The 47,910-nt window shown below is 71.7% G+C and carries 45 protein-coding genes and 1 pseudogene; 19 read left to right on the forward strand and 27 right to left on the reverse strand.

All coding sequences use genetic code 11. The features are described 5' to 3' along the window. Positions 1-663, reverse strand: a pseudogene (locus ACWDSL_RS24120) (hypothetical protein); the annotation flags it as partial. Positions 664-765: 102 nt separating this feature from the next. Here ACWDSL_RS24120 and ACWDSL_RS24125 point away from each other — a divergent pair. Next, positions 766-2,799, forward strand: a complete 2,034-nt coding sequence (locus ACWDSL_RS24125) for a thioredoxin domain-containing protein (RefSeq protein WP_450488609.1) — start codon at positions 766-768, stop codon at positions 2,797-2,799. Positions 2,800-2,857: 58 nt separating this feature from the next. Here the strand turns inward: ACWDSL_RS24125 and ACWDSL_RS24130 are convergent, their stop codons facing one another. The 3 genes from ACWDSL_RS24130 to trhA form a co-directional block, all read right to left on the reverse strand. Then, a complete protein-coding gene (locus ACWDSL_RS24130; protein WP_450488611.1) occupies positions 2,858-3,469 on the reverse strand; it encodes a TetR/AcrR family transcriptional regulator in 612 nt (203 codons plus the stop codon). A 5-nt stretch (positions 3,470-3,474) separates the two neighbouring features. Then, a complete protein-coding gene (locus tag ACWDSL_RS24135) occupies positions 3,475-5,079 on the reverse strand; it encodes an MFS transporter (protein WP_450488613.1) in 1,605 nt (534 codons plus the stop codon). An 80-nt stretch (positions 5,080-5,159) separates the two neighbouring features. Continuing rightward, the gene (trhA, locus tag ACWDSL_RS24140; protein ID WP_450488615.1) at positions 5,160-5,882 is read right to left on the reverse strand and encodes a PAQR family membrane homeostasis protein TrhA; all 723 of its coding nucleotides are present in this window, start codon (positions 5,880-5,882) and stop codon (positions 5,160-5,162) included. Positions 5,883-6,161: 279 nt separating this feature from the next. Here trhA and ACWDSL_RS24145 point away from each other — a divergent pair, with 279 nt between their 5' ends. Then, positions 6,162-8,012 carry a phosphoenolpyruvate carboxykinase (GTP) gene (locus tag ACWDSL_RS24145; protein ID WP_450488617.1) on the forward strand — a complete coding sequence of 617 codons (1,851 nt, stop codon included), beginning with the start codon at positions 6,162-6,164 and terminating at the stop codon, positions 8,010-8,012. 390 nt (positions 8,013-8,402) lie between these two features. Here ACWDSL_RS24145 and ACWDSL_RS24150 read toward each other — a convergent pair whose 3' ends face one another. From ACWDSL_RS24150 to ACWDSL_RS24165, 4 genes are read right to left on the reverse strand one after another with little or no spacing between them, the layout of a single operon-like run. Next, positions 8,403-9,047 (reverse strand): hypothetical protein, encoded by a 645-nt coding sequence (locus tag ACWDSL_RS24150; protein ID WP_450488618.1) that lies wholly within the window; start codon positions 9,045-9,047, stop codon positions 8,403-8,405. Further along, positions 9,034-10,623, reverse strand: a complete 1,590-nt coding sequence (locus ACWDSL_RS24155) for a substrate-binding and vWA domain-containing protein (RefSeq protein WP_450488688.1) — start codon at positions 10,621-10,623, stop codon at positions 9,034-9,036. The genes ACWDSL_RS24150 and ACWDSL_RS24155 overlap by 14 nt, the downstream gene beginning before the upstream one ends. Positions 10,624-10,658: 35 nt before the next feature. After that, positions 10,659-11,837 carry a toxic anion resistance protein gene (locus ACWDSL_RS24160; RefSeq protein WP_450488620.1) on the reverse strand — a complete coding sequence of 393 codons (1,179 nt, stop codon included), beginning with the start codon at positions 11,835-11,837 and terminating at the stop codon, positions 10,659-10,661. 21 nt (positions 11,838-11,858) lie between these two features. Beyond that, complete coding sequence (locus tag ACWDSL_RS24165) at positions 11,859-12,935, reverse strand: hypothetical protein (protein WP_450488622.1); 1,077 nt, start codon at positions 12,933-12,935, stop codon at positions 11,859-11,861. Between the two features lie 181 nt (positions 12,936-13,116). Here ACWDSL_RS24165 and ACWDSL_RS24170 point away from each other — a divergent pair, with 181 nt between their 5' ends. Further along, the gene (locus ACWDSL_RS24170; RefSeq protein WP_450488624.1) at positions 13,117-13,716 is read left to right on the forward strand and encodes an SMI1/KNR4 family protein; all 600 of its coding nucleotides are present in this window, start codon (positions 13,117-13,119) and stop codon (positions 13,714-13,716) included. On the opposite strand, the gene ACWDSL_RS24175 is transcribed toward ACWDSL_RS24170, so the two are convergent. From ACWDSL_RS24175 to ACWDSL_RS24185, 3 genes are read right to left on the reverse strand one after another with little or no spacing between them, the layout of a single operon-like run. Further along, positions 13,703-14,224 (reverse strand): N-acetyltransferase family protein, encoded by a 522-nt coding sequence (locus tag ACWDSL_RS24175; protein ID WP_450488626.1) that lies wholly within the window; start codon positions 14,222-14,224, stop codon positions 13,703-13,705. The two genes, ACWDSL_RS24170 and ACWDSL_RS24175, sit on opposite strands and share 14 nt — an antisense overlap. After that, positions 14,151-14,852, reverse strand: coding sequence for a maleylpyruvate isomerase N-terminal domain-containing protein (locus tag ACWDSL_RS24180; protein WP_450488628.1), 702 nt, complete (start codon positions 14,850-14,852; stop codon positions 14,151-14,153). Before ACWDSL_RS24180 ends, ACWDSL_RS24175 begins: the two co-directional genes overlap by 74 nt. Then, complete coding sequence (locus ACWDSL_RS24185) at positions 14,849-15,733, reverse strand: NAD(P)-dependent oxidoreductase (RefSeq protein ID WP_450488630.1); 885 nt, start codon at positions 15,731-15,733, stop codon at positions 14,849-14,851. Before ACWDSL_RS24185 ends, ACWDSL_RS24180 begins: the two co-directional genes overlap by 4 nt. Positions 15,734-15,881: 148 nt before the next feature. Between ACWDSL_RS24185 and ACWDSL_RS24190 the strand changes: the two genes are divergently transcribed. Further along, positions 15,882-16,865, forward strand: a complete 984-nt coding sequence (locus ACWDSL_RS24190) for a GlxA family transcriptional regulator (protein WP_450488690.1) — start codon at positions 15,882-15,884, stop codon at positions 16,863-16,865. Here ACWDSL_RS24190 and ACWDSL_RS24195 read toward each other — a convergent pair. After that, positions 16,850-17,929, reverse strand: a complete 1,080-nt coding sequence (locus tag ACWDSL_RS24195) for an alkene reductase (RefSeq protein ID WP_450488632.1) — start codon at positions 17,927-17,929, stop codon at positions 16,850-16,852. The genes ACWDSL_RS24190 and ACWDSL_RS24195 overlap by 16 nt on opposite strands. Positions 17,930-18,062: 133 nt before the next feature. Between ACWDSL_RS24195 and ACWDSL_RS24200 the strand changes: the two genes are divergently transcribed. Then, on the forward strand, positions 18,063-18,440 hold the full coding sequence (locus tag ACWDSL_RS24200; RefSeq protein WP_450488634.1) for a MerR family transcriptional regulator: 378 nt from the start codon (positions 18,063-18,065) through the stop codon (positions 18,438-18,440). A 7-nt stretch (positions 18,441-18,447) separates the two neighbouring features. Here ACWDSL_RS24200 and ACWDSL_RS24205 read toward each other — a convergent pair whose 3' ends face one another. The 5 genes from ACWDSL_RS24205 to ACWDSL_RS24225 all read right to left on the reverse strand — a co-directional run bounded on the left by ACWDSL_RS24205 (position 18,448) and on the right by ACWDSL_RS24225 (position 22,184). Next, on the reverse strand, positions 18,448-18,960 hold the full coding sequence (locus ACWDSL_RS24205) for an O-acetyl-ADP-ribose deacetylase (RefSeq protein ID WP_450488636.1): 513 nt from the start codon (positions 18,958-18,960) through the stop codon (positions 18,448-18,450). Positions 18,961-18,978: 18 nt separating this feature from the next. Next, positions 18,979-19,461: a nuclear transport factor 2 family protein gene (locus ACWDSL_RS24210; RefSeq protein WP_450488638.1), complete on the reverse strand. Its 483-nt coding sequence runs from the start codon at positions 19,459-19,461 to the stop codon at positions 18,979-18,981. A 146-nt stretch (positions 19,462-19,607) separates the two neighbouring features. Beyond that, positions 19,608-20,696 (reverse strand): serine hydrolase domain-containing protein, encoded by a 1,089-nt coding sequence (locus tag ACWDSL_RS24215; protein WP_450488640.1) that lies wholly within the window; start codon positions 20,694-20,696, stop codon positions 19,608-19,610. Positions 20,697-20,704: 8 nt separating this feature from the next. Further along, positions 20,705-21,493: a hypothetical protein gene (locus ACWDSL_RS24220; protein ID WP_450488642.1), complete on the reverse strand. Its 789-nt coding sequence runs from the start codon at positions 21,491-21,493 to the stop codon at positions 20,705-20,707. A gap of 37 nt (positions 21,494-21,530) precedes the next feature. After that, entirely contained in the window at positions 21,531-22,184 is a 654-nt protein-coding gene (locus tag ACWDSL_RS24225) for a class I SAM-dependent methyltransferase (RefSeq protein ID WP_450488644.1), read from the reverse strand. Positions 22,185-22,344: 160 nt separating this feature from the next. Here ACWDSL_RS24225 and ACWDSL_RS24230 point away from each other — a divergent pair, with 160 nt between their 5' ends. Next, positions 22,345-22,770, forward strand: coding sequence for a hypothetical protein (locus ACWDSL_RS24230; protein WP_450488646.1), 426 nt, complete (start codon positions 22,345-22,347; stop codon positions 22,768-22,770). Here the strand turns inward: ACWDSL_RS24230 and ACWDSL_RS24235 are convergent. Both ACWDSL_RS24235 and ACWDSL_RS24240 read right to left on the reverse strand, forming a co-directional pair. Next, positions 22,760-23,170 carry an SCO4983 family protein gene (locus ACWDSL_RS24235; protein WP_450488648.1) on the reverse strand — a complete coding sequence of 137 codons (411 nt, stop codon included), beginning with the start codon at positions 23,168-23,170 and terminating at the stop codon, positions 22,760-22,762. The two genes, ACWDSL_RS24230 and ACWDSL_RS24235, sit on opposite strands and share 11 nt — an antisense overlap. A gap of 120 nt (positions 23,171-23,290) precedes the next feature. Beyond that, positions 23,291-24,502, reverse strand: a complete 1,212-nt coding sequence (locus ACWDSL_RS24240; RefSeq protein ID WP_450488692.1) for a pyridoxal phosphate-dependent aminotransferase — start codon at positions 24,500-24,502, stop codon at positions 23,291-23,293. A 262-nt stretch (positions 24,503-24,764) separates the two neighbouring features. Between ACWDSL_RS24240 and ACWDSL_RS24245 the strand changes: the two genes are divergently transcribed. The 8 genes from ACWDSL_RS24245 (at position 24,765) to ACWDSL_RS24280 (ending at position 33,987) form a co-directional block, all read left to right on the forward strand. Continuing rightward, the gene (locus ACWDSL_RS24245) at positions 24,765-26,408 is read left to right on the forward strand and encodes an ABC transporter substrate-binding protein (protein ID WP_450488650.1); all 1,644 of its coding nucleotides are present in this window, start codon (positions 24,765-24,767) and stop codon (positions 26,406-26,408) included. Positions 26,409-26,413: 5 nt separating this feature from the next. After that, the gene (locus tag ACWDSL_RS24250; protein ID WP_450488694.1) at positions 26,414-27,373 is read left to right on the forward strand and encodes an ABC transporter permease; all 960 of its coding nucleotides are present in this window, start codon (positions 26,414-26,416) and stop codon (positions 27,371-27,373) included. Further along, positions 27,370-28,278 carry an ABC transporter permease gene (locus tag ACWDSL_RS24255; RefSeq protein ID WP_450488652.1) on the forward strand — a complete coding sequence of 303 codons (909 nt, stop codon included), beginning with the start codon at positions 27,370-27,372 and terminating at the stop codon, positions 28,276-28,278. Before ACWDSL_RS24250 ends, ACWDSL_RS24255 begins: the two co-directional genes overlap by 4 nt. Further along, complete coding sequence (locus tag ACWDSL_RS24260; RefSeq protein ID WP_450488654.1) at positions 28,278-30,119, forward strand: dipeptide ABC transporter ATP-binding protein; 1,842 nt, start codon at positions 28,278-28,280, stop codon at positions 30,117-30,119. Before ACWDSL_RS24255 ends, ACWDSL_RS24260 begins: the two co-directional genes overlap by 1 nt. A gap of 138 nt (positions 30,120-30,257) precedes the next feature. Next, positions 30,258-32,318 (forward strand): CocE/NonD family hydrolase, encoded by a 2,061-nt coding sequence (locus tag ACWDSL_RS24265; RefSeq protein WP_450488656.1) that lies wholly within the window; start codon positions 30,258-30,260, stop codon positions 32,316-32,318. Further along, complete coding sequence (locus tag ACWDSL_RS24270) at positions 32,315-32,971, forward strand: TetR/AcrR family transcriptional regulator (protein ID WP_450488658.1); 657 nt, start codon at positions 32,315-32,317, stop codon at positions 32,969-32,971. Before ACWDSL_RS24265 ends, ACWDSL_RS24270 begins: the two co-directional genes overlap by 4 nt. 79 nt (positions 32,972-33,050) lie before the next feature. Further along, a complete protein-coding gene (locus ACWDSL_RS24275; RefSeq protein ID WP_450488660.1) occupies positions 33,051-33,602 on the forward strand; it encodes a P-loop NTPase fold protein in 552 nt (183 codons plus the stop codon). 76 nt (positions 33,603-33,678) lie between these two features. Continuing rightward, complete coding sequence (locus tag ACWDSL_RS24280; protein ID WP_450488662.1) at positions 33,679-33,987, forward strand: hypothetical protein; 309 nt, start codon at positions 33,679-33,681, stop codon at positions 33,985-33,987. Positions 33,988-34,050: 63 nt separating this feature from the next. Here ACWDSL_RS24280 and ACWDSL_RS24285 read toward each other — a convergent pair whose 3' ends face one another. Next, positions 34,051-35,673 (reverse strand): N-acyl-D-amino-acid deacylase family protein, encoded by a 1,623-nt coding sequence (locus ACWDSL_RS24285; RefSeq protein ID WP_450488664.1) that lies wholly within the window; start codon positions 35,671-35,673, stop codon positions 34,051-34,053. A gap of 178 nt (positions 35,674-35,851) precedes the next feature. After that, positions 35,852-37,162, reverse strand: a complete 1,311-nt coding sequence (locus tag ACWDSL_RS24290; protein ID WP_450488666.1) for an amino acid deaminase — start codon at positions 37,160-37,162, stop codon at positions 35,852-35,854. Between the two features lie 136 nt (positions 37,163-37,298). On the opposite strand from ACWDSL_RS24290, the gene ACWDSL_RS24295 reads away from it, so the two are divergent. From ACWDSL_RS24295 to ACWDSL_RS24310, 4 genes are all read left to right on the forward strand, one after another. Further along, a complete protein-coding gene (locus ACWDSL_RS24295; RefSeq protein ID WP_450488668.1) occupies positions 37,299-38,396 on the forward strand; it encodes a sugar kinase in 1,098 nt (365 codons plus the stop codon). After that, positions 38,393-39,235 (forward strand): IclR family transcriptional regulator, encoded by an 843-nt coding sequence (locus ACWDSL_RS24300; RefSeq protein ID WP_450488670.1) that lies wholly within the window; start codon positions 38,393-38,395, stop codon positions 39,233-39,235. Before ACWDSL_RS24295 ends, ACWDSL_RS24300 begins: the two co-directional genes overlap by 4 nt. Before the next feature lie 24 nt (positions 39,236-39,259). Continuing rightward, complete coding sequence (locus ACWDSL_RS24305) at positions 39,260-39,673, forward strand: RidA family protein (protein ID WP_450488672.1); 414 nt, start codon at positions 39,260-39,262, stop codon at positions 39,671-39,673. Between the two features lie 203 nt (positions 39,674-39,876). Continuing rightward, the gene (locus ACWDSL_RS24310; RefSeq protein ID WP_385628986.1) at positions 39,877-41,349 is read left to right on the forward strand and encodes a GntP family permease; all 1,473 of its coding nucleotides are present in this window, start codon (positions 39,877-39,879) and stop codon (positions 41,347-41,349) included. Positions 41,350-41,446: 97 nt separating this feature from the next. On the opposite strand, the gene ACWDSL_RS24315 is transcribed toward ACWDSL_RS24310, so the two are convergent. The 6 genes from ACWDSL_RS24315 to ACWDSL_RS24340 all read right to left on the reverse strand — a co-directional run bounded on the left by ACWDSL_RS24315 (position 41,447) and on the right by ACWDSL_RS24340 (position 47,249). Continuing rightward, positions 41,447-43,579, reverse strand: coding sequence for a serine/threonine-protein kinase (locus ACWDSL_RS24315; RefSeq protein WP_450488674.1), 2,133 nt, complete (start codon positions 43,577-43,579; stop codon positions 41,447-41,449). 34 nt (positions 43,580-43,613) lie between these two features. Then, positions 43,614-44,363 carry a cation transporter gene (locus tag ACWDSL_RS24320; RefSeq protein ID WP_450488676.1) on the reverse strand — a complete coding sequence of 250 codons (750 nt, stop codon included), beginning with the start codon at positions 44,361-44,363 and terminating at the stop codon, positions 43,614-43,616. Next, complete coding sequence (locus tag ACWDSL_RS24325) at positions 44,363-44,698, reverse strand: ArsR/SmtB family transcription factor (protein ID WP_450488678.1); 336 nt, start codon at positions 44,696-44,698, stop codon at positions 44,363-44,365. Before ACWDSL_RS24325 ends, ACWDSL_RS24320 begins: the two co-directional genes overlap by 1 nt. A 155-nt stretch (positions 44,699-44,853) precedes the next feature. Continuing rightward, positions 44,854-46,683, reverse strand: a complete 1,830-nt coding sequence (locus tag ACWDSL_RS24330) for a protein kinase domain-containing protein (RefSeq protein ID WP_450488680.1) — start codon at positions 46,681-46,683, stop codon at positions 44,854-44,856. Positions 46,684-46,759: 76 nt separating this feature from the next. Beyond that, a complete protein-coding gene (locus ACWDSL_RS24335; RefSeq protein ID WP_450488682.1) occupies positions 46,760-46,987 on the reverse strand; it encodes a DUF397 domain-containing protein in 228 nt (75 codons plus the stop codon). Further along, the gene (locus ACWDSL_RS24340) at positions 46,974-47,249 is read right to left on the reverse strand and encodes a Scr1 family TA system antitoxin-like transcriptional regulator (RefSeq protein WP_450488684.1); all 276 of its coding nucleotides are present in this window, start codon (positions 47,247-47,249) and stop codon (positions 46,974-46,976) included. The genes ACWDSL_RS24335 and ACWDSL_RS24340 overlap by 14 nt, the downstream gene beginning before the upstream one ends. On the opposite strand from ACWDSL_RS24340, the gene ACWDSL_RS24345 reads away from it, so the two are divergent. Beyond that, positions 47,248-47,439: a hypothetical protein gene (locus ACWDSL_RS24345; protein ID WP_450488686.1), complete on the forward strand. Its 192-nt coding sequence runs from the start codon at positions 47,248-47,250 to the stop codon at positions 47,437-47,439. The two genes, ACWDSL_RS24340 and ACWDSL_RS24345, sit on opposite strands and share 2 nt — an antisense overlap. The last annotated feature ends 471 nt before the right edge of the window (positions 47,440-47,910 follow it).

Below are 47,910 nucleotides of genomic sequence, written 5' to 3' on the forward strand. Positions count from 1 at the left end.
CCCCGCGGAGCTCGCGCGCCCGCCGGAGCCCGCGCGGCCCGCGTCGCCCTTGCCCGAGCCGGACCCGGCGCCCGCGGTGGAGCGGGCGGGCCGGTCGGTGCCGCCGCTGCCGCGGATGGCGGCCGTCGTCATCCGGTGCCGGTCGACGAACGGCCGGATGCCGCGCACCTCCACGGCCGTCAGCCACTGGAGCCTCAGCTGCTCGGCCCCGCCCGGCTGGTTGCGCAGCGCGGCCCGGCGGTGGGCGGCGGGCCAGTGGCCGGCCGTGAGCCCCACGACCGCGGCCGCCGAGCCGGCCACCGCCGCGGTCACGCCCGCGCCCAGCGCCGTGGCCGCCGAGGTGCCCCAGGACAGGTCCGCGCCGAAGGCGCCGGCGGCCGCGACCGCGGTGGCCAGCATCGGCGGGCCCAGCTGCCGGCGCGTCAGCCGCGACGACAGCGGCCGGCTCTCGGCCTCCGACTCCTCCAGCGCGCGCAGATACGCCCCGTACTCCTCGGCGGCCGTCGCCGCCATGCTGTCCAGCGCGGCCCGCGCGCGACCCAGCAGCACCCCGCCGTCGGTCCGCCCGCCGGAGCGCCGCACCTCCTCCTCGACGGCGCGCGCGAGCAGCCGCTCGACCTCTCCACGATGACTGTCCCGCAGCGCGGTCGGTGATCCCGGCATCTTCGTCCCCCTCCTGCCAGCATCAAGTGTTCCGTTTCTGGCTCATATCCGGCAGGCCTGTGGATAACTCGCCCTCGCCATGAGTTGAGGGAGGATGGGGGCATGCCGAACCGTCTGGCGCATGAGACATCTCCGTACCTTCTCCAGCACGCGGACAATCCGGTCGACTGGCGGCCGTGGTCCGACGACGCCTTCGAGGAGGCCCGCCGCCGCGGTGTGCCCGTGCTGCTGAGCGTCGGCTATTCGAGCTGTCACTGGTGCCATGTCATGGCCCGTGAATCCTTCGAGGACGAGGCGACCGCCGACTACCTCAACGCGCACTTCGTGTCCGTGAAGGTCGACCGCGAGGAGCGGCCGGACGTCGACGCCGTCTACATGGAGGCCGTGCAGGCCGCCACCGGCCAGGGCGGCTGGCCGATGACGGTCTTCCTGACCCCCGAGGCCGAGCCCTTCTACTTCGGCACGTACTTCCCGCCGGCGCCGCGCCACGGCATGCCGTCCTTCCGGCAGGTCCTCGAGGGCGTGCAGTCCGCATGGGCGGACCGCCGTGACGAGGTGAAGGACGTGGCCGAGCGCATCGTGCGGGACCTCGCCGAGCGCGGCGGGGCCTCCCTGGCCTACGGGGCCGCCCAGCCGCCGGGGCCCGAGGATCTGCACACCGCGCTGATGGCGCTGACCCGCGAATTCGACGCCGTGCACGGCGGTTTCGGGGGCGCGCCCAAGTTCCCGCCGTCCATGGTGCTGGAGTTCCTGCTGCGCCACCACGCCCGTACGGGCTCGGAGGGCGCGCTCCAGATGGTCCAGGCGACCTGCGAGGCGATGGCCCGCGGCGGCATCTACGACCAGCTCGGCGGCGGGTTCGCGCGCTACGCGGTCGACGCGACCTGGACCGTGCCGCACTTCGAGAAGATGCTCTATGACAATGCGCTTCTGTGTCGTGTTTATGCGCATTTGTGGCGGGCCACTGGGTCGGACCTCGCCCGCCGCGTCGCCGTGGAGACCGCCGACTTCCTGGTCCGCGAGCTGCGCACCGAACAAGGCGGATTCGCCTCCGCCCTCGACGCCGACAGCGACGACGGCAAGGGCGGGCACGCCGAGGGCGCGTACTACGTGTGGACCTCGGAGCAGCTGAGCGAGGTGCTGGGGGAGAAGGACGCCGAGCTCGCCGCCGAGTTCTTCGGCGTGACCGAGGAAGGCAACTTCGAGCAGGGCGCCTCCGTGCTGCGGCTCCCCGACCGCGAGGCGCTGGCCGACGCCGGGCGTGTCGCCTCCGTACGGGAGCGGCTGCTGGCGGCGCGCGGGCAGCGGCCGCGCCCCGGCCGCGACGACAAGGTCGTCGCCGCGTGGAACGGCCTGGCGGTCGCCGCGCTCGCCGAGACCGGCGCGTACTTCGACCGCCCCGACCTCGTCGAGGCCGCGACCGAGGCCGCCGACCTGCTGGTGCGCGTCCACCTGGACGAGCGCGGGCGGCTCGCCCGCACCTCCCTGGACGGCACCGCCGGATCCCATGCGGGTGTCCTGGAGGACTACGCGGATGTCGCCGAGGGCTTCCTCGCGCTGTCCTCCGTCACCGGCGAGGGCGCCTGGGTCGAGCTCGCGGGCCTGCTGCTGGACACCGTGCAGGGCCACTTCGCCGCCGAGGACGGCATGCTGTACGACACCGCCGACGACGCCGAGGCGCTGATCCGCCGCCCCCAGGACCCGACGGACAACGCCGCGCCCTCGGGCTGGACGGCCGCGGCCGGGGCTCTGCTGTCGTACGCCGCCGTCACCGGCGAGGACCGCCCCCGGGAGGCGGCCGAGCGCGCGCTCGGGGTGGTGCAGGCGCTCGGGGCGCGGGTGCCGCGGTTCATCGGCTGGGGGCTCGCGGTGGCCGAGGCGCTGCTCGACGGGCCGCGCGAGGTGGCTGTCGTCGGCCCCGGCGACGACCCGGCGACCCGCGCCCTGCACCGGGCCGCCCTCCTGGGCACCGCGCCCGGGGCGGTGGTCGCGGTCGGCGAGCCCGGCTCCCGGGAGGTGCCGCTGCTGCTGGACCGCCCGCTGCTGGAAGGGCGGCCGGCGGCGTACGTATGCCGCCGGTTCACCTGTGACGCGCCCACGGCGGACGCGGGGGCGCTGGCGGGGAAGCTGGGGTAACCGCCCCGGTCTGGGGTAACCCCCGGGCCCGGGGTAGCGCCCGGGCCCGGAGCGGGGGCTACAGGGGCAGGCCGCGGGCCAGGATGTCCAGCGCGCGGTCGATCTCCTTCTCGATGTCCTCGATCCGCCCGCGGTCGAAGCAGTAGAAGACCGCTTCCTGCACCGCCCCGAGGACGGCCGCCACGACCACCCGCACATCGAGGTCGTCCGCCGCCCGTCCGCTGCGCTCGGCCATCACCTCGCCGAGCATGTCGCGGGTCTGGGTCATGCCCTCGCTCATCCGTGCGCGCAGCGCGGGGACCTGCCGGATCAGGGTCAGCCTGATCTCCAACTCCCCGCGGGCGTCCTCGGCGTACTGGCGGATCAGATCGATGAGGGCGCGCCGCAGGGAGGCCACCGGCGGCTCGTCGAGGGGGCGGGCGCGCAGCGCCTCCAGGATGAGCGGGTCGTACTCGTCCGTGAGGACGATGTCCTCCTTGGTGGGGAAGTAGCGGAAGACCGTGCTCGGGGAGACCTCCGCGGCCTCCGCGATCTGGTCGACCGGGGTGGCGTCGTACCCCTGTTCCTGGAAGAGCCGGTACGCGGCGCGCCGGATCGCCTGCCGGGTCTGGATCTTCTTGCGCTCACGCAGTCCGAGCTTGGGCGGGGCTGTGGGGGTGGTACGTGCCATGAAACTCATTGTCGGGCATCAGTGCGCTCCTGGGCCATGGCCGGTGCCTCGGTGTCCGGCCCGTCCTGCGTTTCTTGGGCGTCCCGCTGTGCGTCCGGCTGTGCGTTCCGGGCGCCCCGACCCGGCATGAAGAGCGCCGTCAGGACGGCCGCGGCCAGCGAGACGGCGGCGGTGACCAGCAGGGTGAGGTCCATACCGTGGACGAAGGCGCGGTCGGCGGAGGCCGCGAGCTCGGGGCTGTGCAGGCGCTCGGCCAGCAGCCGGGCGGCGATGACCGAGTCGCCGGCGACATCCGCCGCGCCCGGCGGCAGTCCGGTGGTGTCCAGCCGGTCGTCGTACGCGACCGCGAGCAGGCTGCCGAGCAGGGCGATCCCGAGGGCGCCGCCGACCTGCCGGAGCGTCATGAGGAGCCCCGAGCCGGTGCCCTCGCGGTCCTTGGGCAGCGAGCCGAGGGCCGCGTCCATGGCCGGGACGATGCCGAAGCCGAAGCCCAGGCCGGTGAGCGTCAGCCAGAGCGCGGTCATGCCGTAGCCGTCGTCCACCTGGGTGCGCGAGCCGAGGAACGCGGCCGCGGCGATCACCAGCAGCCCGCCGGCGATGACGGGCCGGGCCCCGAAGCGCGCGGCGAGCGGGGCGGCCGTCCGGGCGGAGATCAGCAGTCCGCCCATCATGGGCAGCAGCCGCAGCCCGGTGCCGAAGGCGTCGTAGCCGACTACGGCCTGGAGGTACTGCGGCAGGACGAACAGCAGGCCCAGCAGGCAGAAGCTCACCAGTGTGGCGGTGACGGCGCTCCACAGGAAGGCGGGCCGGCGCAGCAGAGGCAGGTCGAGCATGGGGCGTACGGCCTGTCGCTCGCGCAGTACGAGGCCGGTCAGCAGTGCGGCCGACGCGGCGAACATGGTGCAGATGAGCGGGTCGGACCAGCCCCGGTGCGGGGCCTCGATGAAGCCGTAGACGAGCGTGGCGAGCCCGCCGGCGCTCAGCGCGGTGCTGACGACATCGACCTTGGGGGCGGCCGGGTCGCGGGACTCGGGGAGCAGGAACAGGCAGACGACCATGGCGATCGCGGCCATGGGGATGTTGATCAGGAAGACCGAGCCCCACCAGAAGTGGTCCAGGAGCCAGCCGCCGACCAGCGGTCCCAGCGGCATGCCGAGCGCCGCGGCCGCGCTGAGGGCCCCGATGGCCTTGGCGCGTTCCTCGGGGCCGAAGAAGGTGGGCACGACGGCCAGGGACAGCGGCGAGACCAGCGCGGCGCCCAGGCCCATGAGCACGCGGGCGGCGATGACGAGGGCCGCGGAGTCCACGAGGGTGCCGACGACCGAGCCGACCAGGAAGATTCCCAGGCCCGTCACCAGCATCGCGCGGCGGCCGAACCGGTCGCCGAGGAGACCGGCAGGGAGCATTCCGGCGGCGAAGACGAGGGTGTACGAGTCGGCGATCCACTGCTGTTCGCCGGTGTCGGCGCCGAGCGCCGTGGCCATCTGTGGCAGGGCGATGTTGAGGATCGTCGTATCGAAGCCGAGTACGAGCAGGGCCGCGACGAGGGCCCCGAGCGCCCACCAGCGACGCGGATCCGGGACACCCCGGGCATCCGAAACAGCAGACAAGGCACACCTCCGAGAGTTACCGTCAAGTGACAGTAACTCTCAAAAGATGTGGGCTGTCAATCGATAGCCAGTGGCGGGAGTCAGGCGTGCTGATAGGCCACCAGGGAAATGCCCACGTAGTGGACGACGAAGGCGGCCAGCGTGAGGGAGTGGAACACCTCGTGGAAGCCGAACCAGCGCGGTGAGGGGTTGGGGCGCTTGGTGCCGTAGACCACCGCGCCCACGCTGTAGAGCAGCCCGCCGACGACGATCAGCGTCATCACGGCAATGCCGCCGGTGCGCAGGAAGTCGGGCAGGAAGAAGACCGCGGCCCAGCCCAGGGCGATATAGCAGGGGGTGTAGAGCCAGCGCGGGGCGCCGACCCAGAAGACCCGGAAGGCGATCCCGGCGAGCGCCCCCGCCCACACCAGCCACAGCATCAACTCCTGCTTGCCGTCGGGCAGAAGCAGCAGCGTGAAGGGCGTATAGGTGCCCGCGATGATCAGGAAGATATTGGCGTGGTCCAGCCGGCGCAGCACGGCCGCGGCGCGCGGCCCCCAGTCGCCCCGGTGGTAGAGGGCGCTCACGCCGAACAGCGCGCAGGCGGTGAGGGTGTAGATGCCGCAGGCCAGCCGTCCGCGCGGGCTGTCCGCGAGGGCGGTGAGGACCACGCCGGCGATGAGCGCGGCGGGGAACATCCCGGCATGCAGCCATCCACGCAGTCGTGGCTTGACGGGGGCCGGCGGATCCGCCGGGGGCCCTGTCGTGGTGTCAACCGGAGCGTCAACGGCGGGATCGGGCACGGCGGCAGTCATGGCGCACATGCTACCTACGCCACCGTAGGTTACCCCCCTGTTTCGAGTGGTGATGGTCACCCTGTGCCCACTGGACAGATTGCCCGAGCCGTCGGATGATCAAATGAGCGCGGTCGGCACCGGATGAGCTGAGCATCCGGGTCGCAGCCCCCAAGGGGTAGCTGTCTCCATAACTCCCAAAACTCCTGAACGTCGAAAAACGCATAGGGCGGGTATGAGTGCACATATCCGGCCAAACCCTCAATCAGTGACGCCGGACCGGAGCGGTCCCGGCGGAATGGAGCGATCGTGGCGCCCAGCAATGTGGCTTCCTCAACCACCGCAGCCCCCACCAGCCACCAGGAGCTGATCTCCTGGGTCGGCGAGATCGCCGAGCTCACCCAGCCCGACCGGGTGGTGTGGTGCGACGGCTCGGAGGCGGAGTACGAGCGACTGTGCGCGGAGCTCGTGGAGAAGGGAACGTTCCAGCGGCTCGATCCGATCAAGCGGCCGAACTCGTACTACGCCGCCTCCGACCCCACGGACGTGGCGCGCGTCGAGGACCGCACCTTCATATGCTCCGAGCGTGAGCAGGACGCGGGCCCGACCAACCACTGGAAACACCCGGACGAAATGCGCGCCATCTTTTGCGGGGAAGAAGGCAGTTTCTCCGGGGAGCAGGGCGTCTTCCGGGGTTCGATGCGCGGCCGGACCATGTACGTGGTGCCGTTCTGCATGGGCCCGCTCGGCTCGCCGCTGTCCGCGATCGGCGTGGAGATCACCGACTCCGCGTACGTCGCCGTCTCCATGCGCACCATGACCCGCATGGGCCAGGACGTCCTCGACGTCCTCGGTGACCAGGGCTTCTTCGTCAAGGCCGTGCACACCCTCGGCGCCCCGCTGGAGGCCGGTCAGGCCGACGTCCCCTGGCCGTGCAACAGCACCAAGTACATCTCCCACTTCCCCGAGAGCCGGGAGATCTGGTCGTACGGCTCCGGCTACGGCGGCAACGCGCTGCTCGGCAAGAAGTGCTACGCGCTGCGCATCGCCTCCGTCATGGCCCGCGACGAGGGCTGGCTCGCCGAGCACATGCTGATCCTCAAGCTCACCCCGCCGCGCGGAGAGGCCAAGTACGTCGCGGCGGCCTTCCCCAGCGCCTGCGGCAAGACCAACCTCGCCATGCTGGAGCCGACCATCCACGGCTGGACGGTCGAGACCATCGGCGACGACATCGCCTGGATGCGGTTCGGCGAGGACGGCCAGCTGTACGCGATCAACCCCGAGGCGGGCTTCTTCGGCGTCGCGCCCGGCACCGGTGAGCACACCAACGCCAACGCCATGAAGACCCTGTGGGGCAACTCGGTCTTCACCAACGTCGCGCTCACCGACGACGGCGACGTGTGGTGGGAGGGCATGACCGAGGACGCGCCCGCGCACCTCACCGACTGGAAGGGCAACGACTGGACGCCCGAGTCCGGCACCCCCGCCGCCCACCCCAACGCCCGCTTCACCGTGCCCGCCGGACAGTGCCCGATCATCGCGCCCGAGTGGGAGGACCCCAAGGGCGTGCCGATCTCGGCGATCCTCTTCGGCGGCCGGCGCGCCAGCGCGGTGCCGCTGGTCACCGAGTCCTTCGACTGGCAGCACGGCGTCTTCCTCGGCGCCAACGTGGCCAGCGAGAAGACCGCCGCGGCCGAGGGCAAGGTCGGCGAGCTGCGCCGCGACCCGTTCGCCATGCTGCCGTTCTGCGGCTACAACATGGGCGACTACATGGCCCACTGGGTGAAGGTCGGCAAGACCGCCGACCAGGCCAAGCTGCCGAAGATCTACTACGTGAACTGGTTCCGCAAGGACGCCGGCGGCCGGTTCGTATGGCCGGGCTTCGGCGAGAACAGCCGTGTGCTCAAGTGGATCGTCGACCGCCTCGACGGCAAGGCCGAGGGCGTGGAGACCGCGATCGGCGTGCTGCCGACCCGCGAGGCGCTGGACACCGAGGGCCTGGACATCCCCGACGCCGACCTCGACCTGCTGCTGACCGTCGACAAGGACGTATGGCGCGAGGAGGCGGCGCTGGTCCCCGACCACCTGCGCACCTTCGGCGACCACACGCCGCAGGAGATGTGGGACGAGCACCGCGCGCTCGTCGAGCGTCTGGGCTGAGCGACAGCTCCGCCGTTTCAGGCAAAGGGCCCCGCACCCATGTGCGGGGCCCCGCCTCGTTGTTCGCGCGTCAGAGGCCGTTTCGCGTCAGACGCCGTTCGCGTCAGGCGCCGTTGGAGACCAGCTTCCTGATGCCACGCAGATCCGCGGCCGTGAACTTGCCGCCGTTGCTGTGCGGGGCGCAGTCAATCGCCTCTGCTCCGCTCCGGTGGAGCTGGACGCAAGCGACGTGTTGCAGCCAGTGCCGCCCGTTGTGCAAGCTCGTCGATTTATCGACGAGCAGTTGACCAGAAACATGATGTAGTGCTCGGCCCGGCCTGGGCACCTCCCAGCGGTAGGTGGGGGCGCGTGCCAGGGCGGCGCGCGGGTCAAACCTTGGCTGACGCGGCACTAGCTGTTGCGCCCCCGGTCCTCCAGGTACTGCGTATGCGTCTGCTGACGGCGGGCCTCCGCCTCCCGCAGGGCCGAGGCCATCGCGTTCGCCTCGTCGAACAGCAGCGTCAGCTGGCGCTCCAGATGGCGCTCGGGCGGGTCAGCGCCCGGGGTGAGCCGGGTCCACCAGCGGGTGCGGGCGTATGTGTCGACGGCCTCGGGCACGTCGTGGCGGATGATCCGCGACAGCGCGTACGTCCCCTCCGGGTCGAGCATCAGCGCCTCGCCCGCCAGCTCCGGGTCGAGCAGCGCTGCCAGCAGCCCGTCCAGCTCGGTGAGCCGGCCGGAGGCCGCGGGCGGCAGTTCGACTTCGCCGAGATAGTCCCGCAGCCGCGTGAAGTCCTCCCGCAGGGCGTCCAGTTCCCGGGCCGGGTCGGCGAAGTCCGGCGCCGCGGGCCGCTCGGGCGGGGCGATCAGCGCGCCCGCGCCGTACAGGCCGACCACCACCACCGGCCAGTAGGCGCCCGCGAGGCCGGTGAAGGTGAGGGCCAGGCCCGCGACCCCCGCCGCGCTGCCGGCGATGTTCTTACGGGACTCCAGATAGCGCAGGACCTTATTGGTCGCACCGGCCTTCTTGGCCCCACTCGCCTTATTGGTAGCCACGGATCTCCTCGAAGGCCTGGTCCAGCGAGCTCTTGGTCGCGTCGAAGAGCCGGCCGCCGGTGAGGGAGGCGATGCTCTCCAGCTCGCCGCGGTCGGAGTCGCCGAAGAGGATCGGGAAGACAGGGGTCGTCCGCTGCGCCCCGGGCAGGCGCCGGTAGAAGGACTCGAAGTCGTCGGCGGAGTCCCCGGCCGTGTTCTCCCCGTCCGTCATCAGCACGATCGAGGTGAAACGGTCGTCCCCGAGGGCCGAGGCGCGTTCGGCGAGATGGCGGTACGCCTCCCGCAGACTGCTGAAGATCGCGGTCTCCCCGTCGGCGGTCAGCGCCTTGGCGTCCGCGCGGATCGCGGCGAGCGCCTTGCCCGGGTCGGCCTCGGGCACCGTATGCGTACGGACCACCTTCACCTCGGAGCCGAAGGGCATCAGCGTCACTTCCTCCCGGTCCCGGAACCGCTCCCCGGTGGCCGCGCCGTCCGCGCCGGCCAGCTGGGTCAGCGCCGCCTTGAGCCGGTCGAGCCGGTCGCCCTCCATCGAGCCGGAGGTGTCCAGTACGTACACCGTCCGCGAGGGCCGCCGCAGCTCGTTCTCGTACGCGGCGAGCAGCCCGTCGGCCACCGACCGGGTGCCAGGGAAGGGCAGTTCGCGCCGCTTGGCGGCGGACAGCGGGGCGGCGGGCCGTACGGAGGTGACGACGGGCCGCCGGAAGGTCCGCTCGGTCAGCATCCGCTGGGCCTCGGCGGACCGCAGATACTCGGTGAGCGCGCGGACCGAGTCCCGCGCGTCCTGGGGCGCGGAGGCGAGCGCGGTGAGCGGGTAGTCGGCGGTCACCACTCCGTCCTGGGGGCGGATCACCGTCAGGTCGGTGTGGTGGTCGCGGTTCAGGGACAGCAGGACGGACTCGTAGTTGATCAGGGCGTCCACGTCGCCGCGCCGGGTGTACGCCTGGGCCAGCCACCCCGACGAGCCGGACGTCAGCTTCTGCCCCGCGAAGAACTCCTTCAGCTTCGGCGTGACCTTCCGTACGTCCGCGTCGCGCAGCGCCGACTGGGCGCCGGACAGCCCCGAGGCGATCGAGATGAGCGCCGAGAAGCCGGAGTTGGAACGCACCGGGTCGGTCATCCCGTACGTCAGCTTCCCGTCGGCCACCGCTTGGTGGATCCGGGCCCAGGTGACCTGGTCCGGATGCCAGCCCAGCCGCCGCACCACGTCCGCCTTGACACCGAGGGCGACCGGCGAGGTCATCACCGGCGTCTCCGAGGTGATCTTCTTGGCGGTCTCCGGGCGCAGCCGCAGATAGTCGTTGGACGACAGCCAGATCGCCTCGTACGCCCCGTCGGCCTTCCCGGAAGCCACCCGCTCGACCGCGTCCTGGGTGCCCGACCAGGTGGCCTCGACGGTGACGCCGGTCGCCTCGCGCGCCGCGTCCAGCACCGGCTTCATATCCGTCAGCTCGCTGCTCGCCAGGATCCGCAGCGTGCCGGGGGCGCGCTTACCGCCCCCCTTCTTGTCCTCGTCTTCCGAATCTTCCGAGGTGCAGGCGGCGCTCACCGGCAGCACGGCGGCCAGGCCGAGGGCCATAAAGGCGCGCCGGGGCACCCCGCGAGGAGATGGGTTCACTGCAGGCTCCCCTCGGCCGCGCTCGCCGAGCGGGTGCGCTCCAGATACGCGCTCGCCTGCTGCAACTCGTCCGTCAGGGCCTCCACCGTCGTCGCCATCGACTCGGTCGCCCGCGCCTTGTAGGTGTCGATCGCGTCCAGCGTCCGGTAGATCTGCTGGAACGCGCCGCGCAGCGTCTCCACACCCACCGCCGGGTCGGCCGCGATCCGCTGGATCTCGCCGCTCTGGGTGGCCAGCATCTCCGCATTGCCCCGGATCAGGTCCTCGGTCGTCCCGCGCAGGGCGTTGACCTGCTCGGTCACCTTGCGCTGGCTCTCCAGCGCGGAGGACAGCATCACCGCGATGCGCAGCGCCGAGACGGTGGTGGTCGCGGCCCGGTCGACGCCCTTGATCAGCTCCTCGTTGTTACGGCGTACGACGTCCATCGCCAGATACCCCTGCGCGCACACCGCGAGCTGCGTCAGCAGGTCCTGGTGCTTCTGCCGTACGGGGAAGAGGACATCGGCACGCAGCGCGTCCGCCTGGGTCGGGTCGGTGGCCTCGACGGCCGTGATCTGGCGCTCCACGGCCGTGTCCAGGGCGTCGGCCAGCACCGCGTACTCCTGGAGCTTGCCCATGCTCTCCCAGAGCCGGATGCGCTCGGTGTGCAGGGCGGCGTTGTCGCGGCGCAGCTCGTCCTGGCCGCCGCGCAGCGAGCCGACGATCTTGTTGAGGGTGCCCTGGGCGGAGGCGTACTTGGCGACGTGGTCGCGCAGCTTGTTGCCGCCCGGCAGCTTGGACAGCAGCTTGCGCGCGCCCTTCAGCTGGGTGTCGCGCGGGTCCAGGTCCTCGACGGTGCGGCGCAGTTCGACCAGCGAGGACGACACCCGGGTCTGCGCGTCGCCGTCGCCCTGGGCGAGGGAGCGCACGGTGCGGTCCAGCATCCGGTTGGACTGCTGGGCGGCGCCGCGCATCTCACCCGCGCCGAGCGCGGTGATCTCGCCGATCCGGGTGGCGAACTCGGGGGAGCGGGCGTCCAGGCCGGCCAGCGTGGACACGTACTCGGAGGCGCGGCGCTCCATCTCCTCCCGTGCGGAGTCCTCGACCGGCACCAGACCGGCCGCCTTCTCCTTGGGCACCGGGGCGACGGGCTCGGGCGGGGTGAGGACCAGGTCGTCGGTGTTGTCAGTGGCCATGATGGTCTGTCTCCCTAGGTCCTAGCTCGTCGCTCGTCGCGCGAGGTCCCGCAGCACCTCGGCCTTGGGCACGGGCGCCTGCCGGACCCCGGTCAGCCGCTGGTTGAGGTACGCGGTGTGGGGCGCGGTGGCGGCGATGAACTCGGACGCCGTCCCCTGCGGCCGGAAGCCGTGCCGCACGGCCAGCTCGCGTAGCTTCTTGTCGCCGCTCAGCAGTTCCCCGAGCTTGCGCCCCTCGGGGGTCAGCGGCACCAGGGTGTGGTCGCTGTTGACCGTGACGTCCGGGTAGAGGACGACCATGTCGCCGACGTCCTGCTTCTGCAGCAGCAGCGAGGCGACCTGCGATTCGTAGACCAGGACCAGCGGGTTGGCCGCGCCGCTGATGAAGTCCCGGAACGGGGCGTCGGAGCTGGACTGCTGGGCGCCCTGGACGCTGATGAGCTTCTTCAGCAGCGGGGTGGTCCGGGCGATGTCCGCGTCACTGGCGACGATACGGCCGCCGTTGGCCACGTACGAGGCGGCGGCCAGATACAGCGCGCCCGAGTTGGACTGGGCGGGGTCGGTGCTGGTGATGGACACCACGCCGTTCAGCTCGCTGTACTTCCGCGAGCCCTTGAGCTGCTGCCAGGTGCGGTCCTCCTCGGCGGCCTTGAGATAGGCGCCCATCTTCAGCGTGCCGGTGTTCTTGCCGGCCGTCAGCGTCGCGAGCCCGTTGTCGGCCAGCACCCCGGCCGCGTTGCGATGCGCCACGACCACCAGCGGCGAGTAGAACGGCCGCAGCGGCGTACCGTTCACCCCGGCCTTCCGGGCCAGCTCGGCGGCGGGCGACTCGCTGCTCGGGAAGGCGAAGTCGTACCCCTTGAGCGGAAGGTTCTCCATCGCCCAGGAGCCGGACGTCTCCGTCTTGACGGTCACCCCCTTGTCCGCGAGGGCCTTCACCACATCGGGGTCGGCGAAGAACTCGGCCTTCTCCGACCCGATCACCCCGCGCACGGTCGTCGTTGCCGTGCCCTTGTCCTTATCGCGTCCCGCGACGACGGCGACAACCACGCCACCGATCAACAGAACCGCCAGGACGATTCCGAATATGCGTCTCACGGCGGAAGCGTGCTCGTGGAAACCCACATTCCGGGCTTGATCAGATGACGGGAAGGTGAACTACTGATCGCAGTCCGAAACAGGAATCGGCCATTCTGGAACGGGAGTTGGTGCCGCGGTGACCGGTGGCCGACGGCCATGGCCGGGGCCACTGTCGGACCGGTATGTCACCCTGTGCACCATGAGCGACACCCCGACCGACACCCCGACCGACGACCTGATCGGTACGCAGACCCCGGCACACCGCCTCACCGATCCGGACGAGGCGATCGCCGCGCTGGAGCGCGCCGTGCCCGGCCTGGCGGCCCACCGCCGACCGGAGCCCGCCGTGCTCGACTGGGCGGTGCTGGAGGAGGGCCTGGGCACCCCGCTGCCCGCCGACTACAAGCGCCTCGCCGAGTGCTATCCCGACTTCATCCTTGGCGACTTCCTCCTTCCCAACCTCCCCAGGCCCGGGAAGGAGCGGTACCTGCTCGACGGCATCCGCGAGACGCTGACCGAGGACCTTGTGGACTGGGTGGAACACGACATGACAGCCGGTCTGCGCCCCCACCCTGCGCCGGGCGGGCTGCTGCCGTGGGGGGATTCCAACCAGGGCGACATGTTCCTGTGGAGCACGACCGGCGACGGCCCGGGGGAGTGGCTGGTCACCGTCGCCTCCCACAACGGCGAGTGGTGGCACTACGCGGGCGGTGCCGTCCAGTTCCTCGCGGAGCTGTGCGACGGCACGATCGAACCCTGGGCGCTGCCCTCGGTCGGCCTCGACGTCATCGCGTTGTGACGACCGTGCGGTCGAGCGGCTTGCGGAAGCACACCCGGGCCTGCCCCCGGCCGTCGTAGTCGCTGTGCACGGGCACCCCGTCGACCTCGCGGTCACCCGCCTCGAACTCGAACCCCATGGCCCGGTGAAACGCGATGGACCCGGTGTTCCCCGGCGAGGTGATCGCGCGCACCTCCGTCCGGCCCGCCTCGGCGGCCCGCCGGAAGAAGGCCTCGTAGAGCCCGCGCGCCACGCCCTGCCCGCGCAGCCGGGGGTTCACCCCCACGAAGTGGATATACGCCTCGTGGCCGTTGTCCCCGGAGTAGAAGCCGACCAGGAACGCCTCGACCGCCCCCGCCCCGTCCTCCCGTACCAGGCTGGTGCCGGAGAAGAACTGCAGAAACAGCTTCGGCAGCAGCAGCGACAGCTCGCGGGCCTGCTGGGGTGTGCGGGAGTCACCCCACCACGTCTGTACGCACTCCACCAGCGCGGGGTGGTCGGACACGCGGGCCTGGCGCAGATCTGTCATTCCGGTCTCCTTCGGGCGTTCCGTCCCACTGCCACTCGGCGCGCCGCGGACGGCCGGGAAGCGGGATACGTCCGGTGCACCACAACAGGGTGTCAAACGGGCTGTTGCCCGCCGGGGCACCGGGGAAGAGACGGGTGAGCGCGGCACCGACCGGGCCGTCGGGCGGGGTCCAGGGAAGCCCGAGGGCGCGGGTGATGTCGTAGGTGTGGACGAGCAGTTCGACGATACCCATGGCGGCGAACCCGGCGGGGTCGGAGTGTCCCCAGGGATGCCAGGCGCGCACCTGTGTGGACGTGTCGCGGACGGTGGAGGTGAGAAGGGACGCGGCGATCCCGACCCCCTCCAGACAGGCGGGGACCGGGGCCGCGGGATCGAGCGAGGCGAAGAGCGTGATGTAGCGCTCCTGGGGCCGGGCGATGAGCAGTCCGGCGTAGCCGGTCAGGCCGAGGGCGAGATGGTCGAGGGTCGCCCGGCAGGTCCAGTCGAGGCCGTGGGCCGGGCGTGACCAGTCCTGGTCGGCGGTGGTGAGGAGAGCGGCCAGGCAGTCGTCGGCGGCGGCCGACAGCAGCTCCGCCCAGGGCGCGGCGGTGGCCATCGGTTCCTGGGCGGCCGCGGGCGTCGTGGTCACTGGTCGGCCGCCGGCTTCCTCAGGACCTCGATCACACCCGCGAAGCTGTCCGAGCCGTGGCCCGCGGCCCTGGCCCGCTCCATGGTGGACTTCAGCAGCTGGGGCAGCGCGTTGTCGATGCCCCGGGACGCCGCCGCGTGCAGCAGGTGCTCGATGGCCGCGATCTGTACGTCGATGGTCGCGTCGTCGCCCGGGTAGCGGCCGGCGTCCACCTGCGGTGCGTAGGCGGTGAGGAAGCCGGTCACGGCGGTCAGCCAGCGGATCGCGACCGGGGTGAAGGCCGTGGCCGGCGTCTTCTCCGCGCCGACCAGCGCGGTGCCGTGCAGCCAGCCGGCCATGGTGGACCACATCAGGCCGAGCAGGGCCGCGTCGTAGAGGGAGGCCAGGCCGGGGTCGTCGGACAGGTGCAGGGGGTCGCCCAGGGCCGCCAGGGTCGGCCGGTGGGCTTCGAAGACGGCGTGCGGACCGCTGTAGAGGAACATCATTTCGGGGCTGCCGACGCCGGGCGGGGTGGTCATGATCGCGCCGTCGAGGTAGTCGGCGCCATGGGACCGGGCCCATACGGCCATCTCCTGGGCCTGCTCCGGCGAGCCGGAGGTGAGGTTGACCAGGACCTTGCCCGCGAGGGTGTCGGCGACGGGGTCGAGGACGGTGTGCAGCGCCTCGTAGTCCAGGACGCAGGCGACGACGAGCGGGCTCGCCGCGACCGCCTCCCCGGGCGTCGCGGCCGGGCGGGCGCCCCGGCCGGCCAGCGGCCGGGCCTTGTCCGCCGAGCGGTTCCACACGGTGGTCGGATGGCCGCGGTCCAGCAGCGCGGCGGCAAGCGCCGAGCCCATCGAGCCCAGTCCGATGACCGTGACGGCCTGGTGGTCAGCGTTCAACTCACAACTCCTTGTACGTCCGCGCACAGCGGTTGATCACTCACCACCCACGCTCGCAGCGCCCGGCGGCCGCGGACAGTGACACCGATGACGGCCACCACCAAATTCCTGCCATACGCTGCGAGGCATGAGCGCTGGTTCCGTGGCCGTGGTCGTGACCGAGGAGATCGTGCTCCCCTCCTGGGACCTCTACGAGCTGAGCATCCCCTGCACCGTCTTCGGGAAGGCGCAGTCCGACCTGGCCGACCCCTGGTACGAGCTGATGCTGTGCGGCACGGGAGAGGGTGAGCGACCCAAGGACGCCGACGCCGCCGCCGGCACCGGGCTCGTGCTGCGGACCGGCTACGGCCTCGACGACCTGGTCGGAGCCGACACGGTCATCGTGCCGTCGGTGCCCGACGCCTGTGTCGAAGCGGGCAAACCCCTGCCGGAGGCGCTGATCCTGGCCCTGCGCCGGGCCTGCGACGCGGGCGCCCGCATGGTCTCCCTGTGCACCGGCGCCTTCGCGCTCGCCGAGGCCGGGCTGCTCGACGGGCGGCGCGCCACGGCCCATTGGCAGCACACCGCCCAACTCGCCGAGCGTTACCCGAAGGTGCGGGTCGACGACTCGGTGCTGTACGTGGACGACGGCGACGTGCTCACCAGCGCGGGCCTGACCGCCGGGCTCGACCTCTGCCTCCATCTGGTGCGCCGCGACCTCGGCGCCCATGTCGCGAACCAGTTGGCCCGCCGCATGGTGGTGCCCGCCCACCGGCCCGGCGGCCAGGCCCAGTTCATCGACCTGTCCGTGCCCGCGACCGACGACGACGCACTGGCCCCCGTACTCGACTGGGCCCGGTCCCAGCTCGACCAGCCGCTCACCGTACGGGACTTGGCGCGGCAGGCCGCGATGAGCCCCCGCACGTTCCACCGGCGGCTCCAGGAGGCCACGGGGACGACGCCCTTGCAGTGGCTGCTCACTCAGCGCCTCGGGCGGGCCCAGTCCCTGCTGGAGTCGACCGACCTCCCCATCGAGAAGATCGGCGAACTCAGCGGCCTGGGCACGGCCAACAACCTCCGCCACCACTTCCTCCGGCACATCGGGGTGTCGCCGAGCGAGTACCGGCGGGCCTGGCGTCAGGCCGTGTGCTGATAAGCCGAGTAGGTCAGATAACCCGCGTCGCCGCCCTGGTAGTACGTGGCCTCGTCGGTCGGGGCGATCGGGAGCCCGGTGCGCAGCCGCTCGACCAGGTCGGGGTTGGCGATGAAGGCGCGCCCGAAACTGATGAGCTCGGCCCCAAGACCGAGCCAGTGGTCGGCCTCGGTCCGCCCGGTCTGCTTCGGGCCCATCGGCAGCACCGGGTTCATGATCAGGGTGTTCGGCCACGCACGGCGCAGGCCCATCAACACCTCCTCGTCGACGGTGGCTTCGAGATGCACGTACGCCACCTCAAGCCGGGCCAGCTCGGTCAGCAGCGCGGTGTAGAGCTCTGGAACATCGGCTTCCGTCACGCCCCAGAACGTCCCGCCCGGGGAGAGCCGGATACCGGTCCTGGCCCCGCCGACGGCCTCGACGGTCGCCGACGCCGCCTCGACGGCGAACCGGATCCGGCCCGCGATCGAGCCTCCGTAGCGGTCCGTGCGCAGATTGGCGTTCGAGGAGAGGAACTGCGAGATCAGATAGCCATTGGCGCCGTGCAGCTCGACACCGTCGAAGCCGGCGTCGATGGCGCGGCGGGCGGCCTGGCCGTACGACTGGGCGTGCTCGGGCACCTCGGCGGCCTCCAGGGCGCGCGGCGTCGGCGTGGGCTGGGGCCCGGTCGGGGTGAACACCTCGCCGACGGCGGCGACGGCCGACGGCCCGACCGGGCGCATACCGGTGGTGTCCGGATGCGAGACCCGCCCGCCGTGCATCAGCTGGGCGAAGATCCGACCGCCATTGGCGTGCACGGCGGCGGTCACCGGGCGCCACGCGGCGACCTGCTCGTCGGTGTGCAGCCCCGGCGTACCCGGATTGGACTGCCCGATCAGACTCGGCTGCACGCCTTCGGTCACGATCAGCCCGGCGGTGGCCCGCTGCGCGTAGTACGTCGCCATCGACGGCGTCGCCAGACCGCCGTCGGCGGCCCGGATCCGCGACATCGGGGCCATCACCACCCGGTTGGGCAGCGTCACGTCGCCGAGCCGATAGCTGTCGAAAAGGGTCGTCGTCGTCACGTCGGCTTTCCTCCGCGATCCGCGGCGCCCGCTTCTCGGGCGCTCGGCGGTTACGCTAAAACCTCACATGGATGTCAGAGGCAAGGCTCTGTGCCGCGGGTCACAGTCAGCGGGTCACAACCGGGAGGACGACATGCGCATCGGGGAGCTCGCCGCACGAGCCGAGGTCAGCGTCAGATCCCTGCGCTATTACGAGGAGCAGGGGCTGCTCACCAGCACCCGCAGCGCCAGCGGGCAGCGGCATTACACGGACGACGACGTCGAACGGGTCACGCTCGTCCAGCGGCTGTACGCCGCGGGGCTGTCCAGCCGCACCATCGCCGAACTGCTGCCCTGCGTCGACGCGCCCAGCGAGGAGAATTCCGACGCCGCGCTGGAGCGGATGGCAGAGGAGCACGACCGGCTCTCCCGCCACATCGACGAGCTCATCCACACCCGGGACGCCCTCGAAAGGGTGATGGCCACGGCCCGCGCGTATCGCGAGACCTTGCGGGCAACGGCGGCCTGCTGACCGCGGCCTAACTCGCCTGCGCGGTGAACGCCGCATACGCGCGCTCGTCGAAGAGGACGAACCTGACCTCCTCGACCGCGGTGTCCGCGGCCCGCACCGTCTCGACGGCGATACGGGCGGCGTCCTCCATGGGCCACCGGTAGACGCCGGTCGAGATGGCCGGGAACGCGACCGTACGGGCGCCGAGTTCGTCCGCGACGCGCAGCGATTCGCGAAAACAGGAGACGAGCAGCTCCGAGCGGTCCTCGGAGGCGGACCACACGGGCCCCACGGTGTGGATGACCCAGTCAGCGTGCAGCCGCCCCGCGGTCGTGGCCACGGCCCGCCCCGTCGGCAGCCCCTTGCCGTAGTGGGACGCCCGCAGCGCCCGGCACGCCTCCAGGATCTCGGGGCCGCCCCGGCGGTGGATGGCGCCGTCGACGCCTCCGCCGCCGAGGAGGGAGGAGTTCGCGGCGTTGACGATGGCGTCGACGTGCTGGTCGGTGATGTCGCCGCGGACGAAGGTGATGGCGGTGCTCATGGGGTCATCTTCCGTGGTCTACGGCTGCCGGGGCGAGCTGACGCGCTCCGTCGGGCCGCCGAAGGGCAGGAACGTCGTCCGGGTGGCGAGCAGCCAGACGCCGTTCTCCTTGCGGAACGTGTCCTCGTAATGGCCCACGTTCGCGGGCAGGCGGGGCGGCAGCATGCCGCCGGTGTAGCCGTCGACGCGGTATGTCGCGAAGTACGACGTGGCGGCGGCTGTCGCCGGGGAGTCCACGGTGACCAGGACGTTCGTACACATCCGCCGCGACAGCCGGTCCGCCGGCCGCGACCCGAAGTACTCCCGCAGCGCCCCCCGCCCCTCGATCCTGCGGGCGCCCTGCGGCCACTCCCATACGCCGTCGGGCGTGAACAGCTCCGCCACAGTGGCGGGGTCTCCGAGGTCGAGGCGGCGGAGGAATTCGACGATCAGCCGCTCACAGGCGCGCTCGGCGAGCAGGTTGGCCAGGGCACGGTGGTCGGATCCGGCTTCGGTGGACATCTCCACTTCTTACAGGCGCCGCGGGCTGTGTGGCGACGGGTTTTCGCGGGGCGCCGGTGTGTGAGATCCCCACGACAGCGACGTTGCGCCACGCAGGGTCGGCCCCGCGTGGGCACAGCGCCTACGTCGATGAGGCGCGCACGGCCTCATCCGGCGGGCGGGCCCGGTTCCACCGCCTGTGAGACCGCGGCGAGCAGGGTTTCGACCTCCGTGCCCCAGCGGGAGCTGATGACCAGGTCGCGGGACGGGTCGACCCACAGCAGGTGGCCGCCGCCGTTGCCGCGGGCGCAGCGGCCGGTCGCCGGGGCAGTCGGCCATACGGTGTGGTGGTCATTGAGCCACCAGGACAAGCCGTAGTTGGGCTTGTGCCGGCACGGGGTCCACATCTCCTCGATCCAGCGGCCGGACAGGACCTGCCGCCGGCCCCATCGGCCGCCGCGCAGACACAGGTGCCCAAGGCGGGCCAGGTCGAGCGCGTTGATCCACAGGCCCCCGCCCCAGTGGGCGCCGCCGGAGACCACCGGTACGCGGGCGCCGTCGACGTCCGTGAGGGAATTGGCGTAGCCGTGCCAGGACCAGGACGACGAGGCGCCGATGGGGTTCATGACGCGGTCCCGCAGGACGTCCGGCAGGGCCCGCCCGAACAGAGCGGTGAGTGCCAGGGCGGCGAGGTTCACACGGACGTCGTTGTACGCCCAGCCCTCACCGGGCGGCCCGCCGGGCGACTCGGTGCCCTCCCGCGTGCTCTGCGCGTCGACCGATGTCGGCTTCCCCCACAGCTCGCCCTCCCACTGGCTCGTCTGGTCCAGCAGATGGCGCCAGGTGATGCCCCGCCCGTGGTCGTCGGCGAACTGCGGCAGCCCGACGCGGACCGCGACCGGCTCGTCGAGGACGAGCAGCCCGTCGTCGTGGGCGATTCCGGCCACCAGCGCCAGCACGCTCTTCGTCGCGCTGTACGCCATCTCGGCGCGCGCCGGATCCCCCCAGGACGCGAGGACCGCGCCGCGCCGGACGATGACCCCGCTCGCGCCCTGGCCGTCCAGCAGCGGGCCGATGACCTCCCGGTAGGAGTCGTCGGCCACCTGGGCGGCGAGATACGAGGCCATGTCCTCGATACCGGGCACGGGGCGCTCGCCCTGCTGCCGGGCCGCCCGCGCCACGGCCTCCGCGTCCACGCCCTCCCCGGGATCCCCGGCGCCGACCGCCTCGTCCAGGCCCGCAAGTACCTTGTCCATTACCGCCCTCAGACCTTCCCGCGACCGCCGTGCGCGGTCGACGGCTCATGAGCTTCCTCTACCCGCGGCGATAGTTCCGCGAGCATCGGGCACAGGCGGGTGGCGAGCGCTGGATCGGATCGTTCCAGTTCCTCCGTCGCGACGGTGAGAGCCGCGGTCAGGGCGCGGCCCAGCTCCGGTTCCGTGAGCGAGCGGACGAGAGTGCTCTCCAGCGGTGCTGTGACTTCTTCGGGCAGCAGATGGGCGCCCTTCGCATGCGCGGCGGGGTGGCCCAGCCGCAGGCAGGCCAGCGTGATGACGTGGTCGCGGATGGCGCTGATCCAGTACTCGGCTTGCCACCAGCGCCTTCTGTGCAGGCAGATGCGGGCGTGCAGGGCGTGATGCCAGACGAGTCCGACCAGGGTGTTGTGGTCGGGGTCCTGGAAGGGGTCGAGCGACTGTGTCCGGCCGAAGACCGTCTGCCACTGCGGTCCCCTTGGGCCGAACTCGGCCTCCGGTGCGAAGGTCAGATCGAGCTCGAGCCAATCCGGCAGCAGGAAGACGCGGATGACCCGTGAGCCGGCCGGCAGATCCCAGTGGTGTCGCGCGCCGAGCTCGTCGTAGAGCCACCGCGTCCATCGGTCCAGCGTCGCGGGCAACTCGCCGCGGACGGCGAGGACGAGGTCGGTGTCCGACCAGCGGTCATCGGCCCCCGTTGCGTACGAGCCGGTGAAGGCGGCGCCGACGATGGCGTCGTCGGCTTCCGCCTTCGCGAGCAACTGGCCCCGGACACGGCTCCGTTCTTCGCCGCTGAACATCACACGACTCCCCTTGTGGCCCTCGGGCCGGCCTGGTTCAGATGCGGGCGATCAGCGCGTACCGCTCATCGCTGACCGGTCCGCCCCACAGCTCGCCGTCGCCGCTGAGGTCGTCGATGCGCAGCTCGGTCACGAGGGGGCGGACGGCGGCCGTCAGGTCTTGGGCGGTGATCCCTTGGTGCCAGGGCAGGGTTTCGGCGCCGGCCACGTACGGGACGCCGCTCTGCCCGGCCTCGCGCCATCGTCCTTCGACCAGGACGAGGGTGCCGCCGGGGCGCAGCCGGGCGGTCCACTGGCGCAGGGCGGCGTGCGGGTCGGGCAGGGTCCACAGCAGGTGGCGGCAGAGCAGCGCGTCGAAGCGGTCTTCGCCGGTGGGCGGTTGGGCGGCGTCCCCGACGAGGAAGGTGCCGGTGAAGCCGGCGGCGGTGAGCTTGGCCCGGGCCTGGTCGACCATACGGGGCGCGAGGTCCACGCCGGTGACGTGGTGACCGGCCGCCGCCAGCAGGTGCGCGAGCGAGCCGGTGCCGCAGCCCACATCCAGCACGCGGGCCGGCGCGGGCGGCATCCAGCTCTCCAGGAGGCGGGCCCACGCCTGGCGGGTGTGCTCGGCCCGCAGGCCGTGATCGGGTTCGTCGTCGAAGTCGGGCGCGGCGGCGTCCCAGTAGGCGGTGATGGCAGCGGTATCCGTCATGGCGCGATCGTCTCAGCCGCCGCTGACAACGCCCGGGACCGGTCCCCGCCCGGGTGCGGGACGGTCAGGAGGTGCCGGGGGTCCGCCTCGGCCGAGGGGTGCACGTGGCGCATGTGGTGCATGTGGTGCATGTGGCGCATCGTGGGAAAGGTGAGATCTGATGGTGGATCAGGTCCTGGAGCGCATGCCGGGCAGGGTCAAGTTCGCCGTGGCGGGCGTATGGGCTCAGGCTGTGGCCAACCTGATCGCCGGGGGCTCGCTGCTGTCCGAAGTGGACAGCCGGCTCGGCCACGGCCAGGAGGTCTCGGAGCCCGGTCTGGTGCGGGGGCTCGCGTACTTCTCCATCGTCATGGCGGTACTGCTGGCCGTCGCCAGCCTCTTCGCGCAGAAGCGGTTCGGGTGGGTGTGGACCGTGTTCGTCGTCGTCGAGACGCTGGCCGTGGTGGGCGCGCTGTTCGGGGTCGTGGCCGTTTGGCTGGGGCTTCAGGGTGTGAGCGCGGGCTCCATGGCCATCAGCCTGGTCCTCCCCCTCGCGATCGGCGGGGCGCTGATCACCGGCCGGGGGCAGGACTGGTTCAGCCGCTGATGCCGAGGGCCGCCGCGTGGGTCTCCAGGTGCTCGGCGGCCAGGGCGGTGGCGGATGCGTCGTCGCGGGAGGTGGCGACGACCAGGGCGCGGCCGGCCAGGGTGTGGGCGCGCTGGCGGAGGGCGGTGATGTGGGCCGGGGTGGTGGTGGTCGCGGTGGGGGCGGCGCGGAAGGGGGAGCGGCCGTCGCGCAGCCGGGTGATCTGGTCGGTGAGGCGCTGGGCGGCGGTGTCGAGGGCGGGGGCGGGGGTGAGGGCGCGCAGCTCGTCGGTCACGGTCAGCAGCGCGGTGAGGTGGCCCGCCAGCTGGTTGTCCAGCTCCTCCTCGCGGGAGCGGTGGGGGAAGTCGAGCCTGGGCTCGGCCATGGTGTGGACCGATTTGGTGCGGATCGGCTCGTACATGGATGGCCTCCAAGGGTTCTCAGGAGACCATCCTAACTTAGACTCTGTCTAAAGTTGAGCTCCCGCTAAGGGGCGGATCCGTCGGGGTGGCCGAACGGCTGGTGGGAGCCGGTGCCGGCGTCAGTGCTGGCTGTAGCCGTCCAGGAACTTTCCGATCCGCGTCACCGCGTCCGCCAGGTCCTTCTTCGCCGGGAGCGTCACGATCCGGAAGTGGTCCGGCTCCGGCCAGTTGAAGCCCGTACCGTGCACGATCATGATCTTCTCGGAGCGCAGCAGGTCCAGGACCATCTGCCGGTCGTCCTTGATCTTGTAGACCGTGGGGTCGAGCCGCGGGAACGCGTACAGCGCGCCCTTCGGCTTGACGCAGCTCACGCCCGGGATCTGGGTCAGCAGCTCGTACGCCGTATCGCGCTGCTCAAGCAGCCGGCCGCCCGGCAGCACCAGGTCCTTGATGGACTGGCGGCCGCCGAGGGCCGCGGCCACCGCGTGCTGGGCGGGCATATTGGCGCACAGCCGCATATTGGCGAGGATGGTCAGGCCCTCGAGGTAGCTGGTGGCGTGGGCCTTGGGGCCGCAGATCGCGAGCCAGCCGCTGCGGTAGCCCGCGACGCGGTACGCCTTGGAGAGCCCGTTGAAGGTCAGGGTCAGCAGGTCGGGGGCGACGGCCGCGGTGGGGGTGTGGGTGGCGCCGTCGTAGAGGATCTTGTCGTAGATCTCATCGGAGCAGACGACCAGGTTGTGGCGGCGGGCGAGCTCGGTGAGGCCCCGCAGCATCTCCTCGTCGTACACCGCGCCCGTCGGGTTGTTCGGGTTGATGATGACCAGGGCCTTGGTGCGGTCGGTGACCTTGCGCTCGATATCGGCCAGGTCGGGCATCCAGTCCGACTGCTCATCGCAGCGGTAGTGCACGGCGGTGCCCCCGGCGAGTGAGACCGCTGCGGTCCACAGCGGGTAGTCGGGGGAGGGGACCAGGACCTCGTCGCCGTCGTCGAGCAGGCCCTGCATGGCCATCTGGATCAGCTCGGAGACGCCGTTGCCGAGGAATACGTCCTCGACGTCCAGGTCGATGCCCTTGGTCTGGTAGTGCTGCATCACCGCGCGCCGGGCGGACAGCAGCCCCTTGGCGTCGCCGTATCCGTGCGCCCCGCCGAGGTTGCGGAGCATGTCCTCCAGGATCTCCGGCGGGCATTCGAAGCCGAAGGTCGCGGGGTTGCCGGTGTTGAGCTTGAGGATGCGGTGACCGGCAGCCTCCAGTCGCATCGCCTCCTCGAGTACCGGGCCCCGGATCTCGTAGCAGACGTTGGAGAGCTTCGTGGACTGGATCACCTGCATGTCGGCCACCTTACGGCGGTGTAACCGGGACCGCTCGGTGTTCTTCGCCACGTCGGCGGCGTAAGGCGGCGCAAGGCGGTGCAACGGGGCGTCTTCGGGCGTCTCCGGGCGGATGGGACGGCGGCGCGCGCCGGGTAACGAGTCGGTTTCCCGGGTTGATTTCCGCGCGCGAAGGGTTGGCCCGGACGGGTCGGCTGGCTATCGTTCACGCACTTCAACGAATCGTTCCGCTGAACGAATAGCGGAGAAGGGTGGCCGGCCCATGTCCGACACCTCACCCCGACACGCCCCGGGGGCGGCCGGTATCCCGCCCACCCCGGGGGCGGCCGGGATACCGCGCAGGTCGCTGCTCGCCGGCGCGGCGGCGAGCGGCGCCGCGCTCGGTGCGTCCTGGCTGCTCAGCGGCTGTTCGGGCGCGGCCTCCGCGTCCCCGGCCGACGCCCTCCCCACCGCCGGGCCCGCCGGCCGCCCCGACCGCGGCGGCACCCTGCGCATCGCCCGGCCGCCCGCCTCCGACGCCGAGACCCTGGACCCGGCCAGCTCCCTGTCGGCGTACGAATACCTGGGCGCCCTCTACAACCGGCTGGTGCGGATCGGCCCCGACGGAGCCCTGGCCCCCGACCTCGCCGAGTCCTGGGAGCCCGACGAAGCCGTCCGCACCTGGACCTTCCGGCTGCGCCGCGGCGTCACCTTCCACGACGGCCGCGCCTTCACCTCCGCCGACGCCGCCTACACCCTGCGCCACATCCTCGACCCCAAGACCGCCTCCCCGCAGGCCGGCGTGCTGGCGCCGCTGGTCGACCCGAAGCGGCTGCGCACCCCCGACGCACACACCCTCGTCGTCCCGCTGAAGTCCCCGAACGCCGAGTTCCCGAGCCTGCTCACCAACTACAACTGCTACGTCATCCCCGACGGCAGCGCCGCCTCCATCGGCCGCACCGGCATCGGCACCGGCCCCTTCAAACTGGTCTCCTTCACCGCCGCCGGACCCGGCCGGATCACCGCGTACCCGGACCACTGGGCCGGCCGTCCCGTCCTGGACTCGATCGACTTCTACTCCGTCGCCGATATGCAGGCACGCTCCAACGCCCTGCTCGCCGGCCAGGTCGATCTGCTCTCCCAGACCAACCTGGACTTCGCCACCGCCCGCGTCGTCGCCAACTCGTCCCGCGCCACCGTCGCCCGGGCGAAGAACGCCCAGTGGTACGTGCTGCCGATGCTCACCACCGAGAAGCCCTTCACCGACATACGGGTGCGGCAGGCGATGAAGCTCGCCTACGACCCCGAGCACGTCCTGAAGGTCGCCCTCCAGGGCGCGGGCACCGTCGGCTGGGACAACCCCGTGCCGCCCACCGACCCCGGCCACCTCGCCACCCACCCGGCCCACGACCCCGAAAAGGCCCGCCACCTGCTCAAACAGGCCGGGCAGGAACGGCTCGCGGTCGACCTCTACACCTCCTCGTACGACCCGATCTTCACGCCCATGGCCCTCGCCTACCAGGAGTCCGCCAAGCGGGCCGGCATCCGGATCCGGGTCAGAACGGCCGCCGCCGACTCGTACTACACCCAGATCTGGATGAAGAAGCCCCTCATGGCCACCTACTGGTACACCGGCCGCCCCGTCGACCAGCTCCTCAACCAGGTCTTCCGGGGCGGCTCCTCGTACAACGAGACCGCCTGGGCCGACAAGGACTTCGACGCGCTGCTCGACCGGGCCCGCCGCGAGACCGACGACGCCCGCCGCCGCGAGCTCTACCGGCAGGCGCAGAGCGCGGTCGTGGAGCGGGGCGGGGCGATCACCCCGATGTTCGCCGACCGGCTCGTCGGCATCTCCCGCAAGGTGCGCGGCTACGCGGAGCACGGCTTCGAGTTCGACTACCTCGGCATCGGGCTGAAGGGGGCGTGAGAGACGTGCTCTCCTTTGTCGTACGACGGGTCGTGGCCGCGCTCGGCACGCTCCTGCTCTCCTCCGTCCTGGTCTTCCTCGCCGTCCAGTCCCTGCCCGGCGACGTCGCCACCCAGGTGCTCGGCAAGGACGCCACCCCCACCGCCGTCGCCGCGCTGCGCGACAAGCTCCACCTCGACCAGCCCGCCTGGGAGCGCTACCTGGAGTGGGTCAAGGGCGCGTTCCACGGCGACTTCGGCACCTCGCTCGTCAACGTCAAGCCGGTGGGCGGCGAGGTCTCCCAGTACCTCGGCAACTCCGCGCTGATCGCCGTCGTCACCGTCCTCTTCGCGGTCACCGGCTCGCTCGTACTGGGCATCGTCGCCGGCCTCTACCGCGACCGCTGGCCCGACCACCTCATCTCCACCGTCAGCCTGATCGGGATGAGCGTCCCCGAGTTCGTGGTCGCCACCGTGCTGGTGCTGCTCTTCTCCATCGCCGTCCCCGTCCTGCCCGCCGTGGTGCTCTACGGGCCCGACGCGAGCGTCGGACAACTGCTCCCGGCTGTGTGGCTGCCCGCCGCCTCGCTCGCGATCGTGATGGCCGCGTACATCGTGCGGATGGCCCGTACCTCGGTCATCGACGTCATGGCCGGTGAATACGTCACCACCGCCCGGCTCAAGGGCCTGTCCACCTGGCGCGTGGTCACCCGCCACGCCCTGCCCGGCGCGCTGCTGCCCACCCTGCACGTCATCGCGCTCAATGTGGCGTGGCTGGTCGGCGGGGTGGCCGTCGTCGAGAACGTCTTCAACTACCCGGGCATCGGCAAGCTGATGCTCTCCTCCGTACAGAACCGCGACCTGCCCGTCATCCAGGCCATCGCCCTGATCAGCGCGGTCGTCTACGTCTGCTGCAACCTGGCCGCCGACCTCGGCGCCATGGCCCTCAACCCCAAGCTCAGGACCCGAGGAGGGCGGACTCGATGAGCACCCTGAAGACCCCCTTTGTTTCGGCCGAGCGGGTCGAAGCTCCCGCCGCCCGGCCCGGCTTCGCCGCCCGCACCTGGCGCACCGTACGCTCCTCCCGCGCCGCCACCATCGGGCTCGCGATCGTCGCCGTCCACGTCCTGATCGCGCTGCTCGCCCCCGTGCTGACCTCGTACGAGCCGACGGTCGGCGACGCCTCGCAGGCCCTGCTCGGCCCCGGCGCCGACCACTGGGCGGGCACCGACCAGTACGGGCGCGACGTACTGGCCCGGGTGCTGTACGGCGGGCGGTACGCGCTCGGCGTCTCCGTCGCCGCGACCGTGCTGACCATCTCCCTCGGCACCGTCCTCGGCTGCGCGGCCGCGCTGCGCGGCGGCTGGCTGGACGATGTGCTGATGCGGGTGCTGGACGCCGTGCTGTCCATCCCCTCGATCCTCGCCCTGCTGGTCGTCGTCACCGCGCTCGGCACCGGGCCCGCGGTCATCGTGCTCGCCATCGCCGTCGTCTACGTCCCGCAGGTCGTACGGGTCGTCCGCGGCGCCGCGCTGGCCGTCGCCCCCGCCGACTACGTCACCGCCGCGCGCGCCCGCGGCGAGCGGACCTGGTCGATCCTGTGGCGCGAGGTGCTGCCCAACATTGTTGACGTGGTGTGCGTCGAGTTCGCGATGCGCGCCTCGTGGGTGGTGCTGCTGATCAGCTCCCTGTCCTTCCTCGGCTTCGGCGCCAACCCGCCCACCCCCGACTGGGGGCTGATGGTCGCCGAGAACCGCACCGCCATCACCGTCGTACCGATGGCGAGCCTGGCGCCCATCATCGCCCTGGCCACGCTCGTGATCGGGCTCAATCTCGCGGCCGACGGCCTCTCCAAGGCGTGGGGCGTGGACCGGATCCGGGAGGGCTCCTGATGACCGCCATCGTTTCCGTGGAAGGCCTGAGCGTCGCCTACCGCTCCGGGGGCAGGGACGTCCCCGTCGTCCACGACGTCAGCTTTGCGCTGAGCCCCGGACAGACCCTCGCCCTCGTCGGCGAGTCCGGCAGCGGCAAGTCGACCGTCGCCGCCACCCTGCTCGGACATCTGCGGCACGGCTCGCGCATCACCGCGGGCACGGTGCGGGTCGACGGGCGCGATGTCTTCGCCCTCCCGGCGAAGGAACTGCGGCGGCTGCGCGGCGGTACGGTCGCCATGGTCGCGCAGAACGCCGGGCACGCCCTGACCCCCTCGATGCGGGTCGGCCGGCAGATCGCGGAGGCCCTGCGCGGCGACGCCGCCGACCGCACCGCCGCCGACCGCACCGCCGTCACCGACCTCCTCGACCAGGTCCGCCTCCCGCGCCCCGCCGAACTCGCCCGCCGCTACCCGCACGAACTCTCCGGCGGGCAGCAGCAGCGCGTCGCCATCGCCATGGCCATCGCCGCCCGCCCCAAGGTCCTCGTCCTCGACGAACCCACCACCGGCCTCGACGTCATCACCCAGCGCGGCGTCCTCGACCTGCTCGCCGCGCTGCGCGACGAACTCGGCCTCGCCGCCGTCCTGGTCAGCCACGACCTCGGCGTCGTCAACCACATGGCCGACGAGGTCGCGGTGTTGCGCGCCGGCCGGGTCGTGGAGGCCGCCCCCACCCGCCGCCTCTTCGCCGCGCCCGCCGACCCGTACACCCGGCGGCTGCTGGCCAGCGTCCCGCGCCTGTCCGACGCCGGTCTCGCCCTCGTCGCCGAGGACGGCACCCGCGAGATCCGCCCCAAGGCCCAGGTCCCGGCCGACGCCCCGGAGGCGGTCGCCGTCCGCGACATCACCATCGACTACGGCGCGAGCCGCGCGGTCGATGGAGTGTCGTTCCGGGTGCGGCGCGGGGAAGTGCTGGCGCTGGTCGGCGAGTCCGGCAGCGGCAAGTCCACGCTGGCGTGGTCGCTGGCGGGGCTGCGGGCGCCGTCGGGGGGTGAGATGACCGCGACGGGGGCGGGCGGGGGCGCGGGCACCGGCTCCGACGGCGACCTGACCGGCTCCGACGGTGACTTGACCGGGCCTGACGGGGACCTGACCGGGTCCCTTGGCGACCTGGCCCGCCCGGCCCGACAGCGGCCGCTGCCCCTCCGGCGCAAGATCCAACTGGTCTTCCAGAACGCCGACACGTCCCTGAACCCCCGGCGTTCGGTGGGCGATGCGGTACGGCGCCCACTGCGCTTCTTCGGCACGGCACCCTCCCGTACGGCCGCCGCCGCCCGCGCCCAACAGCTCATCGCCGACGTACGCCTCGACCCGGCCCTCGCCGACCGCCTGCCCGCGCAGCTCTCGGGCGGTCAGCGGCAGCGGATCGGAATCGCCCGGGCGCTGGCCGGCGAGCCCGACGTACTGATCGCCGACGAGATCACCACCGCGCTCGACGTCTCCGTCCAGGCCGAAGTGCTGCGCCTGCTCGACGATCTGCGGCGCGAACGCGATCTCGCGTGCCTGTTCATCAGCCACGACCTGGCGGTGGTGCGGGGGATCGCCGACCGGGTGGTGGTGCTGCGGCACGGGGTGGTGGTCGAAGAGGGCCCCACGGACGCGGTCTTCGCGTCCCCGGGCCACCCTTACACCCGCCGCCTCATGGCCGCGGCGCTGGACCCCGACGCGGACGCGGGCGTGGACGTGGACACGGACGCGGGGGTGGCCGACGACTGGCAGGACGCCGCGGCACCGGACGACATCTGGACCGACCTCGGCGCCGACCACCGCATCCGCCGCTGGCGCCCGGCGGCGCCATGACCGTCCGCGACGGCCCCTCCCTGACGGGGCGCACTCTTCCGCCCGGACGGGCGCAACCATCAATTGAGCAACCCCCATGGCGAGTAACCAGGTCCGCGAGAGCGGCGCCGGTTTAGGCGCAAAAGAAGGGCCACACACGTGAGATACCGCGAGCAGTTCGACCGCGAGGTCCAGGCGGAGGACGTCTGGATCCCCACCCGGGACGGCACCCGGCTGCACGCGCGGATCTGGCGCCCCGTCGACGCCGCCGCGGACCCCGTCCCCGCGCTGCTGGAGTACCTGCCGTACCGCAAGAGCGACTGGACCGCCCCGCGCGACGCGCAGCGTCACCCCTGGTACGCCGGGCACGGCTACGCCTCCGTCCGGGTCGATCTGCGCGGCAGCGGGGACTCCGAGGGCGTGATGCTCGACGAGTACACCGAGACCGAGCTCGCCGACGGGGTCGACGTCGTGGAGTGGCTGGCCGCCCAGCCGTGGTGTACGGGCAAGGTCGGCATGTTCGGCATCTCGTGGGGCGGGTTCAACTCCCTCCAGATCGCCGCCCTGCGCCCGGAGCCGCTGAAGGCGATCGTCACCGTCTGCTCGACCGACGACCGTTACGACAACGACGTCCACTACACCGGCGGCGCCGTCCTCGGCATCGACATGCTCGCCTGGGCCGGCACCATGCTCGCGTTCACGGCCCGCCCGCCGGACCCGGCCGCCGTGGGCGAGGACCGGTGGCTGCCCATGTGGCGGGAGCGGCTGGAGGCGCTGGAGCCGTATCTGCACACCTGGCTGGCGCATCAGGAGCGGGACGGCTACTGGCGGCACGGCAGCGTCTGCGAGGACTACGGCGCCATCGACGCGGCGGTCCTCGCGGTGGGCGGCTGGGCCGACCCGTACCGGGACACCGTGCTGCGGCTGGTGGAGCATCTCGACGCGCCCGTACGGGGGCTGATCGGGCCCTGGTCGCACCAGTACCCCGACCGGGGCCTGCCGCCGGGCCCCGCGATCGGCTTTCTGCAGGAGACGCTGCGCTGGTGGGACCACTGGCTCAAGGGCGTGGACACCGGGGTCATGGCGGAGCCGGCCCTGCGTTCCTGGATCAACGACCCGGTGCCGCCCGCGACCCACTACCCGGCCATGCCCGGCCGCTGGGTCGCCGACGACGCCTGGCCCACCCCGGCAGTCACCTGGGACGAGCGGCCGCTCGGCACCGGCACGGAGCCGGTGATCGTGCGCTCCCCGCTGCACACCGGCATCGACGCGGGCCGCTTCTTCCCCTTCGGCAATGCCACCGACCTGCCGCCCGACCAGCGCGAGGAGGACGGCCGTTCGGTCTGCTTCGACTCCGCGCCGCTGACCGGGCGTGTGGAGATCCTGGGCCGCCCGCGCGTCCGGCTGCGCCTGGACAGCGCCACTCCGCGCGCGCATGTCATCGCGCGCGTCTGCGACGTCGCCCCCGACGGCTCCTCGACCCTGGTCACCCGGGGCGTGCTCAACCTGCTGTCCCGGCAGGGCCGGGACAAGGCGGTGGAGTGGGTGCCGGGGACGTACGAGGACGTGGAGTTCGAGCTGAACGCCATCGGGTACGCCTTCCCGCCCGGCCACCGCATCCGCGTCGCCGTCTCCGACCAGTACTGGCCGTGGGTCTGGCCGCACGGCGAACGCGGCGAGCACGGCGAACGCGGCGAGCACGGCGAACGCGGCGAGCACGGCGAACGCGGCGCGCTGAGCGTACGCCCCGCGGACAGCGCCGTACTCCTCCCCGTACGCGACCCGGACGCCGACGCCGGCCGCCCGCCGGTCACCTTCGAGGAGCCGGAGCAGGCCCCGCCGCTCCCGGTGACCACCGAGCCACCCGCCAGGCCCCGGCCCGAGCGGGTGGTGCGGCACGACGTGGCGACCGGGGAGTGGACCCTGGAGGTGGACCCCAACTACGGGGGCTCCCGCACCTACCCCGACGGTCTGCGCTACGAGGAGAGCGCCCTGGAGACGTACCGGATCCGCGGCGGCGACCCGCGCTCGGCCGTGGCAAGCTCCCAGTGGACCATCCGGCTGCGGCGGGGCGACTGGGATGCGGCGATCGTGACCAGTACGGAACTCCGCGCGACGGCCACGGAATTCATCATGGACAGCAGCCTCGAAGCACGGGCGAACGGAGAAACAGTGGCCAAGCGCAGCTGGCACCACACCACCCCCAGGACCTCGGCATGACACGACCTGCCCGCCCCAAGGCCCCCCGGCGGGCCGTCGCCGCCTCCGAGCGCACCCGGCAGCCCACCGAGGTGCGCCGCCGCCTGATCGTGGAGGCCGCCGTACCGCTCATCATGGAGCGCGGTTCCGCGGCGGTGGGCGTACGCGATGTGGCGGCCGCGGCGGGGGTCTCGGTCGGCACGGTCACCTACCACTTCGAGAGCGTCCAGGAAGTCCTCTCCGAGGCGATGGTGCTGCACATCGAGCGCTACTACGCGGCGCTCAGCGAGGCCGCCGCCCGCGCCACCAGCGGCGCCGAGGGGCTGCGGCTGCTCATCGACGCGCTGTTCACCGACGACACCGACCGCCACTGGCGGATGTGGTTCGACTACTGGCACGCGGGCGACCGCGACCAGGCCTTCGCCCGCGGCCAGACCGAGCGCTACGAGAGCTGGCACGGCGAGATCCGCTCCCTCGTCGAACGGGGCGCCGACGAGGGTGACTTCCGCTGCGCCGACGCCGCCGACTTCGCCGTGCGCTTCGCCGCCCTCGCCGACGGCCTGGCCCTGCAGCGGCTGCGCCAGGCCCCGCCGCTGAGCACGGAGGCCGCGCGGCGCCACCTCTACCGGCTGGTGGAGGTGGAGTTGGAGCCGGGCGCGGCACGGGGGCGGTGAACCGTCCGCCGGGAGCCATCGGTAGCCGTCGGGAGCCATAATGGCGGGGGTCGTATGCCGACACGGGGGACGGTGAACGGTGACGGACTCAGCGGGTTCCGGCGAGCGGACGCAGTTTTCCTTACTCAACGACGAGCCGGTGGCCGCGGAGCCGGACGATCAGCTCGGCGCCGGGCTCGCGGCGAGGCGCCTGGCCCAGTTGCTCCTCGCCTCGCGTGCCGCCACGCCCTTCACGCTCGCCGTGGACGCCGGCTGGGGCATGGGCAAGAGCAGCCTGATGCGGCTGGTCGACGCGGAGCTCCAGAAGGAGCCCGGCGTTCATGCCGTCTGGTACAACGCGTGGACCTCCACCGGCGCCGACGCCCTGGAAGGGCTCATCAAGTCGGTGCTGATGCGCTTCGACCGGCGGGTGCTGCGCCGGGGGCTGCAGCGGGTCACCGAGCAGCGGGCCCTGATCCGGGCGGCCCGCGCCCTCCTGGTGCTGCTCGCGGGAGCCGGGTCGGCGCGTCCCGGTCGCGGGGCGTGCCCGTACCTCAGTCCGCATCCGTACCTCAGGCCGTGCCTCAGGCGCCGACACAGCAGTCCCGGCCGCTGTCGGCCCCGCTGGCGGGCTTGCGCATCCTCTGGGTGACCGATCGCCCCCAACTCAACCCCCACGTGGTGGGGATGCTCATGGAGCGGGGAGCGGGGAGCGGGGAGCGGGGGAGGTGGATGTCGCCCGCGACCAGGAGGAGGCGGACCGCGCGATCGAGGTCCTGCCCCCCGACCTGCTGATCTCCGATATCACCAGGGGCAGTGAGCAGGAGGGCGGCCTGGAGCACATGGAGCGGTTGCGGAGGGAAGGGTATGACGGTCAGCTGATCTTCTTCACCAGCCGCGTCACGCCCGCGCGCCAGGCCCGCGCCCGGGAACTGGCGGCCCTGGGCGTCACCTCCGACCCACAGGAGCTGCTGTTGCTGGCCGACCTGGCCGCCGCCCGCCACGTCGCCGCACCCCACCCCCGCTCGGAGCCATGAGGCCCGTCGGCTCACCCTGTCTGCTCATCCTGTCTGCTCATCCTGCCTGCTCATCCTGCCTGCTCAGCCCTGCGGCGTACGCCGCACCGACCGCCCCGCCAGGACGTCCGTACGCCGCCCGTCCTCGATGACGAAGCGGCCGTCGATGAGTACGTGCGGGATCCCGGTCGGCAGGGTGCGCGGGCACTCGAAGGTGGAGCCCGCGGCGACCGTTTCCGGGTCGAAGAGGACCAGGTCGGCGCGGTAGCCCTCGCGGACCAGGCCCCGGTCGGGCAGGCGGAGGCGGGCCGCGGGGCGCGCGGTGAGGTGGGCCACGCACTCCTCCAGGGACAGCACGCCCAACTCGCGCACATAGCGGCCCAGATACTGCGGGAAGGTCCCGTACGCGCGCGGGTGCGGCTTGGCGCCTTGCAGGATGCCGTCGCTGCCGCCCGTGTGCACACGGTGCTTCATGATCGCCCGCACGTTCTCCTCGTGCCCGGCGTGCTGCAGGATCGTCGAGCCGAGCCGGTCCTCCAGCAACAGCCGGCGCGCGGTGTCCCATGGCGCCTCGCCGCGCTCGTGCGCCGCCTGGGCGACCGTCCTGCCGACGTACGCCTCCAGGGCCGGGGCCGGGTGGCTGACCCCCGAGATCTCGATGGTGTCCCAGTCGACGGGCACACCGTGACACCCGTCGGCCCCCTCCACCTCCATGACATGCCGGATCCGCTCGGCGGTCGCCTCGTCCCGGAGCCGCTCCAGGATGGCCTGCGGCCCGCCCTCGGCGGCCCAGCTCGGCAGCAGCGCGGCGAGCGTGGTGCAGCCCGGGAGGTAGGGATAGGTGTCGAGGCTGATGTCGGCGCCCTCGGCGAGCGCCCGGTCCAGCAGCGCGAGCAGTTCGGGGGCGCGGCCCTTGTTCAGGCCGAAGTTCATGGTCGCGTGCGCGAGATGCAGCGCGCAGCCCGCCTCGCGGGTGAGCGCCACCATCTCCTCGTACGCCTCCAGGGCGCCAGCGCCGTACGAGCGGTGGTGCGGGCAGTAGTAGCCGTCGTACGCGGCGACGACGCGGCACAGCTCGGTGAGCTCGGCGTCGGACGCGTACATCCCGGGCGTGTACGTGAGCCCGGACGACAACCCGGCCGCCCCCTGCGCCAGGCCCTCCGCGACCAGCCGCTTCATCCGCTCCAGCTCGTCCGCGGTGGCGTCCCGGTCCGCCCAGCCGACCGCGAGCATGCGGACGGTGCCCTGGGGGATGAGGTACGCGGCGTTGACCGCGATGCCCTGGCCGTCGAAGCCGTGGTCGAGGCGGTCCAGGTACTCGCCGACGGTGCGCCAGCTGAAGTCGATGTCCGAGCCGTCGCCGTTCCAGCCGGTGATGGCCGTACGGACCTCGGCGAGGCTGCGGTCGTCGACGGGCGCGTACGACAGGCCGTCCTGGCCGATCACCTCCAAGGTCACGCCCTGCGCGGCCTTGGCGGAGTGGTCCGGGTCGCGCAGCAGCGCGAGGTCGCTGTGCGCGTGCATATCGATGAACCCGGGCGCGAGCGCGAGTCCGCCGGCCTCCACCACCCGCCGACCTGCCGGGCGCGGCCCGGCGCCCTCCGCCACGATGCGGGCGATCCGCCCGCCGTCGACGGCGACATCAGCCCGATACCGCGCGCCGCCGCTGCCGTCGATGACCTGCGCGTCGCGAATGACCATGTCCATATGCGCTGCCTCTCCCTGTCCGTATCGCTCCGCGCCTCCGGCGCGCTGTCTTCCCCGCCCACCCGCCCATGGGGCTTGGGGGGGAGCCCCCCAAGCCCCCCGCTCCGCGGCCTGCGACGGCCCGGCGAGGGCCCCGCCCCGCCAGGAGTGGGCCGGGACCCGGCGGCCGGTGGGTGGGCTAGAAGAAGGTGCGGATGTAGTCCGTGACCGTGCCGTCCGCCTCGGCCACTGGGATCAGCTGCCACTTGTCGAAGCTGGTGCAGGGGTGGGAGAGGCCGAGGCCCACCCAGTCGCCGACCTCCAGAGAGACGCCCTCCTCGACCGCGAGCCAGGTGTGCTGGTCGGAGAGGCCGGTGACGGTGAGGCCGGCGGCGGGGCGTTCGGGGCCGTCTGGGGAGCGGATGAGCTGGGGCTCGGGCAGGTCCAGGTCGTACGCCGCGTCGCGCTTGCCCGCGTTGAGGAAGGCCTGGCCGGGTTCGGGGCGGGAGACGACCTGGGCCCAGAGGCGGAAGGCGGGGTGCAGGGCGCCTTCGTCGGGGATGCGGTTGAAGGGGGTGATGTGGCGGTAGTGGCCGTCGTCGTGGGAGACGTACGCGCCGGAGCGCAGCAGCTTCAGGACCGGGCCGGACAGCTCGGGCAGCTCCGCGAAGACGTCCGCGACCGCGTCGAACCACGCGCTGCCGCCCGCGCTGACCACGATCTCGTCCGCGTCCGCGAACCGGCCCTCGCCGTCGAAGGCGACGGCCAGCGCGGTGAGGCGGCGCAGCCACGCCCGTACCCGTTCGCCGTCCGGCTTCGGCACCTCGCCCTCGTAGCCGGCGACGCCGACGAGGCGGAGGGTGTCGGTGGCGGCGACCGCGTCGGCGACGGCCGTGCAGTCGGCCTCCGTACGGGCGCCGGTGCGGGCGCCGGGGCCCGCGCCGAGTTCGACGACGACATCAACCGAGCGGCGGGCGCCGGCCTCGCGCAGGGCCGCGTCCATGAGCTCGACGCCGCGCGGGGAGTCGACGTACGCGATGAAGCGGAAGTCGGGGTCGGCGTCCAGCTCGTGGGCGAGCCAGCCGAGCGCGGCGGCGTCCACGATCTCGTTGGCGAGGAAGATCCGCTGGATGCCGAAGGCGCGGTACATGCGCACATGGGTGGGGACGGCGGCGGTGATGCCCCAGGCGCCGTGGGCGAGTTGGCGTTCGAAGAGCTGGGGGGCGAGGGAGGTTTTGCCGTGCGGGGCGAAGGCCAGTCCGTGGGCGGCGGAGTAGCGCTCCATGGCGGCGAGGTTGTGCTCCAGGGCCTCGGCGGACAGCACCAGGACGGGGGTGGTGAAGCCGCCGGTGAACAGGGAGCGGCGCTCGGCGGCCAGCTCGCCGACCGTACGGCCTTCGGCGCTGGGGGGCAGCCCCTTGAAGCGGTGGTCGACGCGCTCGCGGGCGAGGCGCCCGACGGGGGAGTCGGGTGTGTCGGCGGCCTGGTTGGCCGGGTGGTCGGCGGCCATGGAGCCTCCCATAAATCCTTGGTTGCAATATGTGCAACGGTCATTGCGTATAGCGCTTAACGGTGTCTAACATCCCGCCGAGCACCCGGTCAACGGTGCGCGCGCCACACCCGAGCCAGCAAGGAGTCAGCCCCTCGTGTCTGCAGACCTCCACGCCGACACCGCGGACGTCGCCGACGCCGTCGACGTCGTGTGCCTCGGCGAGTCGATGGTCACCTTCGTGCCGTCCTCACCGGGCCGGCTCGCCGACGTGCCGGCGTTTTCGCGGGGGATCGGCGGTGCGGAGTCCAACGTGGCGTGCTCGCTCGCGCGCGTCGGACACACCGCCCGGTGGATCAGCCGCGTCGGGGCGGACGGGTTCGGGGACCATCTCGTCGCGGAGATCGCCGCCGCGGGCGTGGACGTCTCGTATGTGCGGCGCGACCCGGACCGGCCCACCGGCATCTACTTCCGTACGGCGGGGGAGCGGGCGCTCACCGAGGAGGACGAAGGGAAGCTCTCCGAGGTCGTGTACTTCCGGGCCGGGTCCGCCGCCTCGGCCATGTCCCCGGGTCTGGTGCCCCGCGAGTGGGCGTGGTCGGGCCGCGTTCTGCACCTCACCGGGATCACCGCGGCCCTCTCCGACGACTGCCACACCCTGATGCGGGAGCTCACCGCCCGCGCGCCGGGCCGCCCCCTCCTCTCCTTCGACGTCAACTACCGCACGGCGCTGTGGCGCGGTCGGGACAGCCGACTCCTTCTCGATCTTGCCCGCGGCTGCGACCTCGTCTTCGTCGGCGAGGACGAGGCCGTGGCCGCCTGGGGGCTGCGCGGCGCGGACGCGGTCCGGGCGGCCCTGCCCGAGCCGGCGGTGCTGGTGGTCAAGCAGGGGAGCGCGGGCGCCACGGCGTACGCACGGCAGCCGGACGGCGGCGACGCGGTCACCTTCGAACCGGCCCTGGACGTCGATGTGGTCGCGTCCGTCGGGGCCGGTGACGCCTTCGCCGCCGGGTTTCTGTCCGGCACCCTGCGCGGGCTGTCCGTCGCGGCACGGCTGCGGCACGGCCATCTGATGGCGGCCGCCGCCCTCACCGTCCCCGGCGACCTCGGCACCCCGCCCGCGCGCGAGCGCGCCGACGGCCTGGTCGCTCTCGACGCCGGCGCGTGGGGCACACTGCGATTCGGCCCCGGCTGGACGGACACCGGGACGCCCGGGACGCCCGGGACCGTGAGCGCGGAGGTGCCCCACCCATGAGCCAGACCGTCGACCGAGCGCTGAGCATCCTGCCGCTGCTGGCAGAGGGCCCGGCCAACCTGGAGCAGGTGGCCAAGCGGCTCGGCGTGCACAAGACGACCGCGCTGCGGCTGCTGCGCACCCTGCATGAGCACGGAATGGTCTACCGGCAGCAGGACCAGCGCTACCGGCTCGGCGCCCGTCTCTTCGCGCTCGCCCAGCAGGCCGTGGAGAACCTGGACGTGCGCGAGATCGCCCACCCGTATCTGGCCGGGCTCAACGAGCAGTGCGGGCACACCGTCCACCTCGCCGTGTACGAGGAGAACGAGGTGGTCTACATCGACAAGGTGGAGAGCCGCTACCCGGTCCGGATGTACTCGCGGATCGGCAAGCCCGTCGCCATCACCGTCGCCGCGGTCGCCAAGCTGCTGCTGGCCGATCTGCCCGAGGCGGAGCGGCGCGCGGTCGCCGAGAGGCTTCAGTACCCCGCGTACACCGCGCGCTCCACCCCGAACGCCACCGCGTTCCTCAAGGAGCTGGCGACCGTACGGGAGCAGGGCTGGGCCACCGACCTCGGCGGCCACGAGGAGTCGATCAACTGCGTCGGGGCACCCATCCGGGGTGCGGACGGGCGGGTGGTCGCCGCGTGTTCGGTCTCCGCGCCGAACGTCGTGGTCTCCGCCGATGAACTCATCGAGCTGCTGCCGCTGGTGCGCCGTACCGCGGAGGCGATCAGCCGCGAGTACTCCGGAAGCGCCCCGCCCGACGAACAGGACGAACGAGACCCCGAAGAGCCGGACCCCGAAGAGCCGGACCCCGAAGAGCCGGACCCCGACCAGCCGGACCCCGACGACAAGTAACCCACAGAAAACCCAAGGAACCCCATGAGCGAGAAGCTTCAGAAGATCGCGATCACCCCGGACACCCACACCACGCCCCCCGCCAAGTTCTCGCACGGCGTCAAGAAGGGCAACCTCCTCCAGGTCGCCGGGCAGGTCGGCTTCGGCCCCGCGGTCCCGGGCCAGGCGCCGGCCCCGGTCGGGCCGACGCTGCGCGAGCAGACCCTGCAGACCCTGCGCAATGTGCAGTCCGTCCTGGAGGCGGGCGGGGCGAGCTGGGAGGACGTGGTGATGGTGCGCGTCTACCTCACCGACACCGCCCACTTCGCCGAACTCAACGAGATCTACAACGACTTCTTCGCGGACCTGAAGGAGGCCCCGGCGGCCCGTACGACCGTCTACGTCGGCCTTCCCGCCGGGCTGCTCATCGAGATCGACGCGCTCGCCGTCCTCGGCTGACACCCGCGCCCGCGCCCGCGTCCGGGTCGGCGGGCGGGGTCAGCCCCGCCCGCCGTACCCCGCCGCTCGCCCTACTCCCTCCGCCCCCGCACCACCCTCGTCGGAATCCAGCGTTCTGAACCTCCGTACCCGCACCCCCAGTTCCCCCGCGCGCGGCCCCCCGCCGTGTGGCGGTCCCCCCTACCCGAAAACCGGAGCCCCCTATGCCGCTCACCGCCGCCCCAGCTCCCGAGGCCCCACCCCACACCGGTGGTCTCCTCATGATCATCGACGGCACCGCCGGTCTGCTGACCGTCGCCGCCCTGGGCATCGCCCTGCTGCTCTTCCTGATCATCAAGGCCCGGCTGCAGCCCTTCGTGGCGCTGCTCGGCGTGTCCATCGCGGTGGGCCTGGCCGCCGGTCTGTCGGTCACCGAACTCTTCGGCACGGTCCAGAAGTCCGACGCCGTCTCGCTCATCGAGTCCGGTATGGGCGGCATCCTCGGCCACATAGCCATCATCATCGGCCTGGGCACCATGCTCGGCGCGATCCTCGAAGTCTCCGGCGGCGCCGAGGCGTTGAGCGCCCGGCTGCTCGGCCTGTTCGGCGAGAAGCGCGCGCCGCTCGCGATGGGCCTGACCGGCCTGATCTTCGGCATACCCGTCTTCTTCGACGTCGGCATCTTCGTCCTCGCGCCGATCGTCTACGCGGCAGCCAAGCGCAGCGGCAAGTCGATCGTTCTCTACGCGATGCCGATGCTGGCCGGCCTGTCCATGACCCACGCCTTTCTGCCCCCGCACCCCGGCCCGGTGGCCGCGGCCGGGCTGCTCCACGTCGACCTGGGCTGGGTCATCCTGATGGGCATCCTCGTCGGAGTCCCGTCCGTGCTCGCCGCCTGGGCGTACGCCGCGTGGATCGGCAACCGCCTCTTCGTCCCCGTACCGCAGGACATGCTGGAGGCGGCCGAGGAGTCCAAGGAGGCCGTCGCCGCCGAGCAGCGCGCCGCGGGGGCCACGCCCGCGGAGCGGCCGGTGCCGGTCTCCACCGTCCTCGCGATCATCGGCACCCCGCTGGTCCTCATCCTCTGCGCGACCTTCTCCTCCATCGCGCTTGACCCCAGCACCGGCCGCTCGGTGATCGAGTTCTTCGGCCACCCCTTCGTGGCGCTGACCATCGCCCTGCTGCTGGCCTACTACCTGCTGGGTATCCGGCGCGGCTGGTCCCGTAAGTCCCTGGAGACCGTCTCCACCGCCTCCCTCAAGCCGATCGGCAACATCCTGCTGGTCGTCGGCGCGGGCGGGGTCTTCGGCGCGGTGCTCAAGGGCAGCGGCGTGGCCCAGGCGCTGGCCGACGCCTTCGACAGCGCGGGGCTGCCGGTCATCCTGCTGGCCTGGCTGATCTCGGTGGTGCTGCGCGTCGCGCAGGGCTCGGCGACGGTCGCGATCGTCACCACGGCGGGGATCGTCTCCCCGATGCTGACCGAGGGCGACTACTCGCAGGCGCATCTGGCGCTGGTCATCATGGCCATCTCGGCGGGCTCGATCTTCGCTTCGCATGTCAACGACGGCGGGTTCTGGATGGTCGCGAAGTACTTCGGCATCTCCGAGCGGGACACGCTCAAGTCGTGGACCGTGCTGGAGTCGGTGCTGTCGGTGGCGGGCTTCGTGGTCGCGGGGCTGCTGAGCCTCGTCATCTAGAGCAACGCCATTTTTTGGGGCGTGGACTGCTCCCCTGCCTCAGCGCCCCTCTCTGCCACAGCGGAGAGGGGCGCTTCAGGGCCAGGAGATCAGCTGCCTATGGTGCGGCGGCAGTCCAGCTCTGATCGTCGCTTTCATCGCATTCGATCGTCTGCAGTTGATAGCCGTTCTCCAAAGGAGATTCGGTGTCTTTCAGGCAGAGACCGGTCTTCACGTTGTGCAGAGTGGAATTGTCGCCGGAGGTATCCCAGCCCTGATAATCGCCCTCATTGCATGAATGCGTGTACACCTCGCCGGATTCGTTGCTGTCCAGGCAGAGATCGGTCGCCACGTCACGCAGTTCGAACTCTTCCCCCGATATATTCCACTTCCCGTCGTCGCTCCCATTCTCGGAGCAGTCGCTCAAGTGCGGGCCACCGGAGCCGCTGGCGCTCAAGCAGCGATCAGCCGCCACATTGCGCAGCACGGAACTGTCGCCGGAGATGTTCCACTTCTGGCGATCGCTGCTGTCGCATTCGATCGTGCGCAACGTGCCGTCGTCGTTGGCCTCCAGACAGAGACCGGTCGTCGCATTGCGCAGTACGGACTTGTTGGATATGTTCCACCGCTGCTGATCGGTGTCATCACAAGTGGACATACTCAGCTCGCCGGCATCGTCACTGCCCATGCACATATCGCTTGCCGCATCACGCAGACTGAATCCCTTCCCGGCCGCAGTCCATTTCTGGAAGCCGCCACCGTTGCAGTCGAATGCGTAGGCTTCTCCGTCGCCGTTACTGTCCAGGCAACGTCCGGTCGCCGCGTTGGTGAATGTTTTAACGGTCGAATCTAATGCTTTTGGGGGTGACCCGGCCTTCGCCGGGGGGTTCGCGGGGGAGGTCTTTTCCTGTGAGGACTCCTCCGACGGGGTTTTCTGCGGTGTGCTGCCCTGCGAGGAGTGCGACGAGGAGGCGCCGTCGTTCTTGTCGTCGCCTCGGTTCGGGAGCCAGATGAGCGCGGCGGCGACGGCGATCGCGACGACGGCGAGCGCCGCAAGGCCCGTTACCAGTCGGCGCTTCCGGGGATTCCCCGGCCGCCCTCCGGATTGCGGGTCGTAGACGGTTCTCGGGGGTATGGACGGCGAGGCGGGCGTCGAGGAAGGCGTCTGGGCCGACTGGACCGTCTGGGCCGACGGCTGAGGTTGCATGGGCAATGTGGGGGGCGGCGCGGGCGCGGGAAGGAAGGCCGGAGGCAGCCACCCGGTGGTCGGAAGCACCTCGGTCAGGCCGAGCTTGGCTCCGGCCTGTCGACAGAGGGCCACCACCTCGGCGGGCGTGGGCCGCGCCGCGGGGTCCTTCGCCAGGCAGCGGCTGATGACGGGCCGTATCTCCGCCGGGCAGGCGGTGAGATCGGGGACATCGCGATCGATGCGGTACAGCACGGCCGGGCCCGGCCCGTCCCCGAAGGGGTGGACGCCGGTCGCGGCGACGTACCCGGTCAGGCCGAGCGCGAAGACATCGATGGCCGGGGTCACCGCGGTACCCCTGAGCTGTTCCGGAGACATGTACAGGGGGGTGCCGATGCGCATGTCGGTGCCGGTCAGCGGAGTGGCCTCGGCGGCCCGCGCGATCCCGAAGTCGATGACGGCGGGGCCGTCCGGCGCCAGGATGACATTCCCCGGCTTGAGATCCCGGTGGGTGACCTGCACCGCGTGGATGGCCTCCAGCGCGTGGGCCACGCCCGCGATCAGCCGCAGGGCCGCGTCCGGCGGCAGCGGTCCGTGTGTGGTGACAGCCGTCGCGAGCGACAGGCCCGGGGCGTACTCGGTGGCCAGCCAGGGCATGGCCCCTTGGGTGTTGCTGTCGACGACCGGCAGGATGTAGCGCCCCCGCACCTGCCGGCTGGCGCGCACCTCCTGCTCGAACCGCTGCCGGAACTTCGGGTCCTCGGCGAACTCGTCATGCACCACCTTCAGCGCGATCGGCTGCCCGCCCCGTGTGGCGGTGAGGTACACCGTCCCCATGCCGCCCGCCCCCAGCCGCCCTTGGAGCGCGTAACCCGCAATGTCACGCGGATCTCCCGGTTTCAGCGGCCGAATTCCCGCCACGCGATCCCTCCCTCTCCACACCTCTGGCATACGCGTGACGACGCACGACCAGTCAACTACCGTAGACCCGCGTAAAATACCCCGGTGATCCGGTCGTCGGCACAGCAGCAGGTCGGTGTGGGTGCGGAAGCCGATGGCGGCCATGATTTGCTGCTTGCCGCCCCGATGTGGCAGATGGTCAGCCGCAGCAGTCGCAGCCGGGACGGCAGGCACAGGCGTCCTGCTCGGGACGGGAGTCCTGCTCGGGACGGGCGTCCTGCTCGGCGTCGGCGGACGGGACCGCCGCGGTGGCCGGGGCCGCGCAGCAGCCCTTGCCTCGCCAGGCGTCGCGGCCTTCCTTCACAGCGGCGGCGGCGATGACGAGGGCGGCGATCGGGTCGGCCCATGACCAGCCGAGGGTGGCGTTGAGCACCAGGCCGACCAGGAGCGCGGCGGACAGGTACGTGCACAGGAGCGTCTGCTTGGAGTCGGCGACCGCCGATGCGGACCCGAGTTCGCGGCCGGCGCGGCGCTGGGCGGCGGACAGAAACGGCATGACCGCGAGGGAGAGCGCGGCGAGCACGATGCCGGGGATGGAGCGTTCGGCCTCACTGGTGCCGGTCAGGGCTCGTGCGGCGTCGACGGTGACGTACGCGGCGAGCGCGAAGAACGAGACGGCGATGATCCGCAGGGCGGTCTTCTCGCGGGTCTCCCGTACGTGGTGCTCGGAGGCGGAGAACTGCCAGGCGACCGCGGCGGCGGAGGAGACTTCGATGATCGAGTCCAGACCGAAGCCGATCAGCGCGGTGGAGGAGGCGACGGTGCCGGCGGTGAGGGCGGCGACCGCCTCGATGACGTTGTAGGTGATGGTCGCGGCCACGAGCAGCCGTATCCGGCGGGTGAGCGCGTCGCGCCGGGCGGGGGACGGCCCGAGGGATATCGCGGTCATCAGCAGCACCCCTTGGTCTCGGCATCGACGCACGTGCGGTCGGTGGCGACGGCCACCACAGCGGTGCGCAGGTCGTCCAGCGCGTGGCCGAGGCGTTCGTCGGCGAGCTCGTAGCGGGTGCGGCGGCCGTCGGGCACGGTGACGACCAGGCCGCAGTCGCGCAGGCACGCCAGGTGGTTCGACAGCCGGGTGCGCGAGATGCCGAGCGCGTCGGCGAGATCGGCGGGGTAGGCGGGGGCGTCGCGCAGGGCGAGCAGGACGCGGCAGCGGATCGGGTCGGCGAGCGCGCGGCCGAACCGCGCCAGCACCTCGATGTCGGAGGCAACGGTCAGCACACGTATGAGAGTACAGGAAGTCATGAATTCAGCGGACCGTGGATCATCGACCGGGCCCGCAGGTGGCGCCGTACCGCCGGTCTCCCCGTCGGCATGGCGCCCCCACCCCTTAAAAAAATCGCTTGCTCTGCGTCAAGCGATTTTTTGAAGGGGGGCTAGTAGGGCACCGTGCCGCACCAGGTCTCCGCCCAGGCGGAGGCGCCGTGGGTGTTGGCCGCGCGCACCGTGACGCAGATCTCGTCACCGGAGAAGGGGCCCTTGATCGTGTAGCTGGTGCCCCCCGTGGAGTAGACCGTGTTGACGTTCTTCTCCGTGTAGTTGCTGCCCTTGTTGGTGTAGCGGATGTCGTACCTGGTCGCCCGGGAGATCGCCGACCAGCTCACCTTGAGCGGCATGTCACACGCGCCGACACAGGAGTTGGTGTAATCAAGCCGGTAGCTCTTCATAGCGGGCGGCGGCGACCCGGAGGACGTGCCGCTGGAGCCGGATGAACCTCCGCCGCCCGCGGTTGACTTACCGCCGCCCGAGCCCGGAGAAGAGCCGGACCCGCCGTTGTCGGAACCACTGTCGCCACTGGATGAACTGCTGCCGCCGTCATCATCCGACGACCCGGAGCTACGGTTGCTCTTCTGGGCGTTCGGCTTGTCCGTCTCCCTACCCTTCTTGCCGTCGTCCCCGCTCTTCTTCTTTTGTCCCTTGGAAGGCGAACTGTCGGGCGCGCTCGGCGAGGTGCTGCCACCAGAAGCGGCGCTCGCGCCACTGCTCGGTGACTGGGCATGCGTTCCGCCCCCGCCGCCACCCCCAAAGGGCTGAAGCAGGGCGACCGTGCCGCCGCCTGCGGTGATGACGACGACGATGGGCAGCGCGATGAGCCTGCGGCGCCGACGAGGCTTCGGCTCCCGCTCCTGCTTCGAGGCTCCGGCGCCCGGGTCGACCGGTCCGGCTGGGTCGACTTTGGGAGGCCCGTCCTTCGGCCGCAGCCCGACGGTCGCCAGGTCTGTGGACTCCTCCCGCAGTGGCGCCGCCTCGGCGTCGAGCAGCCGTGCGGACTGCCGCGCGAGGTGCGCGACGACACCGGCAGGCAGCCAGTCGCCGCGCGTGGCGGGGGGACGCACCCGCTCGGGGTCCTCCAACAAGGCGTCTACGTCCGGACGTTGATCGACGTCCTTCACCAGACAGCGGGCGATGAGCGCCCGCAGCGAGGCGTCCTCGACCCCCGTCAGATCGGGCTCGCCCTCCACGATCTCGAACATCACCGCGTGCTGATTGGCCGCCCTCTTCCCGAACGGCAGTCGCGCGGTCGCCGCATACGTCAGCACGCACCCGAGGGTGAACACATCGCTCTTGACCCCCGCGCGCTGCCCGCGCACCTGCTCGGGCGACATGAACCCGGGAGACCCGACGACCATCCCCGTGCTGGTCAACAAGGACTCGACGGACGTCTCCAGAGCCCGCGCGATCCCGAAGTCGATGACCTTCGTACCGTCCATGGTGAGCATCACGTTGGACGGCTTCAGATCGCGGTGCACGATCCCGGCGCCGTGAATGTCCTTGAGCGCCTTCAGCAGCCCATCGGCGAGGGCGTGCAGGGTCGACGTCGGCAACGGCCCGTGCCGTTTGACGACTTGCTCAAGCGAGAGCCCGGGAACGTATCCCGTGGCGACCCACGGCGGTTCGTCGTCCGGCCCCGCGTCGAGCACCGGCGCCGTGTACCGCTCCCCGACCCTCCGCGCCGCCTCGATCTCCCGCCGGAACCGCGCCCTGAAGTGCTCGTCGGACACATGCTCCTCGTGCACCACCTTCACGGCCACGGTCCGACCGCTGTCCGACCGCGCGAGGAACACCCGCCCCATCCCGCCGGCCCCAAGCCGCCCGAGCAACAGATACGGGCCTATGCGCGCCGGGTCGCTCACCGCGAGCGGCTTGATGCCTCCATCGACATGGCCGTCCGGCTCATCAGGCCCGTCCGCCTTCGTACCGCTCATGATGGTTTGGCTCCCCCCGCCATCTTCGCCTGGTCAACGGCGCAACCCGGATGAGAATAGACGGTGTGGGGCGGGGTCAGGTGGTCGGGAACTCCCCGTGCTTGACGGCGGAGACGAACACGGACCACGCGGGCGTCTCGAACACGAGGGCCGGGCCCTCGGGGGCCTTGCTGTCGCGGACAGGTATGTCGGCGTGGCCTCGGGCGACCTCAAGGCATTCGGCCTGATTACCGCCGCTGTAACTGGACTTGTACCACCCGGTGAAGGTGGACGCGTCGGAGACGGTGTGCTCACTGCTGACCATGCGCGTGTTCCTCTGCTGCCGCCCTGACGAGGGCCAGTGACTTCTGCTGCGACAACGCGTCGCTCAGCGCCAGAGCGTAGGCGGTCTGGCTGGCCTTCACCAGTGACGGATCATCGATCAAGTTGCCAGTGAGGAAGGCCTCGACGTAGGCCACCGGGGCGGAGTCCTCAAAGCTCATGAGAGTGAGCAGACTCTGCTGGAGCGCGTGAGCTCCAGCGCTGTAGGGCAGTACGTGCAGCCGCAGACGTCCCGCTCCGGCCATGTCTGCGATCCGGCACGCCCGAGCGTTGCTGGACGCCCCCCAAGCGGATGCGCGAGAACTCCGCTACCTCGCGGAACGCCTGTGTGAGGCGTTGCGCGATGTGCTGCGGGTCGCCGAGAGCAGGGGCGCCCGCCTGCCCTCGTACGACGAAGGTGACGGCCCGGCACCCGCCGGGGGCGGCCGTGGCTGACTGGCAGGTCGGTCCCGTTCCGGGCCGGGGTTGCGTCGGGCGGCCGATGGGGAACCCGCGCCGCGCGGGACCAGGCACGTTCCGGGCCGGATCGCTACCGACCTTCGCGGGTGCAGATGCGCTTCGCCTGTGCGCCGTCTCGCGGCATTCGGTTCGGGCGGGTGCGGGTTTCGTCTCGGACCCTCCGGGTCCAAAGCGCCGGCGAGAAGGGGGAAGGGGGGGCAGCTGGCCGGTTGTTCCGGTTCCTCGGCCTGGTGGACGGCTGAGCTTAAGGCTGGCTCCGCTGCGCTCCGCCGCAGCTGCTGCCGCGCGGTGGCCGACCGGCCAGCCCAACGGTGCGCTCGATCGGGGCGCGGGAGCGCGACGGACAGGCGAGCACCGACGGACAGGACCGCCCCCGCCCCACTCCCCGTCGCAGGTCTTGGTTGTGGTGAGTATGAGACAGCGACACGCCGAAGCGACGGCGTGTCG

It is taken from the genome of Streptomyces sp. NPDC000941, assembly GCF_053599555.1.

Coding starts and splice junctions, on each gene's coding strand:
- ACWDSL_RS24125 (WP_450488609.1), top strand. CDS start 766: ATGCCGAACCGTCTGGCGCATGAGACATCTCCGTACCTTCTCCAGCAC.
- ACWDSL_RS24130 (WP_450488611.1), bottom strand. CDS start 3,469: ATGGCACGTACCACCCCCACAGCCCCGCCCAAGCTCGGACTGCGTGAG.
- trhA (WP_450488615.1), bottom strand. CDS start 5,882: ATGTGCGCCATGACTGCCGCCGTGCCCGATCCCGCCGTTGACGCTCCG.
- ACWDSL_RS24155 (WP_450488688.1), bottom strand. CDS start 10,623: ATGGCCCTCGGCCTGGCCGCCGTGCTGCCGGTGAGCGCCGCCTGCACC.
- ACWDSL_RS24160 (WP_450488620.1), bottom strand. CDS start 11,837: ATGGCCACTGACAACACCGACGACCTGGTCCTCACCCCGCCCGAGCCC.
- ACWDSL_RS24170 (WP_450488624.1), top strand. CDS start 13,117: ATGAGCGACACCCCGACCGACACCCCGACCGACGACCTGATCGGTACG.
- ACWDSL_RS24175 (WP_450488626.1), bottom strand. CDS start 14,224: ATGACAGATCTGCGCCAGGCCCGCGTGTCCGACCACCCCGCGCTGGTG.
- ACWDSL_RS24200 (WP_450488634.1), top strand. CDS start 18,063: ATGCGCATCGGGGAGCTCGCCGCACGAGCCGAGGTCAGCGTCAGATCC.
- ACWDSL_RS24205 (WP_450488636.1), bottom strand. CDS start 18,960: ATGAGCACCGCCATCACCTTCGTCCGCGGCGACATCACCGACCAGCAC.
- ACWDSL_RS24210 (WP_450488638.1), bottom strand. CDS start 19,461: ATGTCCACCGAAGCCGGATCCGACCACCGTGCCCTGGCCAACCTGCTC.
- ACWDSL_RS24215 (WP_450488640.1), bottom strand. CDS start 20,696: ATGGACAAGGTACTTGCGGGCCTGGACGAGGCGGTCGGCGCCGGGGAT.
- ACWDSL_RS24220 (WP_450488642.1), bottom strand. CDS start 21,493: ATGTTCAGCGGCGAAGAACGGAGCCGTGTCCGGGGCCAGTTGCTCGCG.
- ACWDSL_RS24225 (WP_450488644.1), bottom strand. CDS start 22,184: ATGACGGATACCGCTGCCATCACCGCCTACTGGGACGCCGCCGCGCCC.
- ACWDSL_RS24230 (WP_450488646.1), top strand. CDS start 22,345: ATGGTGGATCAGGTCCTGGAGCGCATGCCGGGCAGGGTCAAGTTCGCC.
- ACWDSL_RS24235 (WP_450488648.1), bottom strand. CDS start 23,170: ATGTACGAGCCGATCCGCACCAAATCGGTCCACACCATGGCCGAGCCC.
- ACWDSL_RS24240 (WP_450488692.1), bottom strand. CDS start 24,502: ATGCAGGTGATCCAGTCCACGAAGCTCTCCAACGTCTGCTACGAGATC.
- ACWDSL_RS24245 (WP_450488650.1), top strand. CDS start 24,765: ATGTCCGACACCTCACCCCGACACGCCCCGGGGGCGGCCGGTATCCCG.
- ACWDSL_RS24255 (WP_450488652.1), top strand. CDS start 27,370: ATGAGCACCCTGAAGACCCCCTTTGTTTCGGCCGAGCGGGTCGAAGCT.
- ACWDSL_RS24260 (WP_450488654.1), top strand. CDS start 28,278: ATGACCGCCATCGTTTCCGTGGAAGGCCTGAGCGTCGCCTACCGCTCC.
- ACWDSL_RS24270 (WP_450488658.1), top strand. CDS start 32,315: ATGACACGACCTGCCCGCCCCAAGGCCCCCCGGCGGGCCGTCGCCGCC.
- ACWDSL_RS24285 (WP_450488664.1), bottom strand. CDS start 35,673: ATGGACATGGTCATTCGCGACGCGCAGGTCATCGACGGCAGCGGCGGC.
- ACWDSL_RS24290 (WP_450488666.1), bottom strand. CDS start 37,162: ATGGCCGCCGACCACCCGGCCAACCAGGCCGCCGACACACCCGACTCC.
- ACWDSL_RS24300 (WP_450488670.1), top strand. CDS start 38,393: ATGAGCCAGACCGTCGACCGAGCGCTGAGCATCCTGCCGCTGCTGGCA.
- ACWDSL_RS24305 (WP_450488672.1), top strand. CDS start 39,260: ATGAGCGAGAAGCTTCAGAAGATCGCGATCACCCCGGACACCCACACC.
- ACWDSL_RS24310 (WP_385628986.1), top strand. CDS start 39,877: ATGCCGCTCACCGCCGCCCCAGCTCCCGAGGCCCCACCCCACACCGGT.
- ACWDSL_RS24315 (WP_450488674.1), bottom strand. CDS start 43,579: ATGGCCGCCATCGGCTTCCGCACCCACACCGACCTGCTGCTGTGCCGA.
- ACWDSL_RS24320 (WP_450488676.1), bottom strand. CDS start 44,363: ATGACCGCGATATCCCTCGGGCCGTCCCCCGCCCGGCGCGACGCGCTC.
- ACWDSL_RS24330 (WP_450488680.1), bottom strand. CDS start 46,683: ATGAGCGGTACGAAGGCGGACGGGCCTGATGAGCCGGACGGCCATGTC.
- ACWDSL_RS24335 (WP_450488682.1), bottom strand. CDS start 46,987: ATGGTCAGCAGTGAGCACACCGTCTCCGACGCGTCCACCTTCACCGGG.
- ACWDSL_RS24345 (WP_450488686.1), top strand. CDS start 47,248: ATGTCTGCGATCCGGCACGCCCGAGCGTTGCTGGACGCCCCCCAAGCG.
- ACWDSL_RS24340 (WP_450488684.1), bottom strand. CDS start 47,249: ATGGCCGGAGCGGGACGTCTGCGGCTGCACGTACTGCCCTACAGCGCT.